Raw genomic sequence first — 47157 nt, 5'->3', positions numbered from 1 at the left:
TGGCTTCTTCAATAGGATTCAGGTCTTCCCGCTGAATGTTTTCGATCAGCGACATGGCAATGGCTGCTTCATCGGGAACATCACGAATCAGGGCGGGAACTTCCGAGAGACCTGCCAGCTGTGCTGCACGCCAGCGACGTTCACCAGCAATAATCTCATAGCGATTCTGTCCAACCGGACGAACCACAATTGGCTGCATGATGCCCTGCTCTTTAATACTTTCAGCCAGCTCTTCCAGAGCATCAGAGTGCATGTCTCGGCGAGGCTGGTACTTGCCACGAATCAGGAATTCGACTGGCAGGTCTTTCATTGTCCCATCCTGCGACTCCTTGACCGGTGATGGCCCAGAGAGATCATTAGACAGGGATGCAGGTAGTCTGGCGCTACCCAGCAGCGCATTTAAGTTAGTACCGAGACGTTGTTTCGCCATGTGTTAGTGAGTTCCTATTTTCCTTTCTGACTTACCATGAAGCCCCTTGATGTCATGCTTGCGAACCAACTCCCCAGCCAGTGCGAGATAAGCAACTGCCCCACGGGAGTTTCGGTCATAGGCAAGTACGGGCTTACCATGACTCGGCGCCTCAGCAAGTCGAATATTACGGGGAATCACGGTTCGATAGACCTGATCACCAAAATGGTTGATGAGCTGTCTCGATACTTCAGTGGTCAGCGTCATCCTTGGGTCATACATGGTTCGCAGCAGACCTTCGATGTGCAAGTCAGGATTGATGGTTTCTCTGAGGCCGGCAATGGTTTCCATCAGGGCCGTCAGACCTTCCAGGGCATAGTATTCGCACTGCATCGGGATAATCACCCCGCGGGCAGCAACCATGGCATTGATGGTAAGCATGTTCAGGGATGGAGGGCAGTCAATCATGATGAAGTCGTATTGATCTTCCACTTTGGCAAGCGCATCGTGGAGCCTGGATTCTTTGCGATCCATATCCATCAGCTCAACTTCTGCCGCCGTCAGATCTGCGTTTGCACCCAGAACATCGTAACCACCATCCAGAGATGGAAGGATTGCCTCCTGGATATCACAACGCCCCGTCAGTACATGATAAACAGACCATTGCTGAGCATGTTTGTCGATTCCGCTTCCCATGGTGGCATTCCCCTGGGGGTCAACATCAATAAGCAGTACACGCTGCTTACTTGCTGCCAGAGAAGCCGATAGATTAACGCAGGAAGTGGTTTTGCCAACCCCTCCTTTCTGATTGGTTACCGCGAGAATTTTAGCCACAGCCGTTTAATACCATTCAATGCCTGTTACGCAAAATGACAAGATGACGATCGCCGTCTGTACCCGGTACATTCAGGGGCTCACAGCCAATCAACTCAATCTCGTGACGATCCATCAATTCCTTTAATTCTTCTTCAGGATATAGCCCTTTCATGGCCAGATAAACACCTGAAGGTGATAATAAGTGTTTTGTGCCATCTACCATGTTAACCAATGAACTGAACGCCCGTGAAGTAATGGCGTCAAAAGGTGCGTCCACCTTAAAAGACTCTACCCGGGCATTCGCGACTTCCAGGTTCTCGAGCTGAAGGTCCAGTTTTGCCTGAAGCATGAACCTGGTTTTTTTACCATTACTGTCCAGTGTCGTGAATTTTTTCTCTGGATACATAATAGCCAGAACAACACCCGGCAGTCCCGGACCTGAGCCTACATCCAGAATTACCTCACCATTAATATGAGGAACAATGCTCAGACTATCAACAATATGCCTGAAGACCATCTCCCTGGGGTCACGAATGGCGGTAAGGTTGTAGGCTTTATTCCACTTATCCAGCAGCAGAACATAACGAGTCAGCAAATCCGCCTGAGCCTGAGATAAATCAAGACCGAGTGATTTGGCACCCTGACAAATGTCCTTCTGTAATGTCTGAGCCAAGGGGTTGGCTATTAATGGTGATTGAGAAACGTTCATTGATTCCTTCAGCCAGCGGACAGCTAAGCCCTGCTGCAATTACGATAAGCTACCTGGACGCCGTCTGGCTTTACTGATGACAATAGATAACCAATCAGTCTATTTCATAACTTTAATAAAATCGACGCAATCATTGATCAAAACCAGCGATATATAAAGTAGGTACTATTTCCACATTAAAATGCAGCCATTGAACGCTGCCAAAACAACTGTACGAATAAAACAATGGTTAAGAATAATTCTCTGAAAAAAGGGTTCAGTGTTTGCAACAGGCCAGTTGAAGCCACCGTAACCAGACAGAAAGGTTTAGACCGATTCTGCTACCTGATTGCGGGGACGCATGGGGATGAACCCGAGGGCATATATGTCCTTGAGCAATTAATGCAGCAACTCAATAGTAAAAAGATAAACCAGCCAATGGTAGTAATTCCGGTTCTTAATCCCGATGGCTTTGCGGCAAAAACTCGGGTAAACGCCAACGGCGTTGATCTGAATAGAAACCTTCCCGCCTCCAACTGGTCTCAACAAAAACGGGATGACAAGTATTCTCCGGGCTCGCACCCGAACAGTGAACCAGAAAACCAGTTTCTTGTTTCTTTATTTGATAAGTACCCCCCCGGCTTTATTCTGTCCTTCCACTCCTGGATACCCATGCTGAACAGTAATGGTCAGTGCGAAGATATTCTTCAGCTTCTGCACAAGGAAAGCGGTTATCCGATCGTACGAGATGAAATTGAAGATCATCCAACCCCGGGGTCGCTTGGAAGCTATGCCAGTGAAAAGCTGGGTATTCCTGTCTTAACTTATGAATGTCCTACGTTGAGCGAGGACAAGAGCCTTCAATCCATCTGGCAGGAAAATGAAAAGGGCTTGATCAAGCTGATGCAGTCTGACCTGATCAGAAAGCTACTCCAGAAGGCTGCTCGAAAATAGCGCCCATTCAGAGCCCCGTAGCAACGATCGCAGCTTATTCTCAAGTCTCCTAAGCCAGTGTTGAACCTGGCTCTAGACTGCAGATATCCTGACCATTCCTTGCCGGAAGCGATCCAAGAATATTGATAGAAACCAGCTTGTCAGAACACGAGAGCAGCGCTGGATGTGAACCGGGAAGCCCTTCCGGTATTTCCTGTCCAATGGCTTGATAATGATCAACCCAGAATGGCATCAGCTCTCCGGTGTCCATGTCCCGGAAACTCATGGGTGTTTCCTCAAACAGGAAAACACCCTCATTGGCACTGCGAAAAGCATGAACAATTAATTCACTGCAATACCAGCTTTTCTGATGTTCTTCCTGATTCTGGCTGTAGTGAGGATCATAGGGTATCGACAGCTGCTGCTCTGCAAACTCAAGAGCATCGGGAACCAGTACCGAGTAATTCGATGTCAGTCGACAGATCAGGACACAAGGCCTGCCATGGTTATCTAAAACCGAGTTGCTGACAAAGTCATCCAGAGTGGTTTTCTTTACCCTGGGCATAACAGCTTCTATGACCATGCCATCTCCGTCGTAGAGAGCTACATGATTAATAGCGGCTCCGTCTCGACCAGCAAAGAGTCGACTGATTACCCATTCGGCTTCCCCTCCTGAGCGGAGCTGAAAAATAAGGTCACCTGGTAATAGGTCTTCAGCTATCACTGTGGCTGGCAACGCTTTATCCATAACCTATCCAATAATTGAAGACCATCCTGTGATGAGCAGCCTTAAGTTATAAAAAACAGCCTAGGCTAGCATTTAACATAAACTGTGATTATTAAAAAGGCTGATAACCTCATAATGGCGGAAGTTTTAGCATAAAAAGCCATGTTCAAGAGTATAGAGCTTTTCAGGCTATTTCATTCCGCAGCAGGTCAAGTACATTTCGAGTATCAGGACGAACACCGCGCCAAATGGCAAACTGCTCTGCAGCCTGCTCAACCAGCATACCAAGTCCATCAATGGTTTTACCCGCCCCCTGCTCACGACACCAGTGATTGAACACGGTTTCTTCTGCACCGTACATCATGTCATAGCAGCTGGTGTTTTGATCAACCACATGACCAGGTATTGGTGGCATCTCTCCCTGCAGGCTGGCCGCTGTTCCGTTGATAACCAGATCAAAACGACCTTCTATATCTTCAAACCCATTAGCTGAAATAGCTTCACCAGGAAAGAGTCCAACCAGTGTATCAGCCTTGCTGCGTGTTCGATTGGCAATGACAACTTCAGCAGGTTGCTCGGAGAATATAGGCTCAAGCACACCCCTAACGGCACCGCCGGCACCCAGGATAAGTACTCTTGCATCTTTAATGGTTACACCATTGTTTTCTTTAAGGTCCGCAACCAGCCCAAGCCCGTCGGTGTTGTCTCCATGCAGCTGGCCATGCTCATCCTGCCACAGAGTATTAACAGCACCTGCTTTTTCCGCTCGCGACGTTCTCTTTTCAGCTAACTGCCATGCCTCTTCCTTAAACGGTACAGTTATGCTTAATCCAAGATCGCCATTTTCAAAGAACTCATCAATTGCTTTTTTAAACCCGTCAACGTCAACCAGCATGGCTGAATAACGCAGACTTTGATCGGTCTGGTCGGCAAACAATGTGTGAATTACAGGTGATTTACTGTGGGCAATAGGGTTCCCCATTACCGCATAACTGTCTACCGGACCAGCCATGATTCAGATCCTCTTAATTTATACCCAGTCTTTTGGCTTTAAAAATTCTTCATACAAGCGAGCCTCATCGGTGCCAGACTCTGGACTCCAGTTGTAATCCCAGCGTACATGAGGAGGCAATGACATAAGAATAGACTCTGTACGACCACCAGACTGCAGACCAAATAAAGTACCCCGGTCATATACCAGGTTGAATTCCACATAACGGCCACGACGATACTCCTGAAAATGCTTGTTCTGCTCGGAGTAAGGCATCTCTTTACGGCGCTGAACAATAGGCAGGTAAGCATCAATATAACTGTCACCAACCGACTGCATAAACTCAAAGCAGCGTTCAAATGGCCACTCATTCAGGTCATCGTAGAACAGTCCGCCAACCCCCCTTGGTTCATTGCGGTGTTTAAGAAAGAAGTAGTCATCACACCATTTCTTATAACGGAGGTAGACATCGTCACCAAACGGCTCACAGGCTTGTTTGGCTATCTGATGCCAGTGTTTGCAGTCTTCTTCAAAGCCATAGTAGGGAGTCAGGTCATAGCCACCGCCAAACCACCAGATCGGTTCTTCTCCTTCTTTATGAGCTATCAGCATTCGAACATTGGCATGAGACGTTGGCACAAATGGATTATCCGGATGAATCACCAGGGAAACACCCATGGCCTGAAAACTCCGACCGGCCATTTGTGGCCGATGCGCCGTGGCACTGGCAGGTAGCTGATCCCCTTTTACATAGGAAAAATTTACTCCTGCTTTTTCAAAAACCTTACCGCCTTCGAGAACTCTGGCCTTACCGCCACCACCACCATGGTAATCCCACTGGTCTTCTCTGAAGGAGCCCTCCATTTCTTCTGCTTCAATCGCCGTACATATGCGATTCTGCAAATCCAGGAGGTATTGTTTTACGAGATCTACGGACGGTTCTGACATCTTGGAACAAGCCTTTTATCCATGAAATTTGAGCAATATTAGCCTGCCCGTACTAGTTCACCTGAACGCAGGTCTTGAATTTTGGAGGGTGTTTTCTGTCCTCCAGTTTCGCCGGGAACAATGGCATCGAGTAGAGCGCCAAACTCTTCCTCAACGCTTGAGAACGTTAACAGCGGGTCCTTACCGGCAAGGTTTGCTGAAGTAGACACGATCGGGTGTCCTGTTGCTTCACATAGCTTTCTTACCAGTGGGTGATCAGAAATACGAACGGCAACCGTATCAAACTGGCCTCTGACCCAATCGGGTGCCCAACCAGCAGGGTCTGGAATAAGCCAGGTATAAGGACCTGGCCAGGTTGACTTCAGCCTTTCTCGTTCTTCTGAAGAAAGAGGATCAAGTAGCGGTGCAAACTGATCCTCTGAGGAACCAATCAGAATCACCCCTTTCTCAACGGGTCGCTGTTTGATTTCAAGAACTCGATAAACAGCCTGACGGTTCCATGGGTCACAACCCACACCCCATACGGCTTCAGTGGGGTAAGCGATGACGCCTCCATTTCTAATTATTGTTGCTGCTTGATTTACAACATCCATCATGAAAACTTCTCTCAGGGATAAGCCTCAGTCATTTAACTGCTGCTGAAGAACAGCATCTTTCGCAAGAACCGCTTCTGCATTTGCCTGACGATCCATTCGTAGTCGATTTGCCAGATCTTTATCATTCAAAGCAATAATCTGGGCGGCCAGATAGCCAGCATTGATTGCTCCCTCTTTTCCCAGAGAGACCGTAGCAACGGGAACTCCCCCCGGCATCTGAACCGTTGACAGTAGCGCATCCAGCCCTCCCAGAGAGCCATCTCCAATAGGAACACCAATGACCGGTTTGATGGTAAGGGAAGAAACAACACCGGCCAGATGAGCGCCCATTCCCGAGCAGGCAATAAAAACAGCCGCCCCACGGTGATCAGCATCTTTCACGTAGCTCTGAGTCGCCTCAGGCGTGCAATGTGCCGAGTAAACCTTAATTTCTACAGAAACATCGAGCTTCTTCAATACATCAGCGGTGAGCTGGACCATGGGTATATCCACTGACTCTGAACATGAGCCAGCCCCAATCAAAATCGCAACAAACGGCCTCGCCATCAGTATTCTCCGAAACGTGATCGGTAAGGCTCGCTAGTCTAGCAAGAGAAGTTCAGAAGCAACAGACAGAACCTAGGGGGCGTTCTCAATTAGACATGTGACCAGCCACCCATGGTTTGGGTCAGGCCAGGCGTGAACTACGTAGTGTGGTTATTCCACATAAGTAGTGAGCAACGCAGAATGACACAAACCATGGGCGGCCCTCCGGGTTGATCACACCCCCATTTATGCTGTGTTGAACGGCTTGAACATGGAACCACCATGTCCTGCACCGTTCGCCTTGCCTAAATGCGTGTATGATCAACTGGACTCATGGCTAATTGAGAACGCCCCCTAAGACCTGGATACTTTCAGCAGATTCACTTAACAAATCAGCCAAGACGTATAAAGCCACCAGACGTGGACTCTATGACGCCATCAAGCTCCATTTCTGTAAGAACGACGGAAAGCTCTGCAAAAGGAATCCCTGACAGGGTACTGATTTGATCTGCACTGACGACATCAAACCCCATCACTTCTATAACCTTAAGTCGCAAAGGGTCTGTTTCTTTTCTAGAGGAAATCGATGGAGTGAACTCGTTCATAACACCATGCAACTGTGGGGCAAGTTCAATTAATACATCATCAGGACTTTCAACCAGCACAGCGCCTTCACGAATCAGTTTATGACATCCCCGACTCAACGGATTCAGTACCGAACCAGGAATAGCAAAGACTTCACGTCCTTGCTCTGCAGCCAGTCTGGCAGAAATTAAAGACCCACTTTCAAGAGCCGCTTCAACCACCAGAACGCCCAGAGACAAACCAGATAGAATTCGATTTCTCCGTGGAAAGTTACCTGCAAAAGGTTTAGTCCCCAAAGGAAACTCACTGACAAGAGCTCCCTGACTGGCAATCAGTTGATAAATGTCTTTGTGCCTTGCCGGGTAGATTTGATCCACACCGGTACCCAATACGGCGACTGTGCCTCCATAGCACCCCAGCGCTCCTTGATGTGCTGCCGCGTCAATTCCAAGAGCCATTCCACTGGTAATGACCAAGCCACTTCGAGACAAGTGTTCACAAAACTCCTGAGCAACCCGCCGTCCATTTGGGGTTGGTCTGCGACTTCCCACCACTCCAAGTTGTGGCTCATTAAGCAGATGGCTGTTACCAATTACATAGAGTACAACCGGAGCATCTGGCAACTCTTTAAGACTTTCAGGGTAAAGTGGGGAATCAGGTGTTAAAACAGAATGCGCTTCACTGGCCTGAAGCCATGCTTGAGTGAGTTGCAGCTGTTTGTGTATGGCAGGGTCACGGGGAGCGTTTACCAGTAAATGAGCCAGCTTATCAGGAATACTGTTCTTCAGATCATTAAATGAGGCAGAAAAAAGCTGGCTGGGGTGTTTGAATTTCTCGATCAACTGACTGGATTTTATCGGCCCAAGCCCTGGAATGAGAGAAAGCGTCAACCAGGGAAGTTGCTGCAGCCAGTCCTTCTGGCTTGTATCAGTGTATATCATTGAATTCTCTTTCCGGAGTTGCGTGGCTTATTCTGGTGTAACTATTCAGCACCCAGCAAAGGCGTATTGTTGTAATTTCGAACCGCTTTAAGAAGCGCCTGAAATATGTTCAACCCCTGCTTTTTAGCAGATGATAAATAGCTTCGGATTCGGGTAAACATGGTACCTCCGTCTTCGCTTCTGAAGCAGCCTGAGATCTTCTGCTTAAGTTTGGCCATCCTGGCATCACGTTCACTGCCATTGTTATCGAAGGGAATTGAAAAGTCCGACATGAAGCGCAACGTTTCAACCTTAAACTCAATAAGCCTTTTGAACAGGTTGTAGGCCTTGGTATTCCTGACCTTCTTACGTCCAAGCACCTGTCGTTGTTTTTCCATATAAGCGGTTTCCTTCGTGAGAGCCCTTTGAAGGATTTGGTCGTATATCGTCTCAATGCGAAGCTGTATTGCACCAGGCATTTGAGTCAGACCGGCTGCTTTGTATTTCTTGCAGAAGTGCCAGGAGAGCGTAAGCAATTTCATCAGCCGCAGAGCCAGCTTATTCGCATCCCTATCGACAACTCCCTGAAGCTCTCTCAGATGATGGGCATTACAAAGCACATGCACTGCCGCATAGGCAAAGTAGGACTTCCAATGATCGTGAACCAGAATGCCTGCAAAAGTCAGCAGGATGCCCATTGCATCCATTGCTTCACAACCTCGCCTTTCTGAGAGGTAGTAAAGCGTCCATTGGTCATCTCGCATAATGTGTAACCACCACAGTGAACCGTCAACCCGCATGCCAGTTTCATCCGCTCCTGCAACCGGACTTTCTTGTAAAGCATCGCGGATACTCTGCTCAGTAGAGGCCAGGTTCTCATGGGTATAGGCAACAAAATTGGCAACAGAGCCTGCGCTGACACTCATGCAATAAATAGTATACGCCATGTGCGACTTTTAGGTTTGCATAAGGAGACATGACTGATCCTGCTTTCTGCTATTAAAAGCAGTAGAAAGCAAAGAAGGTTTCAGTCATGCCCGTTGAAGAGTTTATCACTACAGTCTACTGCTTGATCGACGATTTGGTAAAAGAGCTTTTTCCTGTACCACTGCGACTTCGAGGGTTTCCACCAAAGCTCACTGATAGTGAAGCGATCACCATGGAAGTTGTCGGTGAATGGCTTGGGCATCATAAGGACACTGAGATTTGGAAGTATTTTACCCGACACTGGCGACACCTGTTTCCTGACATTCCTTCACGCTCGGCATTTGTCAAACAGGCCGCCAACTTATGGCATGTGAAACAACGACTGCAAATTCGTATAGTCCAGATGATGCATGCAGATAATGCAGATATCCATTTAATCGATGGTTTTCCGATTGATGTTGTCGTCAGAACCCGTGCACCACAGAGCCGTATCTTTAAAGCTGAGGCTGGTTATGGTTACTGCGCTTCCAAGGACAAGAAGTTCTATGGCTTTCAGGGGCATTTGCTGGTTGAAGCACGAGGGATTCCTGTGGGTTTTACTCTGACCGCAGCGAACGTAGATGAGCGTGATGCAGCCTATGACATGCTCGAGACCATTTCTGGCCTCTTGCTTGGCGATAAGGGCTATATAAGGCCTGAGTTTAAAGCTGATTGTCAGGAATTAGGTATTGATCTTCAGACGCCACTGAGAAAAAACATGCAAGATGAACGTCCGAAGTCGTTTGTAAAGCTGGTATTACGGGTACGACGGAGAATAGAAACAGTGATAGGTCAATTGACAGAGCGCTTTGAAATAGAAAAGTGCCATTGTCGAGATAGATGGCATATGACATCACGTATCGCTCGGAAGTTACTGGCACATAATATTGGTTCTTATCTGAATATAATTGCTGGTCGTCCTGCAATACAGTTTGAGAACCTTATTTCCGAAGATTAAAAAACGGAAAGCAAATAATTGCGTGATTTTGAAGATACAACTTGGACTTACCATCATGCTAGCCCGGATATTTCATAAACGTGCTCCCGTTCTCGCTTGTCCTTTGCCGCCCTAAGGGAGTTTTGCTCGGTCGACCGTACTCCCCGGTACGGCACTCCCTCACAAAATCCCTTAGGGCGACAAAGTCCTGCCCGAGATTCGGGGCAGTTTATGAAATATCCGGGCTAGTAATTTGAGATAGTTTCAGACAAAGTCGCACATCGCGTATAGTATTGAAATACTCAGACACCCGGTGATATGGGATGAAGTGATACTGGTTTAAATGAACAGCCATTGCCTGAGTCACTTCTCCGTATTGAGCAGCGGCTTTCACTCCTTGGGGAAACTCAGCGGTGTTCCGTTTACCACAAGGACATACTTTAACGTCTGCCCAGTACGCGGTAACTTCAAATTCTCCGGGTCTACCTGGATCAAAAACCTGTCGCTCAATGTATTTGGTGGGTTTAATATCGATAAGCGAAGACTGGCAACAGCAACATTTTTCAACCTTCAGATGCCTGACATAATCGGGTAAGGCGACACGTCTCAAACAAGAGCCTTGATGACCTTTCTGGCCACCTGGTTTATTGCCTGAAGATGGTCTAAGGCTTTTGGGGTTCGGTGTTTCCTGTGAGGAGCAGGGGGCTTCTTTGGAAGATGTATCACCTTTATCACTCCCTTTTTTACTGGGCTTTTGATAACCATCTGACGATGGTGGCTTACTACTGTTTTGACTGTTTTTATTAACCCTTTCTTCCAGTTCGCTGCAACGTTCCCGTAAAAGCGCATTCTCGGTCCGAAGCTCTTCATTCTCTTTAAGGAGAGCTTCGGTAAACGGAGTAGCTGGGAAGTCTGGTTCCATACTGGAGATTTGTTAGAAAAATTGAGTATAAGATGATGGTCGAAAAATCAGAAAATTCCAGATTTATATGAAGGGTGCTGAATAGTTACATTCTGGTTATTAACAGCTCTGTCCAAATAAGCCACACATCCAATGAAGCACCCTGTAAAACATCCGGGCTGTATTTTCTGAATAAATGATTGCTTATGGCTGCGGGCTTCGGAGGATATAGCCAACTTCAATATCCTCTTTTGCTGATAGCACAATACCATAGCTCATTTTTTCAAAAGGTCGATAAACCATCACCAGCCCCACCCTCTCTGACGGCAGAGCGACCTCTTCATTGGTAAACGGGTCTATCGCTTTTTCATCCTGACGGTAAACGGCCAATACATCTCCCTGACGCAGGCTCTCCCGCTCACCCTTGTTGATAACCACTGTATCAAACTTGGAAATTTTTCTCGCATTATTCAGATTTGCCGTGACAATGCCTTCTACAGGAGCATCTGGCGCTCTTGGAAAGAAGGTGGTCACAAGCCCATTGGCTTCCTGTCTGACAATGCGATCTCCAGGCTTCAATTCCATCTTGCTTTCCTGAATAACCATGGAAGCAATGTCTTCCTTAACCCGGCTTAAATTGATGGTTCCAACATCAACACCGATTAGGCCAAGTAACTCTTCTGTTTCCGGATCTACAATCTGGTCACCACGGCGCACAACATCAAACTGGATATTCTGTCCTGCAAAATCACCTCGAGCATAAATCTTGTCTCCTGCACCTGAAGCCAGCTTGCCATCTTTGGCTGCGAATACATAAGGCGCACTATTCAACTGTTCTTCACTTGAGAAAACATGGCCACCTTTTAAGTAACTGTGCACCGCACTTAAAGGGATGGCAGGAATTGCAGACTCGCCAGGCATTACCCGGATTTTTGGGCTTAGTTTGATCGTACGTCCGGTTTCACCTCGACTGGAAACCATCAATCTCGGTTGTCCGTTGATGTACACCAGACTGACGATATCACCAGGATAAATCAGGTGAGGATTCTTTATCTGGGGATTCGCATGCCATATTTCCGGCCATAACCACGGGCTGTCCAGAAAGGTGGTCGAAATATCCCACAAGGTATCGCCCTTCTCAACGGTGTACCTGCTGGGAGAATCCGCCTTTATCGGGCTATCGTATGCCAGGCCCAGTGTGGACATGCAAAGCAGAATTCCTGCCAGAGCAAAGCGTCTCATTATCGTCCCGATCCCTTGAATAGTTTTTTAGTTTAAGCAGCCTTGAGCCGGTAAAAAATCATTAAATGAAACCCAGCATCCCCTGTCTTTTTCACTCAGGTGATAATGCTATACCGGATTTCAACTGTTATGCATCAATCAGAACAGTGTATCAACCGCCTCCGCTTGTGAGCAATCGGCTCTCTTTTAGTTCTCGGCTTTACAAGCCAATTCTCAAGATCAGGTCACACAATAGCACTCTGGATTCTGTCTTGATCCAAAAGAGTATGGCGACTATTTATAGTTTCCTGACCCAATCGCTGTGGGCGGGTTAATCAAGGAGCTATTTTGAAACTTCAAAGCCTGACGCTTACGGCATTCATTGCCATTGCTACAGCCGGTTCTACCAGCTTGCCAGCCAGCGAAAATACTCCCATCACACAAAAATCACACGGCCTCTCACGGTTTGATGACCTTAAATACCCAAAAGATTTCAAAAACTTCGATTACGTAAATCCTGACGCCCCCAATGGCGGCAAACTCAAAATTGCCGCCATTGGCATCTTCGACACCTTAAACCCATACTCCCAGAACGGCACTCACATCACCCAAATCCCCCCACTTAGCTTTTTTACTTTAGGCTTCCTGGGTTTGAATGAACCTTTGATGGTGGGTAGTGGCTCATACAGCCCTACAGGCGATGAGGCCAAGTCTGCCTATGGCCTTATTGCCGAATCCGTGGAGTATCCTGACGATAACCAATGGATTACCTTTAACCTGCACTCAAATGCTCGTTTTCATGATGGTCACCCAATTACAGCAGAAGACGTTGAGTTCTCTTTTGAGCACCTCCGCACAAAGGGTCCGATCAAATATCAGATTCAGCTTAAGCCCATTGAGCGTATAGAGGTTCTTGATAAACACAGCGTTCGCTTTCACTTCAAATCCTCTGGAAACAGAGATCAATTGTTCTGCGCTGCCGAACTGCCTGTGCTGCCTGCTCATTACTGGAAAGATGAGCACAATGAAAAATCCAAACTGAAACCTCCACTGGGTAGCGGGCCGTACAAAATTACCCATGTGGAAGGAGGATCATCAGTTACTTTCACAAGGGTTGAGGACTACTGGGGGAAAGGTCTGCCGGTTAATCAGGGTAAATACAATTTCGATCAGATAACCATCTACTTCTATCAGGACCTGACCATTGCCTTTGAAGCATTTAAAGCGGGTGTTCTCAGTCTCTACATCGAACCCATTGCCAAAAACTGGGCCAAAGCCTACAACTTTCCAGACATCAACTCTGGCAAAGTGAAAAAGGCTGAAATACCCACCAAAATGATTATTGGCAGCCCGATGATCGTCTTTAATACCCGCAGAGCTCCTTTTAATGATATTAGAGTTAGAGAGGCGATTGGTTACCTGCTGGATTTTGAGTGGAGCAACCGAACACTGTTTGAAAATTCCTACTCTCGAGCAAACAGCTACTTTCCAAATTCCATTTACGCCGCTTCAGGAATACCCATCTCTCATGAACAGGAATTATTAGAACCCTTTCGCAAACAACTGCCAGAAGCATTGTTCCAACAACCATTTTTATCCCCAATAACCAAAGGTGACGGTTCAATAAGAAGCCAGCAACAACAGGCGCTCACTTTGCTTAAAGAAGCAGGATGGCGGCTTCAGGGCGGTAAGCTGGTTAACCAGAAGCAAGAGCAGATGACTTTTGAGTTAATTACTTACAGCCACATGGTGGACAGGGTTATTTTGCCTTTTAAAAAGAACCTGGCCAGCATCGGTATTGAGCTGAAATACCGGGTCATCGATAGCAGCAACTACTTCCAGAGAGTGAGAAAACTGGACTTTGATACGATAGGAAATGCCTATCCACTGGGGCTCTCACTTGGTAGTGAACTTTTCAGGTACTTTCACTCCAGTAATGCAGATATACCCGATACCCAGAATCTGGCTGGTATAAAGAACTCTGCGATAGATGCACTTCTGGAGAAAATACCCAATGCAGAAAATCAGGAAGAGCTGGAAAACATTATTCACAGCCTTGACCGGGTTCTGCTCTGGAACCACTACGGCATTCCACTCTGGTACTTTGGGAAAGTCAGAGTTGCCCACCAAAGCAATATCAAGCGACCGGATGTGGTCACGGATTACCCCATGATTATCAATACCTGGTGGCAGGCTGAATAAGCTCGATTTAACAGACCCTAGGTACAGACTGAATTTGCGGATATACTGAAAGGTCAACAAACTACTTTATTCGTTGACTCCGTCAACCTGAGATCACTGATGGCTCTACTGGAAATACTTGAATACCCTGACCAAAGACTTCGCACGGTTGCCAAGCCGGTAGCAGAGGTCAATGACGAAGTTCGCCGTATCGTTGATGACATGCTGGAAACCATGTACGACGCCAAAGGCGTTGGTCTTGCGGCTACACAGGTAGACATTCATCTGCGCATCGTGGTTATGGACCTTTCTGAAGAAGGTAACGAGCCTCAGGTTCTCATCAACCCCAGCTATGAGCCCATTGGCGATGAAAAGTCCGACCTTCAGGAAGGCTGCCTGTCAGTACCCGGATTTTATGAACTGCTGGATCGCTACTCTCAAGTAAGACTCACGGCTTTAGATCGCGATGGTAATGAATATACACGGGATTATGATGAGTTGGCGGCAGTCTGTGTCCAGCACGAGCTGGATCATCTGGAAGGTAAACTGTTCATTGATACCCTGTCCCGTTTGAAACAGGACCGTATCAAGAAAAAGCTTGGAAAAAGAAAGCACTGATTAAAAGCCAGACCGATTAAATTCGTATAACGGTGTATTAGATACACCGTTATCAACCACTTTCCGATACATAGCCTCCTAAGTAACAGGCCATATGAAAAGCCTTCGAATTATCTTTGCCGGGACCCCAGAGTTTGCCAGTGCACACCTCCAAGCCATTCTGGATAGCCAACATCAGGTTATCGCTGTCTACACCCAGCCGGACAGACCTGCAGGGCGTGGTCAGAAACTGATGCCCTCACCGGTCAAATCGCTGGCTCTTGAACACAACATTCCCGTTTTTCAGCCAAAGTCTCTCAGAAATGAAGACGCTCAGAAGGAACTTGCCTCTCTGGATGCTGATCTAATGGTTGTTGTTGCCTATGGGTTGATTCTGCCACAGGCCGTTCTCGACACTCCAACACTGGGCTGCATTAATGTGCATGGCTCCATCCTTCCAAGATGGCGTGGAGCAGCCCCTATTCAACGAGCTATTGAAGCTGGTGATACTGAATCGGGTGTCACCATCATGCAGATGGATGCTGGGCTGGATACTGGAGACATGTTGCTGAAAGCCTTTTGTCCCATCCATCCAACCGATACAGCATCCAATCTTCATGACCGTCTGATTGAAGTGGGTCAGCCTGCGCTTATTCAGTCTCTTGATGACATTGCAGGCGGCAATATTCATCCTGAAAAACAGGATGACAAGCTGGCTAACTATGCGCATAAGATGAGTAAAGAGGAAGCACGGCTGGACTGGCAGAAGTCAGCGCAGGCTCTGGACCAGCAGATTCGGGCATTTAATCCATGGCCTGTGGCGATCACTGCTCTGGATGACACGAACATCCGTGTCTGGGAAGCAATGGCTCTGGAAGAAAGTTCAACCGAAGAGCCCGGAACTCTGATCAAGGCAGATAAAGATGGTCTGGATATTGCCTGCAGTGAAGGCACTCTTCGCATTAAACGACTGCAATTGGCAGGAAGCCGTGCAATGACTGTGCAGGAGCTGTTGAACAGCAAAAAAGCGATGTTCAGCACCGGAAAACAATTCAGCTAGGCTCTTTTTTACCTGATATGGCTAAACAATCTTCTGTTCGTCAGTTAGCAGCACGGGCGATCACCCGGGTAACCCTGGGAGAATCACTGAGCAGTGTACTGCCGCAGTTACAGGAAAAGCTGTCCAAAAAAGATCAGCCTTTATTGGCTGAGCTTTCCTATGGAACACTCCGTTACTATCATCGGCTGGATGCCTGGCTTAAGTTCCTTACCGAGAAACCCCTTAAAGAAAAAGAACAGGATATTCATAACCTGATTCTCGTTGGTCTTTATCAACTCTTCTTTACCCGTATTCCTCCCCATGCTGCCATTGGTGAGACAGTACAAGCGACCCGTACCATGGGTAAAGCCTGGGCCAGAGGCCTCGTCAATGGCATTCTCAGAAATGCCCAGCGCCGGTTTGAAGAGTTAAATGACCTGGAAGAACGCAGCCCGGTTTGCGGCTGGTCACACCCAAAATGGTTGATCAATACGATTAAACGGGCCTGGCCAGAAGATTATCAGGCCATTCTGACGGGTAATAATCAGCCTCCACCCATGACCCTTCGGGTTAATGAGCAGAAGATCAATCCTTCCAGGTACCTGAAAAAGCTTCTGGATGACTGTATACAGGCGAAACAATCCAAAATTGCCCCGCAGGCCATTACCCTGAGCAGACCCTGTTCCGTTGACAAGCTCCCCCTGTTTCAAGAGGGAACAGTCAGTGTTCAGGATGAATCAGCCCAGCTGGCTGCGACCTTAATCCAGGCGAAACCCGGTGATCATATTCTGGATGCCTGCTGCGCACCGGGTGGCAAGACCTGCCACTTGCTGGAACTGAACCCGGATATTACGGTTGATGCACTGGATGCTGATAGCACTCGCCTGGAAAGAGTCGGTGAAAACCTGCAAAGACTGGGTTTGACGGCGAATGTTCTGTGTGGAGACGCTACGGATCCAGACAGTTGGTTCCCGGGAAAACAATATGACCACATTCTTCTGGATGCCCCCTGCTCTGCGACCGGGGTTATCCGTCGCCACCCGGATATCAAACTGCTGAGAAAGTCCGAAGATATTGATGCACTGGCTCAGTTGCAGCAGAAAATCCTTAAGGCTATCTGGCCTCTATTGAAGCCCGGCGGCACGTTACTCTATGCTACCTGCTCAATCATGCCCCAGGAAAACCATCTGCAGATTGAGCACTTCCTGTCAGAAACCCCTGATGCCAGATTGCTACCCATTGAGGGGCATTGGGGTCACAATACAGGGTTTGGTAAGCAATTATTCCCAGGCAACGGCGGCTCTATGACTAGTGGCGACGGTTTTTTTTACAGCCTGATGGTAAAGACGGATTCCTAAATGAAAATCATCATTCTCGGTGCTGGACAGGTTGGCGGTACGCTGGCAGAAAACCTGGCCAATGAGGAAAATGACATTACGGTGGTCGATACCGATGCCACTCGACTTCGAGAGCTTCAGGATAAAATTGATATACGAACCATCCAGGGTAAGGCATCTTTTCCAGGGGTCCTGAAACAGGCTGGGGCAGATGAAGCCGATATGCTGGTCGCAGTCACCAACAGTGATGAAGTGAATATGGTGGCCTGCCAGATTGCCTACACACTGTTCCACACACCGTCAAAAATTGCCCGTATTCGTCAGGCTGCCTACCTGAAGAACGAAAGCCTGTTTGCCAATGCGGCCCTGCCCATTGATGTACTTATCAGCCCGGAGCAAGTCGTTACTAACTATATAAAGCGGCTACTGGAGCGTCCTGGAGCCCTTCAGGTACTCGATTTTGCTGAGGGCCGTGTCCAGCTGGTTGCCATGAAGGCTTATTATGGTGGTCCACTGGTTGGTCACGAGCTCCGCTATATCCGTGAACACATGCCCAATGTTGATACCCGGGTAGCTGCTATTTTTCGTCGTGGAAATGCCATCATGCCCAAGGGGAACACCGTTATCGAGGTGGACGATGAAGTCTTCTTTATTGCCGCCCGTGAAGATATTCGGGCCGTCATGGGAGAGCTTCAGCGTCTGGATGATGACTATAAGCGCATCATTATTGCCGGTGGAGGCAATATCGGCCTGCGACTGGCTCAGGCAGTGGAAGACCAGTACAAGGTCAAGATTATTGAGCACAATATGGAACGGTGCCAATTCCTTTCAGAAACGCTGACCAAAGCCATGGTTTTCTGCGGTAACGCATCCGATAAAGAGCTGCTGATCAGTGAAAACATCGAAGAGACCGATATCTTCTGTGCACTGACCAATGACGATGAAGCCAACGTCATGTCATCCATGCTGGCGAAACGACTCGGTGCCCGTAAGGTTATGGCGCTGATCAATAACCCCGCTTATGTAGACCTGGTTCAAGGTGGTGAAATTGATATTGCGATTTCTCCACAGCTGGCCACTATTGGCAGCCTCCTAAAGCACGTAAGACGCGGCGACATAGTAAATGTTCACTCACTTCGTAGAGGCGCTGCAGAAGCGATCGAGGCTATTGCCCATGGTGATGAGCAAAGCTCCAAAGTGGTGGGTAAAACCATTCAGGAAGTAGAGTTACCTCAAGGTGCTACCATTGGTGCCATTGTTCGTGATGATCAGGTTCTGATTGCTCACGATACTACCCGAATTGAATCCGGTGACCATGTCATTCTCTTCCTGACCAACAAGCGCAAAATCCGTGAGCTTGAGCAGCTCTTCCAAGTTGGTCTTGGGTTCTTCTAGATTGTCTTATAGTCAGCTTCCTTCCCAGTCATTTGGGTTGGAAGTTCACCTTTCCCGGAACATGTCAATGACCTGAAACAAACTTCAGGGCTTTATTTTTCCTATGGATTGGGAGTAATCTCCTACTGCATAAAATCAGAATTTCTTATAGCCATTATAAGAATCCACCATGGCAGGTTTTTTAAGTGCCCGGCATATTCCTTTCTCCATATCGCTGGGTGCTTGTACTGGATGAAGCAGGAGCACCATGCAGTTTCAGGTTATTCTTCCCATTTTGGGAATTTTGTTAATTTTATTCAGCACATCCAGCCTTCCTCCGATCGTTGTTGCACTGCTTTATCAAGAGCAGGAAATTTCCATCTTCATCTACACCTTCTTACTGACACTGCTGCTGGGTGTGCTTCTCTGGTTCCCTTTTAGACATACGAAAGATGAGTTGCGCACCCGCGAAGGATTTCTGGTCACAGCACTGTTCTGGATTGTTCTAGGCTCAGTAGGCTCTCTGCCATTTCTATTAATGGAAAGCCCTTCACTCAGCATTACCGATGCACTGTTTGAGTCCATGTCGGGTTTAACTACGACGGGAGCAACCATTCTGACCGGAATTGAGCACCTGCCCCGCTCGATTCTGTTTTACCGGCAACAGCTGCAATGGCTTGGTGGAATGGGAATTATTGTGCTGGCAGTTGCCATTCTTCCAATGCTGGGGATCGGAGGTATGCAGCTGTATCGAACAGAAACCCCAGGGCCAGTTAAAGACTCAAAGCTTACACCCAGAATTACCGAAACGGCCAAAGCACTCTGGTTTCTTTATCTCTTTCTAACCGCTGCCTGTGCCCTGGCATACTGGCTGGCAGGTATGAATCTGTTTGATGCGATCTGCCACAGTTTCACAACCATCGCTATTGGAGGGTTTTCTACTTATGACGGCAGCATGGGGCATTTCAATTCTCCCATGATTATCTCTGTCTCGATCTTTTTCATGCTCATTGCCGGTATCAATTTTGCCCTGCATTTTACGGCCTGGAGACATAAGTCACTGACCCACTATATTCAGGATCCAGAAGTTAAGTGGTTTCTGGCAATTCTTGGAGTCGTTGGAGCCATAACCGTCACCACACTTTATCTTTCAGATACGTATTCTCTAAGCAAGTCATTCCGTTACGGCTTGTTTGAAGTGGTATCAGTTGCGACAACGACTGGCTACACCTCATCCTCAAGCTTTTCATCATGGCCAATGTTTCTGCCATTACTGCTTTTTTTTACCAGCTTTATGGGTGGGTGTGCAGGTTCTACCGCCGGCGGGATGAAAGTTATCAGGGTGGTTCTGATTGCCAAACAGGGAATGAGAGAACTTCGTCGTTTAGTTCACCCCAATGCGGTATTCACCATAAAAATTGGCGGCAAACCCGTGAGTCCAAGGGTCGGTGAAGCGGTATGGGGATTCTTTGCAACTTACATTTTGATGTTTGTTCTTCTCTTTCTGGCTTTACTGGCTAAGGGTTTGGACTTTACCACTGCCTTTTCAACGATTGCTTCCTGTCTCAATAATCTTGGACCCGCTCTTGGCGAAGCCGCGTTCAGTTACCAGAGCCTGCCTGATGCAGCAAAGTGGATTCTTGCTTTTGCCATGCTGCTGGGACGTCTGGAGATTTTTACACTTCTGGTGTTGTTTACTCCAACTTTCTGGCGTTATTGATTGGGCTCATGAGAAGGTGGTTACATTGAGTCACCATCTTCTCCCCCTTTACCCTTCCAATACATCAGTAACCCAAGCCCTCCTATTAGCAGGTTCAGAATCAGAGTGATGATAGCCCCATCACCAGACCCGGCTGCTATCGCATTGCTTCGCACAAGGTAAATAGAAGCTCTGTCCAAGATAAAATCCATCAGCAGACAGGAGAGCAGAATACTTAAAAATAAAACGGTTGCCTGTCTGATCGTGACAGACACCCCATAATATTGATTGGACATGCGAAGCATAGGAAAGGTTAACAGGCTGGATAAAAGGAAAGCCATCACCCCGCCAGGTGATACCCCATTCCACCACATGACAGCAGCCAGTGACACATTTCCAATCGAACATCCAAAAGTGAGAATGGCAATAATAATTCCGATGATCGCATTCCACAGCCACGCCAGAAAACCATGCTCCTGAACATTCCAGAAAAGCAGTTCCCACCATGATGAAGGCATAAGAACACTGACTGATGAAGCGACCAGTAAACCAACCAGTATATCTTTACGGGTCATGTTCAGGTCATCACGAAAGAATGAGCAAGCTTTCTCCCATGCATTGCGATGACGACTCTCCCCATTGCTTCCACTACCATTTACACACGGTTCAGGCATCTTCAAAGCGATTGCGATGAAATAGGCAAGAATAATGAAAGCAAACGCGGTCACTACCATGATTTCCAGAAACAGTATGCCAAGAAACCCATAAACAGCGATCAACATTGAAATTCCTACATTGGTGCTGGAAATCATAAAGGCAAGGGTATTTGACCAGCTGGCACCTTTTTCCCTCAGGGTATGTCCCATACCAATAGTGGCGTAATTACAGACGGAGGAAACAGCGCCGAGTGTCACTGAAAGACTGGCACTTTCCAGGTGATTACTTCCCAGTCGGTGGACAATGGTGTCCGTTGGAATATAGCTTCTTACCAAAGCAGACAGCGCCAGCCCAAAGGTTATTGGCCACAACATATGCCATAAAAGAAGTGCATAACTGGAGGCAAGATCAAGAATAACCATGGAGAAGAATCTCCAGTTCAGGTAGAACTGGAAGTATAGTTGCCTATCTATTGGAGGATAGAATTATCCTGACACCTTATTCCAAAGGGTTTACCCACGTTTTTCACAACTTATCCACAGCTTAAACTTAATCGCACAAACCGGTATAATCCCTCTCTATTTTTACAATCGAACCCTGCGAGTGGTCACTCACAGGGAAACCTGTGCCAGATGAATAATACCCATCGTGCTTTCTGACTTCCGTTATGAGCATGAAGGTTTGATCCTTAAAACAAGGCGGCGTTAGGAGTCATAGCCTTCACTATGATGACGATCGACAACGTAGGGTTAAGGTAAAACCTTTAGCGCAATAGGAAGTTCGACAGTTCGATTGGTATAAACTGGTCATCGATAATTGCTCGCAACACAAAGCTCAATGCTCAAAAAATGACCAGTTTGCATTTGAGCCTCTAAGAGGTAGAAAAGTGACTTCCCAGAGCACGCCAGATATCAATACATTCCAGGGGCTGATCCTCGCCCTTCAACAATTCTGGGCCCAGCAGGGCTGCGTCATCATGCAACCACTGGATATGGAAGTGGGTGCCGGTACTTTTCATCCAGCCACTTTTCTGCGAGCCATCGGCCCGGAAAACTGGAACTCGGCTTATGTTCAGCCCAGCCGTCGCCCTACCGATGGCCGTTACGGTGAAAACCCAAACCGTCTGCAGCATTATTACCAGTTCCAGGTCGTGATGAAGCCATCCCCTGATAATATTCAGGAGTTGTATCTGGATTCTCTCTGTCAGCTGGGTGTTGATCCGCTGGTTCATGATATTCGCTTTGTCGAAGACAACTGGGAGTCACCCACACTGGGTGCCTGGGGTCTTGGCTGGGAAGTCTGGATGAATGGTATGGAAGTCACCCAGTTTACCTATTTCCAGCAGGTCGGCGGCATTGAGTGTTACCCCGTTACTGGAGAGATTACCTACGGTCTTGAGCGCCTGGCCATGTATATTCAGGGTGTGGATAACGTTTATGACCTGGTCTGGACTGTTGGCCCACAAGGCCCGGTCACTTACGGTGATGTTTTCCATCAGCAGGAAGTTGAAATGTCCACGTTCAACTTTGAGCATGCTGACACTGAAGAACTGTTCAAACACTTTGACTTCTATGAGCGTGAATCCCAGAAGCTGGTTGACATCGGTCTGCCACTGCCAGCTTATGAATACGTTCTGAAAGCTTCTCACACCTTTAACCTGCTGGATGCCCGTCATGCAATTTCTGTGACTGAACGCCAGCGTTTTATCCTGCGCGTCAGAACTCTGGCCAGAGCAGTAGCCAAAGCTTACTTTGATAAGCGTCGTGAGCTTGGCTTCCCTCTTGCCGATGAAAGCATTCGTAATGAAGTTCTGGCTCAGCTTGCGAAAGAAAGCACGCAGGAGGAAAAATAATGAGCACCATCAATAAAGAAGACTTCCTGATTGAGCTGGGAACAGAAGAACTGCCACCAAAGGCATTAAAGAGTCTGTCTGAGGCGTTTACCCAGGGAATTATTTCTGGTCTTGAAAAAGCCCAGATCACTTTTACCGGCTATGAGTCGTTTGCGGCTCCACGCCGCCTGGCTCTGTTGATCAAAGGTCTGGATACTGCTCAGCCTGATCAGAAACTTGAGCGCAAAGGTCCTGCAGTTAAAGCCGCTTATGATGCCGAAGGTAACCCAAGCAAAGCAGCGCTTGGTTTTGCCCGTTCCAACGGTGTTAATTTTGAAGACCTGGAACAGGAAGAGACACCTAAAGGAGCATGGCTGGTCTATCGTTCTGTTAAGCAGGGTGAAACAACCAACGCGTTACTGCCGGAAATCATTACCCAGTCTCTGAATAGTCTGCCTATTCCAAAGCGCATGCGCTGGGGTGCCAGTCGTACCGAATTTGTTCGTCCAGTTCACTGGCTGCTGATGCTGCAGGGCAACCGTATTATTGATTGTGAAATCCTTGGCCTGAAAGCCGGTAATACGTCTCGTGGTCACCGCTTCCACGCGAATCAGGAAATCGCGATCAACAATCCTGCTGATTATGCGCAGGTTCTTCGTGAGCAGGGCAAAGTTATAGCTAACTTTGATACCCGTCGTGAAATCATCCGTGAACAGGTTGAGCAAGTTGCAACCACGATTAATGGGCACTCGGTGATTGACCCTGATCTTCTGGATGAAGTAACCGCTCTCAACGAATGGCCAGTTGCCCTTTCCGGGCGCTTTGATGATGAATTCCTTTCCGTTCCATCCGAAGCACTGATCTCTTCCATGAAGGGGCATCAGAAATATTTCCACGTGGAAAACAGTGAAGGGAAACTTCTTCCTCACTTTATTACAGTGGCAAATATTGAAAGTTCCGAGCCTCGTCATGTTGTCGAAGGTAATGAGAAAGTCATTCGTCCGCGTCTTGCCGATGCCAAGTTCTTCTATGACACTGACCGCAAGCAGACTCAGGACGATCGTCGTGAAAAACTGAAGCCTATTGTATTCCAGGCTCAACTGGGCTCAGTCTTTGCAAAAACTGAACGTATTGCACGACTTTCGTCTTACATTTCACAGACTGAAGGTGGTGATGCAAAGCTTGCAGAACGTGCTGGTCAACTGTGTAAGTCTGACCTGGTTTCTGAAATGGTTCTGGAGTTTCCAGAGCTTCAAGGCATCATGGGTCAGTACTATGCCGACAACGACGGTGAAAACCCTGAAGTCAGCAAGACACTGTATGAACAGTATATGCCCCGCTTTTCTGGTGACCAGCTGCCATCAACGCTGATTGGCTGTGCCGTTGCCATTGCCGATAAAGTGGACACGATTACCGGTATTTTTGGTATCAACCAGCTTCCTACTGGCAGCAAAGACCCTTTCGCTCTTCGTCGTGCCAGCATTGGTGTACTCCGAATCATTGTTGAGAAGAAGCTCAACCTTGATCTGGAAGCACTGATTGATCAGGCGATTCAGGGCTATCAGGAACAAGGTGTTTCTCTGCCAGCACTGGACATTCTTAATACGACAGTGGTCAACTACATGCTGGAGCGTTTTGATGCCGCTTACCAAGAAGAAGGAATTGCTATTGAGATCATCAACTCCGTTAAGGCATTACGCCCTACCCGACCACTGGACTTTGATCTTCGGATAAAGGCAATTACCCGCTTTAATGCCATGGATGAAGCGGATGCACTGGCTTCCGCCAACAAACGTGTATCCAATATTCTGGCTAAAGCCGGAGACATTGTTATTCCTGATACGCTGGATGAGACGCTTCTCAGTGAAGCTGCGGAAGTTAAGCTTGCGAAAGTTGTGTTTGCCAAGAAACAGGAAATTGCGCCTGCTCTGGAAGAAGGTCGCTACGCACTCGCAATGGAAAGCCTCGCAGCACTGAAAGAACCTGTTGACCTCTTCTTTGACCAGGTACTTGTTAATGCAGAAGAGGAAGCTGTCCGCCTGAATCGCTACGCACTGCTTAAGCAATTACGCAGCCTTTTCCTGCATGTAGCTGATATCTCTTTGTTACAGAAAAGCTAAGCACAACCTGATAAAGTGCGGCGCCAGCCGCACTTTTTTTATGTACAGGGATGTACTGTATCCCAGAAACGCACAACTGCATGGATGCAGACGTTAGAGTAACGCAGGAGCAGTTACCGGAGAGCAGTTTCTGGGATTTTACATTGGTTGTTATACGTCTAAGGAGCACTATGACCAAGCTTGTTATTCTGGATCGAGATGGCGTTATCAATGAAGATTCAGACCAGTACATACGGTCTGAAGAAGAGTGGCTTCCCATTCCGGGAAGTATTGAAGCCATTGCCCGACTGTCATCTAAGGGCTATATCGTCGTCGTAGCGACAAATCAGTCCGGATTAGCTCGTGGCTACTTCACGCTCAAAGAGCTCGATGCCATGCATGACAAGCTAACTAGGCTGGTAATAGCCCAGGGTGGTCATGTTGATGGAATCTACTACTGCCCACACGGGCCGGATGATCACTGTCAGTGCAGAAAGCCAAAAACAGGCCTTATAGAACAGATTTTTAAAGATTACGGCGCTAACCCAGCAGAAACCTGGGTAGTCGGTGATTCTCTTCGTGATTTACAGGCGGGTGTAAGCAGTGGTTGTAAGGTTGCACTGGTGTTGACTGGCAAAGGCCTTAAAACCCAAGCTAAACTCATCGAACACCCAGAAGAACTTTCTGGTACCAGGGAAGTACCTGTTCATAACAATCTCAACAGCTTTGTAGAAGAATTACTTTCAGAGGGATTTTAATGTCATCAGCTGTCGGTTCTGCAACCACCCAGGCAGTAGCCAATACCTTTTCTTTTATAAGAACCATTGTCTTTTACTTTTCGCTGGCGGTCTGGACTGTGTTCTGGGCAATGCTGATGATCCTGTTTATCTACCCTTTCCGGTTTAAACTCCGTCACCGAATATTTGTCAAAACATGGGCCATTGTATCGGTATATCTTTGTCGTTTAATTTGTGGCGTTCGATGGCAAGTAAAAGGAAGGGAGAATATACCTGATACTCCTTGTGTGGTTATCAGTAACCATCAAAGCACCTGGGAAACCTTTTTCCTGCAAACATTACTGACGCCTCAAACTCAGGTGATCAAACAGGAGCTACTGAAAATCCCCTTCTTTGGCTGGGCTTTTAAAAAAATAAAACCGATAGCCATTAATCGTAAGGATGCTCGACAAGCTCTGCAGCAAGTAAGAGATCAGGGTAAAGCGGCACTTGAGCATAACGTCTGGGTTCTTATTTTTCCTGAAGGAACTCGAACCCCTCCCGGTGAACCAGGAAAGTTTTCACGTGGAGGGGCAGGTCTGGCGAAAGCAGCAGAAGTGGATATTCTTCCGATTGCCCACAACGCCGGTGTTTTCTGGCCGAATGATTCATGGTTAAAACGACCAGGTACCATACAGGTTGAAATTGGTCCTGTGGTTAAAACTGAGCCACTGTCAGTGGCAGAAGTTAATGATGCTACACGGAACTGGATTGCAGGTTCATTGAATAAAATGAACTGAAAGCTTCATGGAATAAAAAAGGCCGGTGCAACCGGCCTTTTTTATTCCATATACTTTTCAATAAGCTGAATCATAATATGAATTGCCTTGATATGAATTTCCTGAATCCGGTCGGCATAACCAAAGTGAGGAACACGAATTTCAACATCCGCCATACCTGCCATCTTGCCACCATCTTTGCCTGAAAGCAGAATAACCTTCATCCCTTTTGCTCTGGCAGCTTCTACAGCCTTGATGATGTTTCCGGAATTACCACTGGTGCTGATCCCAAGCAGTACGTCCCCTTCTCTACCTACCGCTTCAACGTAACGAGAGAAGACATACTCATAGCCAAAATCGTTGGATACACAGGAGATATGACTGGGGTCTGAAATAGCAATAGCGGCATAGCCAGGACGGTTTTCTCGGAAACGTCCAGTCAACTCCTCAGCAAAGTGCATAGCGTCACAATGAGAACCGCCATTACCACAGGAAAGCACCTTTCCACCGGCTTTAAAGCTCTCAGACAATAGTTGAGCAGCAAGGTCGATAGATTCAAGATTGGCTTCATCATCCAGGAACCGGCTCAAAACAACAGCCGCTTCTTCCAGCTCCTGTCGAATAATTGCTTTAAATTCTGAAGACATTAGCAGAGCACCTGAGAATCAAAAAAGTGCCGGTTAAAACCGGCACTGGAATAGATTAAATATCGAGGTTGGCTACATTCAGCGCATTGCTTTCGATAAACTCTCTGCGAGGCTCAACATGATCGCCCATCAGAGTATTGAAGATCTGATCAGCTGCAATGGCATCTTCAATGGTTACCTTAAGCATTCTGCGTACATCCGGATCCATGGTTGTCTCCCACAGCTGTTCCGGATTCATCTCACCCAAACCCTTATAACGCTGGATGTAGTGACGCTTGGTTGATTCACTCATCAGCCATTCAAGAGCTTCTTCAAAGGAAGATACCTCCTTCTTACGCTCACCTTTCTGAACAAAAGCCCCGTCTTCGATAAGACCCTGCAGTTTATTGCCGAGAGAAACAATCTTTCCATAGTTAGCAGAAGAGAAGAAGTCAGCATTCCAGCGGTAGTGACTATCGACACCGTGGGCAATAATCGTTACTTTGGGCAGCCAGACATTAAGTTCCCTGTCTTCCTCTACAGAGAAGGTCATGGTGCTGCCTGCAGCTTTCAGGTTATCAATTCTTTCACTCAGCTGGGCAACCCAGGACTCCATCACGCTCTTATCAGCCAGACTCTCCGCAGTAACTTCAGGCATGTAAATCATTTCACGAAGCACTGAGACTGGATAAATACGAGACAGTTTATCAGCCACTTTATGAACATCTCTGAACTCTTTTACCAACTCCTCAAGAGGCTGATCACTGATCCCAGGTGCATTTTCGTTAACATGCAGACTGGCATTTTCAAGCGCTGATTGAGTCAGATAACCATCCAATGCACCATCATCTTTCAGATACTGCTCCTGCTTACCACGCTTAACCTTATACAGTGGTGGCTGAGCGATATAGATGTAGCCATTTTCAATCAGCTCCGGCATCTGACGGAAGAAGAAGGTCAGCAGAAGCGTACGAATGTGAGATCCATCCACATCCGCATCAGTCATGATGATGATGTTATGGTAACGGAGTTTTTCAATATTGAACTCTGTACGACCAATACCACAGCCCAAGGCAGTAATCAGGGTTCCTACTTCCTGGGAGGAAAGCATCTTGTCAAAGCGGGCTTTCTCAACATTCAGGATCTTACCCTTCAATGGCAGAATTGCCTGAGTCTTTCGGTTACGGCCCTGCTTGGCTGATCCACCCGCAGAGTCACCCTCCACTATGTACAGTTCAGAAAGCGCAGGGTCTTTCTCCTGACAGTCAGCCAGTTTTCCCGGCAATCCTGCAATATCAAGAGCACCTTTACGGCGGGTCATTTCACGTGCCTTACGAGCCGCTTCACGCGCTCTGGCCGCATCCAGCATCTTACCGACTACCGCCTTGGCTTCCTGAGGGTTTTCAATCAGGTAGTCCGAAAGGTATTTACCCATCTCCTGCTCTACTGCGGTTTTAACCTCAGAGGAAACCAGCTTGTCTTTAGTCTGGGAGGAGAATTTAGGATCCGGGACTTTAACGGAAATGATCGCCGTCAGACCTTCTCGTGCATCATCCCCGGAAGTAGCAACCTTAGCCGTTTTCTGGAAACCTTCCCGCTCTATATAGCCGTTCAGGCTCCGCGTCAGAGCAGCACGGAAACCCGCCAGGTGTGTCCCACCATCGCGCTGAGGAATGTTGTTGGTAAAACAGAATACCCCTTCCTGGAAGCTGTCATTCCACTGCATGGCCACTTCTACACCAATACCGTCATCACGGGTGATTTCAAAGTGGAAGACTTTATTGATGGTGGTCTTATTCTGGTTCAGGTGCTCAACAAATGCCTTCAGACCACCATCGTATTTGAAGTCATCAACCTTACCGGTGCGCTCATCCGTCAGCTGGATATAGACACCTGAATTCAGGAAAGAAAGCTCACGCAGGCGCTTGGCCAGGATGTCATAGCTGAACTGAATATTTGAGAAGGTCTCTGGTGAAGGGATAAAGTGCAGTTCCGTACCGGTGACATCCGTTTCGCCAATAACCTTCAATGGTTCTTCCGGACCCCCCTGATGGTACACCTGCTGATGAACCTTTCCATGCCGGCGAATGGTCAGTTTAAGCTGGCTGGAAAGTGCATTAACCACTGATACACCAACGCCGTGCAAACCACCGGATACTTTATAGGTGTTGTCATCAAACTTACCACCGGCATGAAGCACCGTCATGATAACTTCAGCGGCAGAAACGCCCTCTTCCTCATGGATATCTACAGGAATACCACGGCCATTATCTTTAACCGTAATGGACTCATCTGGGTGAATAATGACAGAAATTTTGTCGCAGTGACCCGCCAGCGCTTCGTCGATGGAGTTATCAACCACCTCAAACACCATGTGGTGCAGACCGGTACCATCATCGGTATCACCAATGTACATCCCCGGGCGCTTGCGGACAGCATCCAGGCCCTTAAGGACCTTAATATTGGACGCGTCGTAGTTTTGTTCACTCATGCTCTATCTCCAAAGACTCAGCCCGGCGAATACTTTGCTGACCAGGGTTATCATCCAATGTAATTTGCCCATGTTTCACGTGAAACATTTTCACTTCCGTTTCAGGCAACCAGCAATTTTCAAGTGCCTCCTTCTCAACGCAGGTGATGAAGGTCTGGCAGTTCATTTTTTGAAACAGCTGGCACAATGCCAGTCTGTGAGGAATATCAAGCTCTGATGGCAGATCATCCACGAGGAAAACGCACTGTTTTCCACTCAGCTCTTTATATAGGAATCCCTGAGCCAGTTTCAGTGCGCATACCACCAGTTTCATCTGACCTCGTGAGAGAATATCAACAGCACTCACCTTACCAACACGAATTCTTAAGTCAGCTCGCTGAGGGCCAGAATGGGTATAACCGGACTGCGCATCCCGAGCCAATCCACTGGCAAGCACCTCGTTTAGAGACCGCTCTTTATCCCAGCCTCGATAATACTGGAGCGTAAGATTCTCAATGTCTGTCAATTCAGACAACACTTCATTGAAGACCGGAGTCAATCTCTGAATATAATCGCTGCGCAATACGTCGATAGCATTTGCCGCTTTTTCGAACTCTATGTTCCACGAAGTCAGTTCAGAACCGTTTATTCTACCATGACGAAGCAGACTGTTCCGCTGTTTCAGCGCTTTCTGCATCCGTTTCCATAACGGGAAAAAGTCATGATGTTTCACGTGAAACACCCCCCAATCGATAAAGTTCCTCCTTAGCTTTGGAGAACCTTCAAGCAAACGGAAGGTATCAGGGTTAATCACCTGTAACGGTAACAACCGAGCAAGCTCTGATGTGGACTTCAGGTTTTCACCGGAAACCCGAATCTGTAAAGTCTCATCCCGGAGATTTCTGGAAACGCCCACTGGTATTGATCCCGATGCCACGCCTAAGCGACCAAAGACCGTACAGACTTCTACATCGCGGTTGATCACTGGTTTGATTCTGGATGTCCGAAACGATCGGGCAACACCGAGAATATGTATAGCCTCGAGCACACTGGTTTTACCACTACCGTTAAGCCCATAGAGCACGTTTACAGAGAGGGATGGTTTAATCGAAACTGAGGAGAGGTTTCTAATATCGGTTATGGAGAGCTGTTGGATCATATTCTGTTTATTTCCGAGCCTGAGTAGCTCGGAAGCCGGATCAGGACAGGCAAGTGTCTGATGCTAATTCCAGCATCAGACACTGACTACTTCTGCCGACAGGCTGTTACAGCCTCATGGGCATAACAACATACGTGGAGTCACCAGACTCAGATTCCTCAAGAAGTGCACTGCTGTTAGGGTCTGAGAGCGTCATCTTGATGGACTCACCAGAAAGAACGGAAAGCACATCCAGCAGGTAGCTGACGTTAAAGCCGATCTCCATAGAATCACCGTGATAAGCCAGGCTCAGTTCTTCTTCCGCCTCTTCCTGCTCCGGGTTATTAGCAATAACCTTGAGCTGACTGTCAGAAAGAATCAGGCGAATACCTCGGTATTTCTCATTGGATAGAATAGAGGCACGCTGAAAAGCCTGACGAAGTTCCTGACGATCCCCAACAATGATCTTAGTTCCGCCCTTTGGGATAACCCGGTCATAGTCAGGGAACTTACCATCCACCAATTTAGAGGTGAACATAAAGTCACCGGTTTTAGCCCTGATGTGGTTTGCGCCAAGAGTGATATGAACACTCTCTTCCCCTTCAGTCAGCAGACGCGCCATCTCAAGAATACCTTTACGAGGCACGATAACCTGATGCTTTTCCTGCTGATTGATATCGGCATCTACGCTGCACATTGCCAGGCGGTGACCATCGGTAGCAACCGCACGGAGGCAGTTCTGGCTAACTTCCAGCAGCATACCATTCAGGTAGTAGCGAACATCCTGCTGGGCCATGGCAAAGCCGGTACGATCAATCAGGCGACGAAGACGTGACTGACCAATGGTAAAGGATACTGATCCAGCCTCTTCTTCAATACTGGGAAACTCATTCGCCGGCAGAGTGGAAAGGGTAAAACGGGATCTGCCAGCCTTTACCTTGACCCTCTGATCGTCCTGATGCACTTCGATCATGGTGTTTTCCGGCAGAGACTTACAGATATCCATCAGCTTTCTGGCCGGAACCGTAATCTCCCCAGCCTCGGCAACATCCTCAAGGGCAACACGGCCAACCAGTTCAACTTCCAGGTCCGTACCGGTTAAAGAGAGCTGGTCTCCATCGACTACCATCAACACATTCGACAATACCGGCAGCGTCTGTCTGCGCTCAACCACACCGGCAACCAGCTGAAGTGGCTTAAGCAATGCTTCCCGATTAATGGTAAATTTCATCGCTTTCCTTTCTCTTGGCTAACTGAAAAGACTCAAAGGCCTTTCTAAAAAATAAGAATCAATAAGAGTTAACTGGTCAGTGATCGCAGCAGATTTTTGTAATCGCTTTTGATCTCATTATCCACTTCAACCAGCTCTTTCACCTTTCGGCAGGCATGAAGTACTGTTGTGTGGTCACGTCCACCATAGGCATCACCAATCTCAGGTAAGCTATGACTTGTCAGCTCTTTGGAGAGCGCCATGGCAACCTGACGAGGCCTTGCTACAGAACGACTGCGACGTTTGGAAAGAATATCCGCCACTTTGATCTTGTAATACTCAGCTACCGTCCTCTGGATATTATCTATACTGACTTGTTTGTCCTGTAAAGCCAATAGGTCTTTCAGGGACTCCCGAATCAGATCGATATCAATAGGCCTTCCCATAAAATGAGCACTGGCAATAACACGCTTTAAAGCACCTTCGAGCTCACGAACATTAGAGCGAATTCTCTGGGCGATAAAGAAGGCAGCCTCATGAGGAAGCTCCACTTTCTGCTGCTCTGCTTTTTTCATCAGAATGGCAACTCGGGTTTCCAACTCAGGCGGCTCAACCGCAACAGTTAATCCCCAGCCAAAGCGGGACTTCAAACGCTCTTCTACACCACTGATCTCTTTCGGGTAACGGTCACAGGTCAGAATCATCTGCTGCCCGCCCTCAAGCAGCGCATTGAACGTATGGAAAAACTCTTCCTGGGAACGCTCTTTACCAGCAAAGAACTGAATATCATCAATCAAAAGCGCATCAACAGAACGATAGTACTTTTTAAAATCGTTAATGGCATTCAACTGCAGTGCTTTTACCATATCCGCTACGAAACGCTCAGAGTGCAAATAAACGACCCTAGCATTACGGTTCTGTTTAACAAGTGAGTTACCAACTGCATGCATCAAGTGGGTTTTACCCAGACCGACACCACCGTATAAAAACAATGGGTTATAAGAAGCACCGGGGTTTTCTGCCACCTGTCGAGCTGCCGCCAACGCCAGCTGGTTTGACTTACCCTCAACAAACGTTTCAAAAGTAAAGCCAGTGTTCAGAGAACTGTGATGCTTGATGGAACCTTCAACCTCCACCTGCCGAACAGGCGTTACAGGCTCTTCAGGCATATCACTTACAGACTCTTTCAGAGGATTTACCTTAATCTGAGAGAGCTCTTCAGACTGCCTGGAGTAACCATCCTGAGAAGGGATACCTGAGTTCACTGGCTCTGATACCAGATCTGGTTCAGGAGTATTGTCCTGAGCGACCGGTAAAGAAGACACCAGCTCATGAGTAACCACTGAACGCTCAATAGCAGCCTGTTTCAGCGGATTCTCAATGGGCTTATCTGAAACAGGTACCGCTGCAGCAGGCTGAACTTCCCTTAGCTGAGGCTCTCTTGGGCGTGCCGATCGCTTGCTCAGTGAAGGTGGTCGGCGATTAGAAACCGCTAAAGCTACGGCTGGAGAATCCCCATCAGAAAGCTCATCCAGAATCTCTTCGATCCTTGGCAAAAACTTTTCTTTTACCCAGTCAGCAACAAAACGGTTGGGAGCCAGTAAACACAGGTCGTGTTCATCCCCCATCACTTTCAAAGGGCGAATCCAGGTGTTGAATTGCTGAGAAGACAGCTCATCCTGCAAGATATCGATGCATTTTTGCCATAGCTCAAGGGGCACAGGCACTCTCCTACTCTCCAGGTACAGATCAAGATCTGATACGGATATCACTGAAGCCGGTCAGACAGCCTGCTGAAGACCTTCAGGTATGAAATAAAGGTTGGATAGACAAAAGGAAATTGTATCCTTTTTGGTAAAAGTTATCCACACCTTAAAAACAGAGCACTAGATCAGCAAAAAAACAAAACCCGTTAAAATTCAAAAGGTTACAAAAAAACACCTATAATAAAGAGGAAAATATTACTCACGACTCCCTGTGGGTAGATCCGTTTATGAGTGGCCATAAACCTTATGATTTTTCTGTGGATAAATAGAATAACAAATGAGTTGTGGATAACCAAGATACTTACCCACAAGAGATCAAGACCAAAGCAACAGCATAAATTCGGGATTTCGACAAGAAAGTACACATGCAGGAAGGCAGACAGTTACTGGTATAAATTGAGTTATCCACAGAAAAAGCCTTCCTAAATAATCATAGTAAAATCAAAAAAACATCACATAAGAGATAACTTTTCTATTTATATATTTATGAAACAATGGAATTTTGATGCCGCCTGAAATGAGTCTTTATTCTTATATATAAAGAACGAAAGAAGGGTAGGGGAAACAACGGGTGACAATACGGTGCTTCTTGACAAATGCAAATTGACGCTAACCCTTCAATTACTTAGAATGCCCGTCTTTTGTAAGTCCATTAAGACGAGTAACCACGATGAAAAGAACTTTCCAGCCAAGCAACCTGAAGCGCAAGCGTAACCACGGCTTCCGTGCACGCATGGCTACCAAGAACGGCCGTGCGGTAATCAACCGTCGTAGAGCTAAGGGACGCAAGCGTCTGTCAGCCTGATTAGAGCTATCAGTGTGAGCTTATCTTTTAGCCGTGAATCACGGCTACGCTCCTCGGCTGATTTCAAACAGGTATTTGATACAACGGATATCAAGGTATCCAGCAGACAGCTTCTTATACTGGCAAAAGCCAATGAGCTTGGCCGTGCAAGACTGGGGTTGGTGGTTGCCAAAAAAAATATTCGTACTGCCGTTGGCCGAAACCGGGCCAAACGTCATATCCGGGAAACCTTTCGTCTGCAACAGGATGAAGTAGGTAACCTGGATATTGTCGTTTTAGTCCGGAAAGGTTTCAGTGATCTGAATGACAGTGATCTGAACCAGCTACTCAACAAGCAGTGGCAAAGGTTGAAACGAAGGCTGCACGAATGGGAAGCGTCGGCATAACTTTTGGCCAGCTTGATATCCATCCAACCTGAACGAAAATGCCAGAGTAATGTAACAGGAAGCCCTACGGTATTTCCTGTTCGGCTCGACCAGGCTCAGAAAGCTTTCTTATATAAACAGCCACTTTGAGCATTGACTGCTGAGGCTGTTGCCCGCGGAGGGCATGTTAATAAGCATAAGGCTTTTATAAGGCTGAAGGCTTTCTATAGAGCTAAAGGCTCCGACAGAATGAAGGCATATACATGGGCAGATTAGCAAATATCCCCCGAGCATTATTGATCGGGCTGATCAAGATATATCGCTATGCGCTGAGTCCTCTGATGCCCAGCCGGTGCCGCTTTTACCCCTCTTGCTCTGCCTACGGCCTGGAAGCCTTAAATCGTCATGGTTTTCTGACTGGTAGCAAGCTTATCTTGCTCCGACTACTGAGGTGCCACCCCTGGCATCCAGGAGGATTTGACCCGGTACCGGAAAAAGATTCTGGTTATCATCGGACACAATCAGACAATCATATTCATTCACCTGAATGTGTGGCCCGGAACTCATGGATTTCCAAAGAACACTCCTGATCGGCGCTATTGCTGTAGTCGGTGTTTTAACACTGCAGCAATGGAATGAAGACTATCCCGGTACGCCGAAGTCGGCATCCGTCGCTCACTCCGTATCCAGCAGTCAAGCTGGCTCTGATATGCCTTCGTTTACTGATGGCAACTCTATCCCTTCTACCGACGATGGTGCATCAAAACCTTCTGCCCAGCTAATCAGCGTCAAGACCAATACGGTTGACACACTGATTGACCCAGCAGGTGGCGATATCATCAGTCTGACCCTGCCTCAATACCCGGCATGGTTGCCAGAAGAAGGTGAGCAAACCGTTCCTTTCCAGCTTCTGGTGAACAGCCCGGACTGTCAGGGAGAAACAACTTGTGTATTTACAGCACAGAGTGCACTGGCAAAAACCGATGGTCCTGACGCGGATAACCTTCGCGGGGTTTATCATGTAAAACAAGCCAATTACACGCTTGAGGATGGTGAGAACAAGTTGACTGTTGACCTCCATAAAAATACGGATGGGGTCGACATTACCAAAACCTTCACCTTTTATCGTGACAGCTACGATGTTTCGGTTAATTACAAGATTGTAAATAACAGCGACAAGGTGTGGCGCGATCAGTTTTATGCACAGCTGAAGCGGGATAACTCAGAAGATCCAAGTCAGCTCAACTCAAAAGCGCCAATGAATACTTATCTGGGGGCGGCTGTTCGCTCTAATGATGAGCCTTACACCAAGCTGCCTTTTGATGAGTTTTCCGATAAGCCATTCGCTGAGCGGGTTCAGGGTGGTTATGCCGCCATGCTTCAGCACTACTTTGTCAGCGCGTGGATTCCTGACCAGCAAAAAGCACATCAGTATTACACCAAGCAGAATAAAGATGGCTACAACTTCGTCGGTTTCTATGACGATGCCATTGTAGCCAAGCCAGGTGAAACCATTGAGACCGGTGCGACCTTGTATGTTGGTCCAAAGAATCAGGAAAATCTGAAGTCTCTGTCCGATGGTCTGGAGCTGACGGTTGATTATGGCATGCTCTGGTTCCTGGCTCAGCCACTGTTTACCCTCCTGAAGTGGATTCACTCTCTGGTGGGCAACTGGGGATGGTCCATTATTCTTCTGACAGTACTGGTTAAGGCTGTATTCTATCCATTGAATGCCACCAGCTTCCGGTCCATGGCCAAAATGCGCAAGCTGGGTCCAAAGCTGCAGGAAATGAAAGAGCAATTTGGCGATGATCGCCAGAAAATGTCTCAGGCCATGATGGAACTGTACAAGAAGGAGAAGGTCAACCCGATGGGTGGCTGTTTGCCGATTCTTGTCCAGATGCCTGTATTCATTGCCCTGTACTGGACGCTGCTTGAGTCTGTGGAGCTGCGACAAGCGCCATGGCTAGGCTGGATCCACGATCTTTCTCAGATGGATCCGTACTTTATCCTGCCACTGATCATGGGTGCTTCGATGTTTATTCAGCAGATGCTGAACCCGACACCACCAGATCCTGTGCAGGCTAAGGTCATGAAGATGATGCCGGTGATCTTCACCTTCTTCTTCCTGTTCTTCCCAGCAGGTCTGGTTCTGTACTGGGTAACCAACAACGTTCTGTCGATTATCCAGCAGTACATCATTACCAAAAAGATAGAAAACGAAGGCTAAGTCTTCTGCGAAGCAGCATGTCGCTGCTTCGCTTATCCACCTCTCCCCTTCTTTCCCCCCCCGTTATAGACTTTTTCCCAGCTCTTTTGGTTAAGCACCTTTACACTTAATCCCGCGTGTAATATGAGCTTTCAATATTTCTACAGTTGCCCATGGTCGAACCGATAAACAGTTAGTAGCACAAGCTTCCCACTATTGAGCTAACTGGAAAAGATCAGAACCATGATGAAAAAACTGATAAGCACAGCCATCTTAAGCAGTGTTATCGGGAGCGTATCAGCCAACCCAGAACTGGGTTATATGACGCTTAATACTGATAACCATCATTTCTTTAATGCAACCATTGCCATCGACGCTTTGCCGGCAGAACTTGCAGATAAGAAGCTTAAAGTAAAACTGGGCTCTATCACTGATTTTTACCGCCATGATATTGAATACAACAAGCAGGTCTCCAGTCTTCGTTTTAAGGTGACCAAAGACAGTAATGGGAAGCCAATTATCAGGGTTCGCTCAATTCGTGAAATTACAACTGAACAGTTACAAGCGGTTGTTAAGCTTTATGTGGGAAGAAAAAAGGTTTATGGCATTTATGATTTTCAGTTAGGTTCTGATAACTCAGATCATCATGTTGCTCTGAACTTGTTAAATGCTGATCATAAGCCCATCCAACAACAGTTCACTGCCAATACAAGCCAGACAGCAGCTCCTTCATCAACTCTGAGTCTAGACACCGAGGCCATTGTTTCTGGTGAAAAGTATCAGGTTAATCCTGGAAGAACCATTAGTCAGATCGCGATGGAACTGTTGCCTAAATATCCAGAGGTATCTAACTGGCAGCAATTAATGGAGCAGCTTGTTGCTATCAATCCTGATGCTTTTGTGGATGGTGACATCAACCAGCTGAAATCCAATGCTCTACTGAATCTTCCTGATAGAGGAAGTGAGCAAATAGGTTCGGAAGCAATTACTGAGGAAGTGGTCAGTGAGGCGGAGCCAGAAGTAAATGAGCTTGCGGCTGACAATCAGAAGCGTTCAGAAGATCAAAGCGCTCAGACACCTCAGGAAGAGACCTTTGAACCTGCAGTATCTGAGACTTATACACAGAAAGAAAAGCAGCCTCTTGAATTAAGTGAACCTGACGAAGTTCTGTTCGTTAGAAAAACTGAGCAAGAACCTGAAGATCGTTATCAATCAGAGCCTGATATCGTAAATCAAGATATAGAATCTGAGCATGATAGTGATGGACGCTACCGGGTTTTGAAAGGGGAAACCATTAGTCTGATTGCCATCAAGCTTTCACCTAATTATCCCGGATTATCGCACTGGCGTGTATTAATGGATGAGCTGGTGGCTCTGAATCCTAATGCCTTTACCGGTGGTGATGTGAACCGGCTACGAGCAGAAGTGGAGCTCCAGTTACCTGACCCGTCTCAGCTATTGGTTGCTTCAAACTCTGAATCAGGTAACTGGTCAGAAGATCAGCAAAAACTCTCTCAAGAAGAGAGCATAAGTTCATCTTCTGAAAACGATGACGATGTAAGGCCCTCTCAGCAACTGGCTGAGACAGGTAATGACGTAGCTGAAGATAATCCATCTGAGGCAGTAATGGATCTGGTTCAGCAACGTGTTGAGCAACCAGAAATCACTCACCAGGAGCAGATAAGTGAAACTTATCAGGTTATTAAAGGTGAGACTATCAGCTCTATTGCCTTAAAGCTTTGGTCTGATTATCCAGAAGTTAATGACTGGAAAGTCTTGATGGATCAGTTAGTAATGCTGAACCCTGACGGATTTATTGATGGAGACATTAATCAGATTCGTGCAGGGTTCAGTCTTGTGCTACCTGCACAGGATGCATTTCAAACTGCAAAGCAGGAGATAGTTGCTGATATAGAGCAGGAACCAGCATCAACTCAAACAGAAAACCATCAGGCAAACTCAGTTGAGCCTCAGGTGCAGCAACTGGCTATTCCATCAAATGCTACCTATCAAGTGTCTGTGGGAGACAGTATCAGCAGTATTGCCATGAAGCTATTCGCAAATTACCCGGAAGCCAAAGACTGGCAAGTCGTTATGGCACAACTTATTGAACTTAACCCAGATGCTTTTATCAACGGTGACAGTACAAAACTGCGTGCTGATGCTGTTTTAACGCTCCCGGGGAACCCGGATCTTGAGGTGGAAGCTGAAAATCTGGAGGCACCTAAAACAGAAGAGCCATTGGGTGCTCAAAAAGCAGGGACTGAAACATCAGAAAACCTTTCCAGTGGTGACCTCTCTGGCAAAACTCTTGACTCAAGCCGTAACCTGTATCAGGTAGAGAATGGTGAGACCATCAGTACCATAGCCATGAAACTGGCAGACGGCTATCCTAATGCCGGTCGCTGGGAGGCGGTGATGGAGCGTCTGGTTTCCCTGAACCCTGAAGCGTTTATCGATGGAGATGTTAACAGGCTACTTTCCAACGCATTACTTATTCTTCCAGAGCAAGGAGAGTTTGAAGTAGAAGCTGAGAATCAGGAGCTTCCTGAAGAATCTGAGGTTACCGTCAGCCAAGAGGAACAGGCGAGTGAGCCCGGAATGGCTACAATGGCTATTTCGACCTCATCAGTTGATGCAGGGGAACAATATCCGGTTTCTACAGGAGAGTCTGTCAGCTCTATCGCTATGAAGCTGGCCCCAGATTATCCTGAGGCAAACAGTTGGAAAGAGGTTATGGAGCAGCTTATAACCTTGAACCCTGAAGCATTTATTGAGGGTGATACAAACAGGCTGCGCTCTGATGCTCGACTGACCCTACCAGAACGTATTGAGGTTTCTGACGACATTGAAGCTGAAAATACAGAACAGCAAAGACCGAATGTGCCTGGAACTTATATGGTTTCAAGAGGAGATAATCTCAGGTCTATAGCTCTTCAGTTGATCACAGACTACCCGAATGTAAATGACGTTCAAGAGTTAATGGATCGTCTGGTGGAATTAAATCCCGATGCATTTATTGAAGGAGATGCTCGCAGAATATTGGCTGAAGCTGTGCTTGTCTTACCTACCATTGATAGTTTTGCTCAAGATACCACTGAAAGCTCTTTAGCTTCGGGTATTGAATACACTGCTAGTGCAAACACTCCAATAGACCCCCCTGAATCAACTACAGAGAGTAGCTATCAAGTATCCAGTGGTGAAAGCCTGAGAAGTATCTCAATAAGGCTGTTACCGAACTATCCAAATGCGGAAAGTGTAGATGCTGTAATGGACCGTTTGGTTGAACTTAACCCTGAAGCATTTATTGGTGGTGATGCAAGCAGGTTACTGGCGGAATCCACACTGATACTGCCCATGGTAGATGACTTTAGTGCGGAAAAAGTACCTGAAGACGTTATCAATGAGAGCGCCAGTGAAGATGTCCAGAGTCATATTCAGAATTATGGCTACTCAAGTGAAGATAATTCTTATCGAGTTGCGAAAGGAGATACTCTGAGAGTCATAGCTGCAGAAGTACTTCCACACTATTCAACGACTGACAGTATTGAAGCGGTGATGGAAAAGCTGCTAGCGCTGAATCCAGAAGCGTTTATTGATGGAGACCCCAGACGGTTACTGGCTGAGGCAACACTGACTCTGCCAGGCCAGGAAGACTTCAACGTTGATACTGAATTGCAGCTGGCTCCGCAGAAGTATTCCACAGGAGCCTCTGAGGAAGTTGATACTCAGTATCAGGTATCAGCGGGAGAAAGTGTCAGTTCCATCGCCATGAAGCTACTGCCTAACTACCCTCAGGTTCAGGACTGGAAAGTGGTTATGAATAGCCTGATCACACTAAATCCTGATGCGTTTATTGAGGGGGATGCAAATCGTCTGCGCTCCGATGTGTTATTAAGGGTTCCGGGACAGAATGACTTTGAAATAGAGGCTGAGAACCAGGAGTTACCGGATGGTATGGTACCAGACTCATCTTTTCATGAGTCAAAGCCAATAGGGAAAAATAATAACGTCACCCTAGCTTTGGCCAATGAAACACAGGATCAGAAATCAGCTGAAAAAAAAAACATCAGCAGGTTTATCAAGTAGTAAAAGGTGAAAGCCTTAGTGTTATTGCTTTTAAGTTGCTGCCAGACTATCAGCGGTTTGGTGGCTGGTATGCACTGATGGAAGAGTTGGCAAGACTGAACCCATCAGTGTTTGTTGATAACGATATCGGCTTTATTCTGGCTGGAACATTATTACGCTTACCTTACTCTGATGATGCTGTGAATGAAGGCAGAGATACGGCTATGCATGGGTTACAGGGTTGGGATGAGATTGCTGAACAGAGAATAAACGAGCAAGCCATTGAGGTGGTTGCTGAGCCTTATGACCGTATTAGTCAGTCTCTGGCCGTCAGGGTGACTCCTGAGCGCCTTTATCCGGTACCTCAAGGTCACACCATAAGCATGGTTGCTATTGCCCTGTTTCCAGAATTTCCTGAATACGGCAATTGGTCAAATTTGATGGAGGCTCTTTATGAGCTTAATCCGGATGCGTTTATCGACAATGACGTCAATCAGCTCCGATCAAATGCTGAGTTAAGGCTTCCTGACATTATTCGCCCTTAACGAACTGTATGTACTAAAAGCCTATCCGGGCATAGACTATGCCATCGAATTAGCAGTTACCGATGTCTTGTTATGTCTGATTTCAGCAACCTTCACCAGGATACCATTGCAGCCCAAGCTACCGCCCCAGGTCGTGGAGGCGTAGGCATTATTCGTGTATCTGGTCCTGATGCGCTTCGTGTGGCAAGAGAAGTTCTGAAGTTGGAGCCTAAACCCCGCTTTGCCCACTACTGCCCATTTTATGATGGGGATGGTCAGGTTCTGGATGAAGGTATAGCGCTTTACTTTCCAAATCCCAATTCATTTACCGGTGAGGATGTTCTTGAGCTTCAGGGGCATGGTGGTCCCATCATCCTGGATATGCTGCTAAATAGAATTCTTGCTCTTGGTGTCCGGCAGGCAAACCCTGGAGAGTTCTCTGAGCGGGCTTTCCTCAATGATAAATTGGATCTGGCTCAGGCTGAGGCTATTGCAGACCTGATTGACAGTACTTCAGAGCAGGCTGCCCGTTCCGCATTACGGTCACTGCAGGGAGCCTTCTCCCTACGGGTCAATGCCCTGGTTGAGTCTCTGATCGAGTTGAGAATCTATGTTGAGGCGGCCATTGATTTTCCGGAAGAAGAAATCGACTTCCTGAATGACGGTAAAGTGACTGGTGAGCTGGAAAGTATCTCGCAACAGCTCAGTGACGTTATTCGTGAAGCTGGCCAGGGCGCCATTCTGAGGGATGGTATGACCGTAGTGATTGCTGGTCGTCCTAATGCTGGTAAATCCAGTTTGATGAATGTTCTGGCTGGCAGGGATACCGCAATTGTTACCGATATTGCCGGAACGACCCGAGATGTATTGAAAGAGCATATTAATATCGACGGCATGCCGCTTCATGTGATTGATACGGCAGGTCTTCGTGAAACCGATGACCGGGTAGAGCAGATTGGTGTTGAGCGGGCCTTTAAAGCCATTGAAGAGGCTGACCGCGTATTGCTGATGGTGGATGGGTCATCAACCGATGCTGCTCATGCTCACGATATCTGGCCTGAGTTTGCAGACCGTCTGCCAACGCAGGAGAAGCTGACAATTATTCGAAATAAAATCGACCTTACCGGTGAACTACCCGGATTTTCAGAGGTTGATGGTGTTCCGGTTATCCGTATCTGTGCCTGTAATGATCAAAAAAGCGAGCACGGGATTGATGCTCTTCGGGAGCACTTGAAGGCCTGTATGGGATTTGAAGGGGCTATGGAGAGCAGCTTTTCTGCTCGACGTCGCCACCTGGAAGCTCTGCGACAGGCTGGAGAGTATATTGAGAATGGAAGGCTACAGTTGGAGCGCCTTGGGGCTGGAGAATTGCTTGCAGAAGATTTACGCCTTGCACAGAAGGCACTGGGAGAAATTACCGGAACATTCACCAGTGATGATCTGCTCGGCCGAATTTTCTCTTCTTTCTGTATTGGAAAATAGTTATCTAAAGGATGCTGCAAATGAATAACCTATCTAAACTAAAGAGTGAAAGGTTGTTCATGCACACCCTGATAATTAGTTTAAAAATTTAGAAAATACTGCAGATAATGTGTAAAAAACAATTAAACTTATTAAGTTCTTGATTATTGCTTATCGTAGTTTCCTTCAAATGGCATCAGTATATAAGTAGGTGTAAAGTAAGCTGAATCAATATGATCACTAAATGATGATGTCGTATCTCTTTTACTTTCTTGAATCAAAAAAGGAATTGGTTGTCCTGATGTTAATTTAACACTAGCCTTTCCCAGTTTAAAGTCATTGCATGTACTTTGTTGTATATCAAATGATGACTCATGAGTTCCATCATGCACGGTCAAAAAGAAGGTTATTGGATTGCTAAATATAAAATAATCAGATTGTTGCTTTATTTGAAGAAATTTGGTGTTCTTGCGTAAAGGCTTATATAAGTTTTCAATACGTTCAAACTGGAATTGATTCTGTACATGTCCATATGTCATTACCACTTCTTTTATTGACCACTTATCCAATAGTTCAACAATGATAGTTCCACATTGATAATCTTTTTCTTGGTAAACACCAGAGGCCGAAACATAAAAAGAAGTAAATATTATTAGGAAAATAATTAATTTCTTTAACATTTTATTATTCGACCATATCTATAAATTAACATATTTAAAAAGTAGTATGTAATAGACTAGATACATAATAATTAGTTCGTAACTATTCAGCACCCAGCAAAGGCGTATTGTTGTAATTTCGAACCGCTTTAAGAAGCGCCTGAAATATGTTCAACCCCTGCTTTTTAGCAGATGATAAATAGCTTCGGATTCGGGTAAACATGGTACCTCCGTCTTCGCTTCTGAAGCAGCCTGAGATCTTCTGCTTAAGTTTGGCCATCCTGGCATCACGTTCACTGCCATTGTTATCGAAGGGAATTGAAAAGTCCGACATGAAGCGCAACGTTTCAACCTTAAACTCAATAAGCCTTTTGAACAGGTTGTAGGCCTTGGTATTCCTGACCTTCTTACGTCCAAGCACCTGTCGTTGTTTTTCCATATAAGCGGTTTCCTTCGTGAGAGCCCTTTGAAGGATTTGGTCGTATATCGTCTCAATGCGAAGCTGTATTGCACCAGGCATTTGAGTCAGACCGGCTGCTTTGTATTTCTTGCAGAAGTGCCAGGAGAGCGTAAGCAATTTCATCAGCCGCAGAGCCAGCTTATTCGCATCCCTATCGACAACTCCCTGAAGCTCTCTCAGATGATGGGCATTACAAAGCACATGCACTGCCGCATAGGCAAAGTAGGACTTCCAATGATCGTGAACCAGAATGCCTGCAAAAGTCAGCAGGATGCCCATTGCATCCATTGCTTCACAACCTCGCCTTTCTGAGAGGTAGTAAAGCGTCCATTGGTCATCTCGCATAATGTGTAACCACCACAGTGAACCGTCAACCCGCATGCCAGTTTCATCCGCTCCTGCAACCGGACTTTCTTGTAAAGCATCGCGGATACTCTGCTCAGTAGAGGCCAGGTTCTCATGGGTATAGGCAACAAAATTGGCAACAGAGCCTGCGCTGACACTCATGCAATAAATAGTATTGAAATACTCAGACACCCGGTGATATGGGATGAAGTGATACTGGTTTAAATGAACAGCCATTGCCTGAGTCACTTCTCCGTATTGAGCAGCGGCTTTCACTCCTTGGGGAAACTCAGCGGTGTTCCGTTTACCACAAGGACATACTTTAACGTCTGCCCAGTACGCGGTAACTTCAAATTCTCCGGGTCTACCTGGATCAAAAACCTGTCGCTCAATGTATTTGGTGGGTTTAATATCGATAAGCGAAGACTGGCAACAGCAACATTTTTCAACCTTCAGATGCCTGACATAATCGGGTAAGGCGACACGTCTCAAACAAGAGCCTTGATGACCTTTCTGGCCACCTGGTTTATTGCCTGAAGATGGTCTAAGGCTTTTGGGGTTCGGTGTTTCCTGTGAGGAGCAGGGGGCTTCTTTGGAAGATGTATCACCTTTATCACTCCCTTTTTTACTGGGCTTTTGATAACCATCTGACGATGGTGGCTTACTACTGTTTTGACTGTTTTTATTAACCCTTTCTTCCAGTTCGCTGCAACGTTCCCGTAAAAGCGCATTCTCGGTCCGAAGCTCTTCATTCTCTTTAAGGAGAGCTTCGGTAAACGGAGTAGCTGGGAAGTCTGGTTCCATACTGGAGATTTGTTAGAAAAATTGAGTATAAGATGATGGTCGAAAAATCAGAAAATTCCAGATTTATATGAAGGGTGCTGAATAGTTACGGATGATCTAATAGAAATGACTAAGCTGCTCGCTGCTTAATCATTTCTATTGGGGTACTCTCTCAATTTGATAACTGACTCATAGGTTAGCTTCAACCTTTCCAGTCATGAACTCAGACCAAAGTTGTTCCCAGCGCCCCTTACTCTGGATCAGTGCTCTTGTTGTCAAAAGCACTTCCGCTCCTGTTGCTTTCCACCTCATTCCAGAACCACATAATCGTTGCTTTACCAGAGTCTTACAAGCCGCTTCAGTAACTCCTGAACCTATTGGCCAATGGCGTTTAAGCGCCTGATGATAATTCATTAACTGGTGATTGTTTGTAAAATAGCTCACAGCTTTGTAGCGCTTCTCTGTCAGTGCGATTGTCTTTTTCGGGAGCTCGGCTGATTCAATTTCCTGAAGGATTTTTTTGGCTGCTCCACGCTTGTTTTTCAAACTATGTAGCCTGTCTTCAAGCCACTGGTGTCGCTTCGCCTTACTGGTTGGAAACAGTGCTTCCGCTGCTCCAGCTAAATATTCAGATGCATGATAAAAATCGAGTATCTGCCCAGAGGTATGTTGTTTCAAATAACTCCAGTTTTCTCTAGCCCCGTCAGCTACCCCGATGTATGTGGCATTTGGGTAGAGTCGTTTTAGATCTGCAATCTCCTCGTCGAGCTTGCTCATAAAGCTTTGTTTACCATACTCTGGCGAACTGGCTGTATATATCGTGTGGAGCCTGTCTCCATCTGCAGAATATAGGCTCAATGTCCCACACATGGCTTCCCTCCAGCCTTCTTCACAAAGCAGCATGCAGGTTCCATCCAGACCAATGGCTATTGTTTCAACAGGCTCTTTTAGTGGAGGAAGGTGGTAGTGAGTGTCTTGCTGGTCTTCAATTAATGCACCTACTCTGTCCGATAAATGCTTGATATAAGAATTTGAAAGCGTCCTTTGATGGTTGGTCTCAAAATCTTCTTTTACCGCAGGCGCTGGCATCTGGCTGTATTTCCAGGCGATAGACTTGGCAAATTTGGGGGTAGCTGAACCAATAATACCGGCACGAAGATCAAGTGCTGCCAGAGTACTGCCACCTCTGACACCCTGATATACGGAGCGCTCCAAAGGTATACGACCGTATAAGGTTTCATAGTGCTTAAGAACCTTTCCTTTGTAGTTCCACTTCTGCTGATTAACGACGATAGGTTCTTTATTGGGTGATTCAAATAGCCCCAATAACTCTTTTGTTCCAAGCTGCCCGGCTTCATTGAGTGCACGCTGTAAACTATCTTCAAGATTCAGCATGTTGCCTGAATCTATAGAAACTTCAATTTGCAAAACGATGCTTTTGGTAGAGCTGGAAATAACAGAAGCGGGCATGACAGTTAACTATTATGAGTGGTGTTCCCATAGTAGCTGTGAAAATAGAGCACTATTGTTTCAATCATTCAGAGAGAGCACCCTTCTATTGAAGTTAATATTATCTTGGGACTAAGTGCCCATTTGAATCAAACAGAACCAGATCATGAGGAGAAATGCTCAACTGAACTATTGAGTTCTCTGAAACAGGATTGGAATGCTCTGCAACCAGCTGATAGCTTCCATGGCAGCAGTCCAGATGAATTTCACTGCGTATATTTTTCCCCATGAACTGCTGCCGGGTAATGGTTGCCTGTGGAAAAGTGGCGGTAGATTTCTGCGTTGTT

The 47157-nt window shown here is 46.8% G+C and carries 41 protein-coding genes (2 of these 41 running past the window's edge); 19 read left to right on the top strand and 22 right to left on the bottom strand.

The genetic code is table 11. The features are described from left to right. The 3 genes in view from ACOCLE_RS21005 to rsmG are tightly spaced (at most 16 nt apart) and all read right to left on the bottom strand, a layout consistent with a single transcriptional unit that may run on beyond the window. Positions 1 to 430, bottom strand: the start of a protein-coding gene (locus ACOCLE_RS21005; protein ID WP_419534106.1) for a ParB/RepB/Spo0J family partition protein. It extends 461 nt beyond the left edge of the window; 430 of the gene's 891 nt are visible here — the first part of the coding sequence; the start codon lies at positions 428 to 430; its stop codon lies off the left edge, out of view. 3 nt (positions 431 to 433) lie between these two features. Further along, positions 434 to 1243, bottom strand: coding sequence for a ParA family protein (locus tag ACOCLE_RS21000; protein ID WP_419534105.1), 810 nt, complete (start codon positions 1241 to 1243; stop codon positions 434 to 436). Between the two features lie 16 nt (positions 1244 to 1259). Next, on the bottom strand, positions 1260 to 1934 hold the full coding sequence (gene rsmG, locus ACOCLE_RS20995) for a 16S rRNA (guanine(527)-N(7))-methyltransferase RsmG (protein ID WP_419534104.1): 675 nt from the start codon (positions 1932 to 1934) through the stop codon (positions 1260 to 1262). 243 nt (positions 1935 to 2177) lie between these two features. Here rsmG and ACOCLE_RS20990 point away from each other — a divergent pair, with 243 nt between their 5' ends. Continuing rightward, positions 2178 to 2867 (top strand): DUF2817 domain-containing protein, encoded by a 690-nt coding sequence (locus ACOCLE_RS20990; RefSeq protein WP_419537243.1) that lies wholly within the window; start codon positions 2178 to 2180, stop codon positions 2865 to 2867. Positions 2868 to 2916: 49 nt separating this feature from the next. On the opposite strand, the gene ACOCLE_RS20985 is transcribed toward ACOCLE_RS20990, so the two are convergent. The 7 genes from ACOCLE_RS20985 to tnpC (ACOCLE_RS20955) all read right to left on the bottom strand — a co-directional run bounded on the left by ACOCLE_RS20985 (position 2917) and on the right by tnpC (ACOCLE_RS20955) (position 9085). After that, a complete protein-coding gene (locus ACOCLE_RS20985; protein WP_419534103.1) occupies positions 2917 to 3594 on the bottom strand; it encodes a YiiX/YebB-like N1pC/P60 family cysteine hydrolase in 678 nt (225 codons plus the stop codon). A gap of 163 nt (positions 3595 to 3757) precedes the next feature. Beyond that, positions 3758 to 4585, bottom strand: a complete 828-nt coding sequence (gene aroE, locus ACOCLE_RS20980) for a shikimate dehydrogenase (protein WP_419534102.1) — start codon at positions 4583 to 4585, stop codon at positions 3758 to 3760. 18 nt (positions 4586 to 4603) lie between these two features. Continuing rightward, positions 4604 to 5512: an oxygen-dependent coproporphyrinogen oxidase gene (hemF, locus tag ACOCLE_RS20975; protein ID WP_419534101.1), complete on the bottom strand. Its 909-nt coding sequence runs from the start codon at positions 5510 to 5512 to the stop codon at positions 4604 to 4606. A 38-nt stretch (positions 5513 to 5550) separates the two neighbouring features. Further along, a complete protein-coding gene (locus ACOCLE_RS20970) occupies positions 5551 to 6108 on the bottom strand; it encodes an L-threonylcarbamoyladenylate synthase (protein ID WP_419534100.1) in 558 nt (185 codons plus the stop codon). A 24-nt stretch (positions 6109 to 6132) separates the two neighbouring features. Beyond that, positions 6133 to 6588: a 5-(carboxyamino)imidazole ribonucleotide mutase gene (gene purE, locus ACOCLE_RS20965; RefSeq protein ID WP_419534099.1), complete on the bottom strand. Its 456-nt coding sequence runs from the start codon at positions 6586 to 6588 to the stop codon at positions 6133 to 6135. Between the two features lie 437 nt (positions 6589 to 7025). Then, complete coding sequence (gene dprA, locus ACOCLE_RS20960; protein ID WP_419534098.1) at positions 7026 to 8159, bottom strand: DNA-processing protein DprA; 1134 nt, start codon at positions 8157 to 8159, stop codon at positions 7026 to 7028. Positions 8160 to 8200: 41 nt separating this feature from the next. Then, entirely contained in the window at positions 8201 to 9085 is an 885-nt protein-coding gene (gene tnpC / locus ACOCLE_RS20955) for an IS66 family transposase (RefSeq protein WP_419534097.1), read from the bottom strand. Between the two features lie 86 nt (positions 9086 to 9171). Between tnpC (ACOCLE_RS20955) and ACOCLE_RS20950 the strand changes: the two genes are divergently transcribed. After that, on the top strand, positions 9172 to 10062 hold the full coding sequence (locus tag ACOCLE_RS20950; protein WP_419533099.1) for an IS982 family transposase: 891 nt from the start codon (positions 9172 to 9174) through the stop codon (positions 10060 to 10062). Between the two features lie 208 nt (positions 10063 to 10270). Here the strand turns inward: ACOCLE_RS20950 and ACOCLE_RS20945 are convergent, their stop codons facing one another. Beyond that, positions 10271 to 10963, bottom strand: coding sequence for a DUF6444 domain-containing protein (locus ACOCLE_RS20945; RefSeq protein ID WP_419534096.1), 693 nt, complete (start codon positions 10961 to 10963; stop codon positions 10271 to 10273). Between the two features lie 183 nt (positions 10964 to 11146). Next, entirely contained in the window at positions 11147 to 12148 is a 1002-nt protein-coding gene (locus tag ACOCLE_RS20940; protein ID WP_419534095.1) for a LysM peptidoglycan-binding domain-containing protein, read from the bottom strand. 363 nt (positions 12149 to 12511) lie between these two features. On the opposite strand from ACOCLE_RS20940, the gene ACOCLE_RS20935 reads away from it, so the two are divergent. The 6 genes from ACOCLE_RS20935 to ACOCLE_RS20910 all read left to right on the top strand — a co-directional run bounded on the left by ACOCLE_RS20935 (position 12512) and on the right by ACOCLE_RS20910 (position 20411). After that, positions 12512 to 14365, top strand: coding sequence for an extracellular solute-binding protein (locus tag ACOCLE_RS20935; protein ID WP_419534094.1), 1854 nt, complete (start codon positions 12512 to 12514; stop codon positions 14363 to 14365). A gap of 99 nt (positions 14366 to 14464) precedes the next feature. Then, the gene (def, locus tag ACOCLE_RS20930) at positions 14465 to 14962 is read left to right on the top strand and encodes a peptide deformylase (protein ID WP_419534093.1); all 498 of its coding nucleotides are present in this window, start codon (positions 14465 to 14467) and stop codon (positions 14960 to 14962) included. A 94-nt stretch (positions 14963 to 15056) separates the two neighbouring features. Further along, on the top strand, positions 15057 to 16001 hold the full coding sequence (gene fmt, locus ACOCLE_RS20925; protein ID WP_419534092.1) for a methionyl-tRNA formyltransferase: 945 nt from the start codon (positions 15057 to 15059) through the stop codon (positions 15999 to 16001). 17 nt (positions 16002 to 16018) lie between these two features. Continuing rightward, on the top strand, positions 16019 to 17338 hold the full coding sequence (rsmB, locus tag ACOCLE_RS20920; protein WP_419534091.1) for a 16S rRNA (cytosine(967)-C(5))-methyltransferase RsmB: 1320 nt from the start codon (positions 16019 to 16021) through the stop codon (positions 17336 to 17338). Beyond that, positions 17339 to 18712 (top strand): Trk system potassium transporter TrkA, encoded by a 1374-nt coding sequence (gene trkA, locus ACOCLE_RS20915; RefSeq protein ID WP_066017834.1) that lies wholly within the window; start codon positions 17339 to 17341, stop codon positions 18710 to 18712. It abuts the gene before it with no gap. Positions 18713 to 18959: 247 nt separating this feature from the next. Next, positions 18960 to 20411: a TrkH family potassium uptake protein gene (locus ACOCLE_RS20910; RefSeq protein WP_419534090.1), complete on the top strand. Its 1452-nt coding sequence runs from the start codon at positions 18960 to 18962 to the stop codon at positions 20409 to 20411. Between the two features lie 20 nt (positions 20412 to 20431). On the opposite strand, the gene ACOCLE_RS20905 is transcribed toward ACOCLE_RS20910, so the two are convergent. Continuing rightward, entirely contained in the window at positions 20432 to 21469 is a 1038-nt protein-coding gene (locus tag ACOCLE_RS20905) for a permease (RefSeq protein ID WP_419534089.1), read from the bottom strand. A gap of 464 nt (positions 21470 to 21933) precedes the next feature. Here ACOCLE_RS20905 and glyQ point away from each other — a divergent pair, with 464 nt between their 5' ends. The 4 genes from glyQ to ACOCLE_RS20885 all read left to right on the top strand — a co-directional run bounded on the left by glyQ (position 21934) and on the right by ACOCLE_RS20885 (position 26493). Next, a complete protein-coding gene (gene glyQ / locus ACOCLE_RS20900; RefSeq protein ID WP_419534088.1) occupies positions 21934 to 22899 on the top strand; it encodes a glycine--tRNA ligase subunit alpha in 966 nt (321 codons plus the stop codon). Next, positions 22899 to 24998: a glycine--tRNA ligase subunit beta gene (gene glyS / locus ACOCLE_RS20895; protein WP_419534087.1), complete on the top strand. Its 2100-nt coding sequence runs from the start codon at positions 22899 to 22901 to the stop codon at positions 24996 to 24998. Before glyQ ends, glyS begins: the two co-directional genes overlap by 1 nt. A gap of 170 nt (positions 24999 to 25168) precedes the next feature. Continuing rightward, complete coding sequence (gene gmhB, locus ACOCLE_RS20890; RefSeq protein ID WP_419534086.1) at positions 25169 to 25735, top strand: D-glycero-beta-D-manno-heptose 1,7-bisphosphate 7-phosphatase; 567 nt, start codon at positions 25169 to 25171, stop codon at positions 25733 to 25735. After that, positions 25735 to 26493 carry a lysophospholipid acyltransferase family protein gene (locus ACOCLE_RS20885; protein WP_419534085.1) on the top strand — a complete coding sequence of 253 codons (759 nt, stop codon included), beginning with the start codon at positions 25735 to 25737 and terminating at the stop codon, positions 26491 to 26493. The genes gmhB and ACOCLE_RS20885 overlap by 1 nt, the downstream gene beginning before the upstream one ends. A 41-nt stretch (positions 26494 to 26534) precedes the next feature. On the opposite strand, the gene lpcA is transcribed toward ACOCLE_RS20885, so the two are convergent. The 5 genes from lpcA to dnaA all read right to left on the bottom strand — a co-directional run bounded on the left by lpcA (position 26535) and on the right by dnaA (position 33643). After that, positions 26535 to 27119 carry a D-sedoheptulose 7-phosphate isomerase gene (lpcA, locus tag ACOCLE_RS20880; protein ID WP_066013507.1) on the bottom strand — a complete coding sequence of 195 codons (585 nt, stop codon included), beginning with the start codon at positions 27117 to 27119 and terminating at the stop codon, positions 26535 to 26537. A gap of 55 nt (positions 27120 to 27174) precedes the next feature. Beyond that, entirely contained in the window at positions 27175 to 29589 is a 2415-nt protein-coding gene (gene gyrB / locus ACOCLE_RS20875) for a DNA topoisomerase (ATP-hydrolyzing) subunit B (RefSeq protein ID WP_419534084.1), read from the bottom strand. Beyond that, entirely contained in the window at positions 29582 to 30727 is a 1146-nt protein-coding gene (gene recF, locus ACOCLE_RS20870; RefSeq protein WP_419534083.1) for a DNA replication/repair protein RecF, read from the bottom strand. The genes gyrB and recF overlap by 8 nt, the downstream gene beginning before the upstream one ends. Before the next feature lie 106 nt (positions 30728 to 30833). Beyond that, positions 30834 to 31937, bottom strand: a complete 1104-nt coding sequence (gene dnaN / locus ACOCLE_RS20865; RefSeq protein ID WP_419534082.1) for a DNA polymerase III subunit beta — start codon at positions 31935 to 31937, stop codon at positions 30834 to 30836. Between the two features lie 68 nt (positions 31938 to 32005). Further along, on the bottom strand, positions 32006 to 33643 hold the full coding sequence (dnaA, locus tag ACOCLE_RS20860; protein ID WP_419534081.1) for a chromosomal replication initiator protein DnaA: 1638 nt from the start codon (positions 33641 to 33643) through the stop codon (positions 32006 to 32008). Between the two features lie 709 nt (positions 33644 to 34352). Here dnaA and rpmH point away from each other — a divergent pair. The 7 genes from rpmH (at position 34353) to mnmE (ending at position 43135) form a co-directional block, all read left to right on the top strand. Next, positions 34353 to 34487, top strand: coding sequence for a 50S ribosomal protein L34 (rpmH, locus tag ACOCLE_RS20855; protein ID WP_081622094.1), 135 nt, complete (start codon positions 34353 to 34355; stop codon positions 34485 to 34487). A gap of 14 nt (positions 34488 to 34501) precedes the next feature. After that, positions 34502 to 34873 (top strand): ribonuclease P protein component, encoded by a 372-nt coding sequence (rnpA, locus tag ACOCLE_RS20850; protein ID WP_066013514.1) that lies wholly within the window; start codon positions 34502 to 34504, stop codon positions 34871 to 34873. A gap of 242 nt (positions 34874 to 35115) precedes the next feature. Next, the gene (gene yidD, locus ACOCLE_RS20845; RefSeq protein WP_419534080.1) at positions 35116 to 35442 is read left to right on the top strand and encodes a membrane protein insertion efficiency factor YidD; all 327 of its coding nucleotides are present in this window, start codon (positions 35116 to 35118) and stop codon (positions 35440 to 35442) included. Next, positions 35418 to 37082, top strand: coding sequence for a membrane protein insertase YidC (yidC, locus tag ACOCLE_RS20840; RefSeq protein ID WP_419534079.1), 1665 nt, complete (start codon positions 35418 to 35420; stop codon positions 37080 to 37082). Before yidD ends, yidC begins: the two co-directional genes overlap by 25 nt. A gap of 222 nt (positions 37083 to 37304) precedes the next feature. Beyond that, positions 37305 to 41150, top strand: coding sequence for a LysM peptidoglycan-binding domain-containing protein (locus ACOCLE_RS20835; RefSeq protein WP_419534078.1), 3846 nt, complete (start codon positions 37305 to 37307; stop codon positions 41148 to 41150). Positions 41151 to 41185: 35 nt separating this feature from the next. Then, positions 41186 to 41674, top strand: coding sequence for a hypothetical protein (locus ACOCLE_RS20830; RefSeq protein WP_419534077.1), 489 nt, complete (start codon positions 41186 to 41188; stop codon positions 41672 to 41674). A 72-nt stretch (positions 41675 to 41746) separates the two neighbouring features. Next, entirely contained in the window at positions 41747 to 43135 is a 1389-nt protein-coding gene (gene mnmE, locus ACOCLE_RS20825; protein ID WP_419534076.1) for a tRNA uridine-5-carboxymethylaminomethyl(34) synthesis GTPase MnmE, read from the top strand. A 143-nt stretch (positions 43136 to 43278) separates the two neighbouring features. On the opposite strand, the gene ACOCLE_RS20820 is transcribed toward mnmE, so the two are convergent. From ACOCLE_RS20820 to ACOCLE_RS20805, 4 genes are all read right to left on the bottom strand, one after another. After that, a complete protein-coding gene (locus ACOCLE_RS20820; RefSeq protein ID WP_419534075.1) occupies positions 43279 to 43794 on the bottom strand; it encodes a hypothetical protein in 516 nt (171 codons plus the stop codon). Positions 43795 to 43876: 82 nt separating this feature from the next. Further along, a complete protein-coding gene (tnpC, locus tag ACOCLE_RS20815; RefSeq protein ID WP_419532963.1) occupies positions 43877 to 45382 on the bottom strand; it encodes an IS66 family transposase in 1506 nt (501 codons plus the stop codon). A 168-nt stretch (positions 45383 to 45550) separates the two neighbouring features. Continuing rightward, entirely contained in the window at positions 45551 to 46831 is a 1281-nt protein-coding gene (locus ACOCLE_RS20810; protein ID WP_419532972.1) for an ISKra4 family transposase, read from the bottom strand. Between the two features lie 100 nt (positions 46832 to 46931). Next, positions 46932 to 47157, bottom strand: the 3' portion of a protein-coding gene (locus ACOCLE_RS20805) for an ABC transporter ATP-binding protein (protein WP_419534074.1). The gene runs 935 nt beyond the window's last position; 226 of the gene's 1161 nt are visible here — the last part of the coding sequence; the start codon falls outside the window, past its right edge; it ends in the stop codon at positions 46932 to 46934.

The sequence above is a fragment of the Endozoicomonas sp. genome, from assembly GCF_965196975.1.
GTDB lineage: Bacteria > Pseudomonadota > Gammaproteobacteria > Pseudomonadales > Endozoicomonadaceae > Endozoicomonas.
The sequence above is the reverse complement of the archived record's forward strand: the minus strand, read 5'-3'. Positions and strand labels throughout refer to the sequence as shown.

Coding starts and splice junctions, on each gene's coding strand:
- rsmG (WP_419534104.1), bottom strand. CDS start 1,934: ATGAACGTTTCTCAATCACCATTAATAGCCAACCCCTTGGCTCAGACA.
- ACOCLE_RS20985 (WP_419534103.1), bottom strand. CDS start 3,594: ATGGATAAAGCGTTGCCAGCCACAGTGATAGCTGAAGACCTATTACCA.
- aroE (WP_419534102.1), bottom strand. CDS start 4,585: ATGGCTGGTCCGGTAGACAGTTATGCGGTAATGGGGAACCCTATTGCC.
- hemF (WP_419534101.1), bottom strand. CDS start 5,512: ATGTCAGAACCGTCCGTAGATCTCGTAAAACAATACCTCCTGGATTTG.
- ACOCLE_RS20970 (WP_419534100.1), bottom strand. CDS start 6,108: ATGATGGATGTTGTAAATCAAGCAGCAACAATAATTAGAAATGGAGGC.
- purE (WP_419534099.1), bottom strand. CDS start 6,588: ATGGTCCAGCTCACCGCTGATGTATTGAAGAAGCTCGATGTTTCTGTA.
- dprA (WP_419534098.1), bottom strand. CDS start 8,159: ATGATATACACTGATACAAGCCAGAAGGACTGGCTGCAGCAACTTCCC.
- tnpC (WP_419534097.1), bottom strand. CDS start 9,085: ATGGCGTATACTATTTATTGCATGAGTGTCAGCGCAGGCTCTGTTGCC.
- ACOCLE_RS20950 (WP_419533099.1), top strand. CDS start 9,172: ATGCCCGTTGAAGAGTTTATCACTACAGTCTACTGCTTGATCGACGAT.
- ACOCLE_RS20945 (WP_419534096.1), bottom strand. CDS start 10,963: ATGGAACCAGACTTCCCAGCTACTCCGTTTACCGAAGCTCTCCTTAAA.
- ACOCLE_RS20940 (WP_419534095.1), bottom strand. CDS start 12,148: ATGTCCACACTGGGCCTGGCATACGATAGCCCGATAAAGGCGGATTCT.
- def (WP_419534093.1), top strand. CDS start 14,465: ATGGCTCTACTGGAAATACTTGAATACCCTGACCAAAGACTTCGCACG.
- fmt (WP_419534092.1), top strand. CDS start 15,057: ATGAAAAGCCTTCGAATTATCTTTGCCGGGACCCCAGAGTTTGCCAGT.
- rsmB (WP_419534091.1), top strand. CDS start 16,019: ATGGCTAAACAATCTTCTGTTCGTCAGTTAGCAGCACGGGCGATCACC.
- trkA (WP_066017834.1), top strand. CDS start 17,339: ATGAAAATCATCATTCTCGGTGCTGGACAGGTTGGCGGTACGCTGGCA.
- ACOCLE_RS20910 (WP_419534090.1), top strand. CDS start 18,960: ATGCAGTTTCAGGTTATTCTTCCCATTTTGGGAATTTTGTTAATTTTA.
- ACOCLE_RS20905 (WP_419534089.1), bottom strand. CDS start 21,469: ATGGTTATTCTTGATCTTGCCTCCAGTTATGCACTTCTTTTATGGCAT.
- glyS (WP_419534087.1), top strand. CDS start 22,899: ATGAGCACCATCAATAAAGAAGACTTCCTGATTGAGCTGGGAACAGAA.
- gmhB (WP_419534086.1), top strand. CDS start 25,169: ATGACCAAGCTTGTTATTCTGGATCGAGATGGCGTTATCAATGAAGAT.
- ACOCLE_RS20885 (WP_419534085.1), top strand. CDS start 25,735: ATGTCATCAGCTGTCGGTTCTGCAACCACCCAGGCAGTAGCCAATACC.
- lpcA (WP_066013507.1), bottom strand. CDS start 27,119: ATGTCTTCAGAATTTAAAGCAATTATTCGACAGGAGCTGGAAGAAGCG.
- gyrB (WP_419534084.1), bottom strand. CDS start 29,589: ATGAGTGAACAAAACTACGACGCGTCCAATATTAAGGTCCTTAAGGGC.
- recF (WP_419534083.1), bottom strand. CDS start 30,727: ATGATCCAACAGCTCTCCATAACCGATATTAGAAACCTCTCCTCAGTT.
- dnaN (WP_419534082.1), bottom strand. CDS start 31,937: ATGAAATTTACCATTAATCGGGAAGCATTGCTTAAGCCACTTCAGCTG.
- rpmH (WP_081622094.1), top strand. CDS start 34,353: ATGAAAAGAACTTTCCAGCCAAGCAACCTGAAGCGCAAGCGTAACCAC.
- yidD (WP_419534080.1), top strand. CDS start 35,116: ATGGGCAGATTAGCAAATATCCCCCGAGCATTATTGATCGGGCTGATC.
- yidC (WP_419534079.1), top strand. CDS start 35,418: ATGGATTTCCAAAGAACACTCCTGATCGGCGCTATTGCTGTAGTCGGT.
- ACOCLE_RS20835 (WP_419534078.1), top strand. CDS start 37,305: ATGATGAAAAAACTGATAAGCACAGCCATCTTAAGCAGTGTTATCGGG.
- mnmE (WP_419534076.1), top strand. CDS start 41,747: ATGTCTGATTTCAGCAACCTTCACCAGGATACCATTGCAGCCCAAGCT.
- ACOCLE_RS20820 (WP_419534075.1), bottom strand. CDS start 43,794: ATGTTAAAGAAATTAATTATTTTCCTAATAATATTTACTTCTTTTTAT.
- tnpC (WP_419532963.1), bottom strand. CDS start 45,382: ATGGAACCAGACTTCCCAGCTACTCCGTTTACCGAAGCTCTCCTTAAA.
- ACOCLE_RS20810 (WP_419532972.1), bottom strand. CDS start 46,831: ATGCCCGCTTCTGTTATTTCCAGCTCTACCAAAAGCATCGTTTTGCAA.